General features: G+C 60.1%; 50 protein-coding genes, 2 tRNA genes and 2 riboswitches (1 of these 54 only partly in view). Of the genes, 20 read left to right on the forward strand and 32 right to left on the reverse strand.

Going from position 1 to position 43,021, the window contains the following annotated elements; translation table 11 throughout:
• From AB4M76_RS02785 to AB4M76_RS02795, 3 genes are all read right to left on the reverse strand, one after another.
• On the reverse strand, positions 1-91 hold the 5' portion of the coding sequence (locus AB4M76_RS02785; protein ID WP_368440276.1) for an NAD(P)-dependent oxidoreductase. 1,343 nt of this gene lie to the left of the window's left edge; the window shows 91 of its 1,434 coding nt (coding positions 1-91); its start codon is at positions 89-91; its stop codon lies beyond the left edge, outside the window.
• Positions 92-251: 160 nt separating this feature from the next.
• The gene (locus AB4M76_RS02790; protein ID WP_368440277.1) at positions 252-1,058 is read right to left on the reverse strand and encodes an undecaprenyl-diphosphate phosphatase; all 807 of its coding nucleotides are present in this window, start codon (positions 1,056-1,058) and stop codon (positions 252-254) included.
• Positions 1,058-2,044 carry a complex I NDUFA9 subunit family protein gene (locus AB4M76_RS02795; RefSeq protein ID WP_368440278.1) on the reverse strand — a complete coding sequence of 329 codons (987 nt, stop codon included), beginning with the start codon at positions 2,042-2,044 and terminating at the stop codon, positions 1,058-1,060. Before AB4M76_RS02795 ends, AB4M76_RS02790 begins: the two co-directional genes overlap by 1 nt.
• Positions 2,045-2,210: 166 nt before the next feature.
• On the opposite strand from AB4M76_RS02795, the gene AB4M76_RS02800 reads away from it, so the two are divergent.
• Positions 2,211-2,296, forward strand: a tRNA-Leu gene (locus AB4M76_RS02800).
• A gap of 89 nt (positions 2,297-2,385) precedes the next feature.
• Here AB4M76_RS02800 and dcd read toward each other — a convergent pair.
• The 7 genes from dcd to AB4M76_RS02835 form a co-directional block, all read right to left on the reverse strand.
• Positions 2,386-3,000, reverse strand: coding sequence for a dCTP deaminase (dcd, locus tag AB4M76_RS02805; RefSeq protein ID WP_368440279.1), 615 nt, complete (start codon positions 2,998-3,000; stop codon positions 2,386-2,388).
• A complete protein-coding gene (locus AB4M76_RS02810; RefSeq protein WP_368440280.1) occupies positions 2,984-4,054 on the reverse strand; it encodes a hypothetical protein in 1,071 nt (356 codons plus the stop codon). The genes dcd and AB4M76_RS02810 overlap by 17 nt, the downstream gene beginning before the upstream one ends.
• Positions 3,999-4,364: a hypothetical protein gene (locus tag AB4M76_RS02815; protein WP_368440281.1), complete on the reverse strand. Its 366-nt coding sequence runs from the start codon at positions 4,362-4,364 to the stop codon at positions 3,999-4,001. Before AB4M76_RS02815 ends, AB4M76_RS02810 begins: the two co-directional genes overlap by 56 nt.
• Before the next feature lie 134 nt (positions 4,365-4,498).
• Positions 4,499-5,023 (reverse strand): hypothetical protein, encoded by a 525-nt coding sequence (locus tag AB4M76_RS02820; protein ID WP_368440282.1) that lies wholly within the window; start codon positions 5,021-5,023, stop codon positions 4,499-4,501.
• Positions 5,024-5,092: 69 nt separating this feature from the next.
• Positions 5,093-5,605 carry a hypothetical protein gene (locus AB4M76_RS02825; RefSeq protein WP_368440284.1) on the reverse strand — a complete coding sequence of 171 codons (513 nt, stop codon included), beginning with the start codon at positions 5,603-5,605 and terminating at the stop codon, positions 5,093-5,095.
• Complete coding sequence (locus AB4M76_RS02830) at positions 5,602-6,213, reverse strand: hypothetical protein (RefSeq protein ID WP_368440285.1); 612 nt, start codon at positions 6,211-6,213, stop codon at positions 5,602-5,604. Before AB4M76_RS02830 ends, AB4M76_RS02825 begins: the two co-directional genes overlap by 4 nt.
• 55 nt (positions 6,214-6,268) lie before the next feature.
• Positions 6,269-6,886, reverse strand: coding sequence for a hypothetical protein (locus tag AB4M76_RS02835; protein WP_368440286.1), 618 nt, complete (start codon positions 6,884-6,886; stop codon positions 6,269-6,271).
• An 86-nt stretch (positions 6,887-6,972) separates the two neighbouring features.
• Here AB4M76_RS02835 and AB4M76_RS02840 point away from each other — a divergent pair, with 86 nt between their 5' ends.
• Positions 6,973-7,215 carry a helix-turn-helix domain-containing protein gene (locus tag AB4M76_RS02840; RefSeq protein WP_368440287.1) on the forward strand — a complete coding sequence of 81 codons (243 nt, stop codon included), beginning with the start codon at positions 6,973-6,975 and terminating at the stop codon, positions 7,213-7,215.
• A gap of 749 nt (positions 7,216-7,964) precedes the next feature.
• Here AB4M76_RS02840 and AB4M76_RS02845 read toward each other — a convergent pair.
• Positions 7,965-8,258, reverse strand: a complete 294-nt coding sequence (locus AB4M76_RS02845) for a hypothetical protein (RefSeq protein ID WP_368440288.1) — start codon at positions 8,256-8,258, stop codon at positions 7,965-7,967.
• Between the two features lie 65 nt (positions 8,259-8,323).
• Here AB4M76_RS02845 and AB4M76_RS02850 point away from each other — a divergent pair, with 65 nt between their 5' ends.
• On the forward strand, positions 8,324-8,515 hold the full coding sequence (locus tag AB4M76_RS02850; protein ID WP_368440289.1) for a hypothetical protein: 192 nt from the start codon (positions 8,324-8,326) through the stop codon (positions 8,513-8,515).
• Between the two features lie 278 nt (positions 8,516-8,793).
• Here the strand turns inward: AB4M76_RS02850 and istB are convergent, their stop codons facing one another.
• The 12 genes from istB to AB4M76_RS02910 all read right to left on the reverse strand — a co-directional run bounded on the left by istB (position 8,794) and on the right by AB4M76_RS02910 (position 17,753).
• Positions 8,794-9,525, reverse strand: a complete 732-nt coding sequence (gene istB, locus AB4M76_RS02855; RefSeq protein WP_108485421.1) for an IS21-like element helper ATPase IstB — start codon at positions 9,523-9,525, stop codon at positions 8,794-8,796.
• The gene (gene istA, locus AB4M76_RS02860; protein ID WP_368440290.1) at positions 9,522-11,021 is read right to left on the reverse strand and encodes an IS21 family transposase; all 1,500 of its coding nucleotides are present in this window, start codon (positions 11,019-11,021) and stop codon (positions 9,522-9,524) included. The genes istB and istA overlap by 4 nt, the downstream gene beginning before the upstream one ends.
• A gap of 73 nt (positions 11,022-11,094) precedes the next feature.
• Positions 11,095-12,477: a hypothetical protein gene (locus AB4M76_RS02865; protein ID WP_368440291.1), complete on the reverse strand. Its 1,383-nt coding sequence runs from the start codon at positions 12,475-12,477 to the stop codon at positions 11,095-11,097.
• Positions 12,478-12,523: 46 nt separating this feature from the next.
• Positions 12,524-12,778: a hypothetical protein gene (locus AB4M76_RS02870; RefSeq protein WP_368440292.1), complete on the reverse strand. Its 255-nt coding sequence runs from the start codon at positions 12,776-12,778 to the stop codon at positions 12,524-12,526.
• Positions 12,775-13,221 carry a DUF5681 domain-containing protein gene (locus AB4M76_RS02875; protein WP_368440293.1) on the reverse strand — a complete coding sequence of 149 codons (447 nt, stop codon included), beginning with the start codon at positions 13,219-13,221 and terminating at the stop codon, positions 12,775-12,777. The genes AB4M76_RS02870 and AB4M76_RS02875 overlap by 4 nt, the downstream gene beginning before the upstream one ends.
• Positions 13,222-13,408: 187 nt before the next feature.
• Positions 13,409-14,587, reverse strand: coding sequence for an AAA family ATPase (locus AB4M76_RS02880; RefSeq protein WP_368440294.1), 1,179 nt, complete (start codon positions 14,585-14,587; stop codon positions 13,409-13,411).
• Positions 14,587-15,030: a hypothetical protein gene (locus AB4M76_RS02885; protein WP_368440295.1), complete on the reverse strand. Its 444-nt coding sequence runs from the start codon at positions 15,028-15,030 to the stop codon at positions 14,587-14,589. The genes AB4M76_RS02880 and AB4M76_RS02885 overlap by 1 nt, the downstream gene beginning before the upstream one ends.
• 100 nt (positions 15,031-15,130) lie before the next feature.
• Positions 15,131-15,496 carry a hypothetical protein gene (locus AB4M76_RS02890; RefSeq protein ID WP_368440296.1) on the reverse strand — a complete coding sequence of 122 codons (366 nt, stop codon included), beginning with the start codon at positions 15,494-15,496 and terminating at the stop codon, positions 15,131-15,133.
• A 112-nt stretch (positions 15,497-15,608) separates the two neighbouring features.
• The gene (locus AB4M76_RS02895) at positions 15,609-15,788 is read right to left on the reverse strand and encodes a helix-turn-helix transcriptional regulator (protein WP_368440297.1); all 180 of its coding nucleotides are present in this window, start codon (positions 15,786-15,788) and stop codon (positions 15,609-15,611) included.
• A 52-nt stretch (positions 15,789-15,840) separates the two neighbouring features.
• A complete protein-coding gene (locus tag AB4M76_RS02900) occupies positions 15,841-16,302 on the reverse strand; it encodes a hypothetical protein (protein WP_368440298.1) in 462 nt (153 codons plus the stop codon).
• Complete coding sequence (locus AB4M76_RS02905) at positions 16,289-16,492, reverse strand: helix-turn-helix transcriptional regulator (protein WP_368440299.1); 204 nt, start codon at positions 16,490-16,492, stop codon at positions 16,289-16,291. The genes AB4M76_RS02900 and AB4M76_RS02905 overlap by 14 nt, the downstream gene beginning before the upstream one ends.
• A 73-nt stretch (positions 16,493-16,565) precedes the next feature.
• Complete coding sequence (locus AB4M76_RS02910; protein WP_368440300.1) at positions 16,566-17,753, reverse strand: tyrosine-type recombinase/integrase; 1,188 nt, start codon at positions 17,751-17,753, stop codon at positions 16,566-16,568.
• Between the two features lie 296 nt (positions 17,754-18,049).
• Here AB4M76_RS02910 and AB4M76_RS02915 point away from each other — a divergent pair, with 296 nt between their 5' ends.
• The 4 genes from AB4M76_RS02915 to AB4M76_RS02930 are packed head-to-tail and all read left to right on the forward strand — an operon-like array spanning position 18,050 to position 22,388.
• Positions 18,050-19,141 (forward strand): ABC transporter ATP-binding protein, encoded by a 1,092-nt coding sequence (locus AB4M76_RS02915; RefSeq protein ID WP_368440301.1) that lies wholly within the window; start codon positions 18,050-18,052, stop codon positions 19,139-19,141.
• Between the two features lie 60 nt (positions 19,142-19,201).
• Positions 19,202-20,245, forward strand: coding sequence for an ABC transporter substrate-binding protein (locus AB4M76_RS02920; protein WP_368440302.1), 1,044 nt, complete (start codon positions 19,202-19,204; stop codon positions 20,243-20,245).
• Between the two features lie 60 nt (positions 20,246-20,305).
• The gene (locus AB4M76_RS02925; RefSeq protein ID WP_368440303.1) at positions 20,306-21,535 is read left to right on the forward strand and encodes an ABC transporter permease; all 1,230 of its coding nucleotides are present in this window, start codon (positions 20,306-20,308) and stop codon (positions 21,533-21,535) included.
• A gap of 4 nt (positions 21,536-21,539) precedes the next feature.
• Positions 21,540-22,388 carry an ABC transporter permease gene (locus AB4M76_RS02930; protein ID WP_368440304.1) on the forward strand — a complete coding sequence of 283 codons (849 nt, stop codon included), beginning with the start codon at positions 21,540-21,542 and terminating at the stop codon, positions 22,386-22,388.
• Between the two features lie 59 nt (positions 22,389-22,447).
• Here the strand turns inward: AB4M76_RS02930 and AB4M76_RS02935 are convergent.
• Positions 22,448-22,523, reverse strand: a tRNA-Lys gene (locus AB4M76_RS02935).
• A gap of 104 nt (positions 22,524-22,627) precedes the next feature.
• Between AB4M76_RS02935 and dapF the strand changes: the two genes are divergently transcribed.
• Both dapF and mtaB read left to right on the forward strand, forming a co-directional pair.
• Positions 22,628-23,461 (forward strand): diaminopimelate epimerase, encoded by an 834-nt coding sequence (gene dapF, locus AB4M76_RS02940; protein WP_368440305.1) that lies wholly within the window; start codon positions 22,628-22,630, stop codon positions 23,459-23,461.
• Complete coding sequence (mtaB, locus tag AB4M76_RS02945; protein WP_368440306.1) at positions 23,458-24,711, forward strand: tRNA (N(6)-L-threonylcarbamoyladenosine(37)-C(2))-methylthiotransferase MtaB; 1,254 nt, start codon at positions 23,458-23,460, stop codon at positions 24,709-24,711. Before dapF ends, mtaB begins: the two co-directional genes overlap by 4 nt.
• Positions 24,712-24,994: 283 nt before the next feature.
• Here mtaB and AB4M76_RS02950 read toward each other — a convergent pair whose 3' ends face one another.
• From AB4M76_RS02950 to AB4M76_RS02970, 5 genes are all read right to left on the reverse strand, one after another.
• Entirely contained in the window at positions 24,995-26,308 is a 1,314-nt protein-coding gene (locus AB4M76_RS02950) for a cytochrome c1 (RefSeq protein WP_368440307.1), read from the reverse strand.
• Between the two features lie 11 nt (positions 26,309-26,319).
• A complete protein-coding gene (gene petB / locus AB4M76_RS02955; RefSeq protein ID WP_368440308.1) occupies positions 26,320-27,663 on the reverse strand; it encodes a cytochrome b in 1,344 nt (447 codons plus the stop codon).
• A gap of 14 nt (positions 27,664-27,677) precedes the next feature.
• Positions 27,678-28,238 carry a ubiquinol-cytochrome c reductase iron-sulfur subunit gene (gene petA, locus AB4M76_RS02960; protein WP_368440310.1) on the reverse strand — a complete coding sequence of 187 codons (561 nt, stop codon included), beginning with the start codon at positions 28,236-28,238 and terminating at the stop codon, positions 27,678-27,680.
• A 190-nt stretch (positions 28,239-28,428) separates the two neighbouring features.
• Positions 28,429-29,037, reverse strand: a complete 609-nt coding sequence (locus tag AB4M76_RS02965) for a glutathione S-transferase (protein ID WP_368440311.1) — start codon at positions 29,035-29,037, stop codon at positions 28,429-28,431.
• A 60-nt stretch (positions 29,038-29,097) separates the two neighbouring features.
• The gene (locus AB4M76_RS02970; protein WP_368440312.1) at positions 29,098-29,712 is read right to left on the reverse strand and encodes an FMN-binding negative transcriptional regulator; all 615 of its coding nucleotides are present in this window, start codon (positions 29,710-29,712) and stop codon (positions 29,098-29,100) included.
• A 58-nt stretch (positions 29,713-29,770) separates the two neighbouring features.
• Positions 29,771-29,908: riboswitch (FMN riboswitch) on the forward strand.
• 77 nt (positions 29,909-29,985) lie between these two features.
• On the opposite strand from AB4M76_RS02970, the gene AB4M76_RS02975 reads away from it, so the two are divergent.
• Positions 29,986-30,468: a 6,7-dimethyl-8-ribityllumazine synthase gene (locus AB4M76_RS02975; RefSeq protein WP_368440313.1), complete on the forward strand. Its 483-nt coding sequence runs from the start codon at positions 29,986-29,988 to the stop codon at positions 30,466-30,468.
• Here AB4M76_RS02975 and AB4M76_RS02980 read toward each other — a convergent pair.
• From AB4M76_RS02980 to thiB, 3 genes are read right to left on the reverse strand one after another with little or no spacing between them, the layout of a single operon-like run.
• Entirely contained in the window at positions 30,465-31,157 is a 693-nt protein-coding gene (locus tag AB4M76_RS02980) for an ATP-binding cassette domain-containing protein (RefSeq protein ID WP_368440314.1), read from the reverse strand. The genes AB4M76_RS02975 and AB4M76_RS02980 overlap by 4 nt on opposite strands.
• Positions 31,144-32,700: a thiamine/thiamine pyrophosphate ABC transporter permease ThiP gene (locus AB4M76_RS02985; RefSeq protein WP_368440315.1), complete on the reverse strand. Its 1,557-nt coding sequence runs from the start codon at positions 32,698-32,700 to the stop codon at positions 31,144-31,146. Before AB4M76_RS02985 ends, AB4M76_RS02980 begins: the two co-directional genes overlap by 14 nt.
• Positions 32,676-33,653, reverse strand: coding sequence for a thiamine ABC transporter substrate binding subunit (gene thiB, locus AB4M76_RS02990; protein ID WP_368440316.1), 978 nt, complete (start codon positions 33,651-33,653; stop codon positions 32,676-32,678). Before thiB ends, AB4M76_RS02985 begins: the two co-directional genes overlap by 25 nt.
• Before the next feature lie 34 nt (positions 33,654-33,687).
• Positions 33,688-33,789: riboswitch (TPP riboswitch) on the reverse strand.
• Positions 33,790-33,881: 92 nt separating this feature from the next.
• Here thiB and aroC point away from each other — a divergent pair.
• The 10 genes from aroC to paaZ form a co-directional block, all read left to right on the forward strand.
• The gene (gene aroC, locus AB4M76_RS02995) at positions 33,882-34,991 is read left to right on the forward strand and encodes a chorismate synthase (protein ID WP_368440317.1); all 1,110 of its coding nucleotides are present in this window, start codon (positions 33,882-33,884) and stop codon (positions 34,989-34,991) included.
• Positions 34,992-35,001: 10 nt separating this feature from the next.
• Positions 35,002-35,940 (forward strand): DMT family transporter, encoded by a 939-nt coding sequence (locus AB4M76_RS03000; protein ID WP_368440318.1) that lies wholly within the window; start codon positions 35,002-35,004, stop codon positions 35,938-35,940.
• Positions 35,941-35,964: 24 nt separating this feature from the next.
• A complete protein-coding gene (gene cobO, locus AB4M76_RS03005; RefSeq protein WP_368440319.1) occupies positions 35,965-36,564 on the forward strand; it encodes a cob(I)yrinic acid a,c-diamide adenosyltransferase in 600 nt (199 codons plus the stop codon).
• Between the two features lie 168 nt (positions 36,565-36,732).
• Positions 36,733-37,938, forward strand: a complete 1,206-nt coding sequence (gene pcaF, locus AB4M76_RS03010) for a 3-oxoadipyl-CoA thiolase (RefSeq protein ID WP_368440320.1) — start codon at positions 36,733-36,735, stop codon at positions 37,936-37,938.
• 28 nt (positions 37,939-37,966) lie between these two features.
• Positions 37,967-38,959, forward strand: coding sequence for a 1,2-phenylacetyl-CoA epoxidase subunit PaaA (gene paaA, locus AB4M76_RS03015; RefSeq protein ID WP_368440321.1), 993 nt, complete (start codon positions 37,967-37,969; stop codon positions 38,957-38,959).
• Positions 38,960-38,964: 5 nt separating this feature from the next.
• The gene (paaB, locus tag AB4M76_RS03020) at positions 38,965-39,309 is read left to right on the forward strand and encodes a 1,2-phenylacetyl-CoA epoxidase subunit PaaB (protein WP_368440322.1); all 345 of its coding nucleotides are present in this window, start codon (positions 38,965-38,967) and stop codon (positions 39,307-39,309) included.
• Between the two features lie 35 nt (positions 39,310-39,344).
• Positions 39,345-40,067, forward strand: a complete 723-nt coding sequence (paaC, locus tag AB4M76_RS03025) for a 1,2-phenylacetyl-CoA epoxidase subunit PaaC (RefSeq protein WP_368440332.1) — start codon at positions 39,345-39,347, stop codon at positions 40,065-40,067.
• Complete coding sequence (gene paaD, locus AB4M76_RS03030) at positions 40,061-40,528, forward strand: 1,2-phenylacetyl-CoA epoxidase subunit PaaD (protein ID WP_368440323.1); 468 nt, start codon at positions 40,061-40,063, stop codon at positions 40,526-40,528. Before paaC ends, paaD begins: the two co-directional genes overlap by 7 nt.
• A 7-nt stretch (positions 40,529-40,535) precedes the next feature.
• Entirely contained in the window at positions 40,536-41,600 is a 1,065-nt protein-coding gene (locus tag AB4M76_RS03035) for a 2Fe-2S iron-sulfur cluster-binding protein (RefSeq protein WP_368440324.1), read from the forward strand.
• A 10-nt stretch (positions 41,601-41,610) separates the two neighbouring features.
• Positions 41,611-43,021, forward strand: a 1,411-nt coding sequence (gene paaZ, locus AB4M76_RS03040; protein WP_368440325.1) for a phenylacetic acid degradation bifunctional protein PaaZ, incomplete at its 3' end; no start/stop codon positions are given.

The raw sequence follows: 43,021 nt of genomic DNA on the forward strand, positions 1-43,021 counted from the left end.
CGTCGAAATCCGTGCGCCGCAGGTTAGGCGGACGTTTCTCAGGCATATCCCGCGCCACATCCGTAAATTTCAGCATAACCTGCTTCGCCATATACCCGTTCCTTCGACAGTTTCCGTCAGAAGACCCGCATACGACAGCGCTCCGGCAAATAAAAGACAGCAATACTGACCTATTTACCGCTTTCCGGGCTTTCACCCCACCCGGAGATCATTTTTATGCATCATTTAAGGTCCGATGCGGACCTATCACCTCACAGGCCGGCCCAAAGCCCCAGAATAACCAGTCCACCGACAAGGATTCGCCACCAGCCAAACAGCGCGTAGCCATAGCGCCCCACGTAATCGAGCACCCAACGCACCACGATCACCGCCGAGATAAAGGCCATGACGAAGCCCACCGCGATCTCGCCCATCGCCGAGGCATCGAGCACGTCACGGTTCTTGTAAAAGTCATAGGCAAAGGCGCCCGCCATCGTCGGCATCGACAGGAAAAATGAAAACTCCGCCGCCGCCCGCTTGCTGGCCCCCAGCATCAAGGCCCCCACGATCGTCGCGCCCGAGCGCGACACCCCCGGCACCATGGCAAAACATTGAATAACGCCAATTTTCAGCGCCATCGGCAGCGGGAAGCGCATCGCATCCGGCTCCGTCGTCGGCGGCGCGATCCGGTCCACAACCACCAGAACGATCCCGCCCAGGATCAGCATCACCGCAATCAGCAGCGGGGTCTCAAACAGAACAGTCTTGATAAAGTCATGCGCCAGCACGCCCACAAAAACCGCAGGCAAAAAGGCCACCAGCACCGACAGGATGAACCGCCGCGCCTGCGGATCATGGGGCGCGGCCGAGAACACCGCCCAAAGCCGCGCGGAATAGACCGTCAGAATCGCCAGCACTGCCCCCAGCTGGATCACCACCTCAAAGGTACGCCCGGCGCTCTCAAAGCCCAGAAAATGCCCGGCCACCAAAAGATGCCCGGTGGAAGAGACAGGGATAAACTCCGTCAACCCCTCCAGCAAACCCAGAAAGGTGGCGATCAACGTTGTCGAGTTTTCCATTAGCCCTGCCGTAAATTCCGCGCCGAATCCTTGATGGCGTCATACTGACCCGAGGGGCGGAACCGCCACAGGTAATCCGGCAGCACCGCTTCCATGGTGACCGGGGTGATGCCAAGCTCGGCAAAGCCCTTGGCCCCCTCGCTTACCACATTGTCATGGCGCAGATTCTTGACCTGATCCCGCGTCAGCACGCCATTGGTGAAGAGCCCCAGCGACAGGGTCTGAAGCAGATCAAACCCAAAGGCCATGACCGTGGCCACGACCCAGGGCATGTTCAGCACCAGCCGCCGGCGGTGAACCATCTTGAGCATCCGCTGCATCAAGCCGCGGAAGGTATCCACATCCGGGCCGCCCAGCTCATAGATGCCCGGCGCCACCGTCCCAAGAAGCGCCTTCTCAGCCGCTTTCGCCACATCATCGACATAGACAGGCTGGAACCGCGTATGCGCGCCGGCAACCGGCAGGACCGGCCCCATACGCGTCATCCCGGCAAAGCGGTTAAAGAACGAATCCTCGGGCCCGAACATGATCGAAGGGCGCAGGATCACGGCCTCAGGCATGTGCTTTTGCACCCCGGCCTCGCCTTCGCCCTTGCTGCGGGCATAATCGCTTTCGGCGTTCATATCGGCCCCAATGGCCGAGATCTGCACCATCCGGGCAACACCTTCTTCCGCCGCCAGCCGCGCCACACGCTCGGCGCCTTCGGACTGCACGGCGTCAAACCCGTTCTTGCCGCTTTCCACCAGCACGCCGACACAGTTCACCACCGCATCGGCCCCGCGCAGCGCCGCCCGGACGGAAGCGTCATCACGGATATTGCAAAGGATCGGCTCCACCTGACCGACAACGCCATATGTACGCACGAAAAGCGCTTCATTCGGACGGCGCACCGCCACCCGCACCCGCCAGCCGGCCTTGGCCATACGACGCGCGATATAGCGTCCGACAAACCCCGAACCGCCATAGATCGTGACCAGCTTAGACATTCTGCCGCTCCTGTAGCTTATTCTTTCTCAGGATGTACCTGCGCGCCGCCCCTGTAACAAGGCAAAACCCCCAAGATCGACGCGCCGGGACACGGATTTTCAAAGTTTCCGTCAAATTGCGATTGACAGCCGCCCACCCGGGCCTTAGAGCACCCCCACGATACGTGCCCAGGTGGCGGAATGGTAGACGCGCTAGCTTCAGGTGCTAGTACTGGCAACGGTGTGGAGGTTCGAGTCCTCTCCTGGGCACCATAATTCCGCAATTTACTGTTCATTGACAGTATGTTAGTGAGAATACGGCCTATTCAATCCCCCCTACCATCCACCCCTCAGGCGATGCTTTACAGTTTTTCTTTTGCCATCCTACTTAAGACCGCGAGATCACTGTCATCAGCCGCTCGAGATGTGGTGGGCCTTACGTGACCGATGTATTTTCTTCGTTGCTTTGCAGTAAAATACTGCGAATCCTCTTCCACTCCGAAAAACCTCGCCTGCACTATTCGGCTACCCACTACGAGTTCAATTGGACTATTCGAATGATTGAATAGCTCTAGCGATACACAACCTCGAAAGCCTGGCTGAAAGGTTGAATTTAGCGTCAGGCCAAGCCTGTTATAGCTGCTTCTGGTAGTTACGTCAGAATACACATTATTTGGCAGGCCGATGTACTCAAGCGTTGTGGAGAGCGCTGTCTGAGAAGGATATAAAATAAACGTCTCTCCGACATCCCTTCGAGACTCCTGAAAAAACATCGAAGGCTCTCGGAAAAACTCGTCCTTAAGGAGTGATACGCTCGCCTTTCTGGTTTGAACAGAAACGAGAAAGTCGCACCCTAGTCGAAGATCAATTGAAACCGCTCCAAGCTGCTCATCTGAAAGAAGCGGATCGATAAAGAGCTGGTCGGGTTTGCCCGAGTTGAGCCTAGCTTTGATTTGCTCTCTAGAGAGAAGGGACATTGGACCACCGCTCCCTAACCTCATAATTACGAAGAGATTTTTCTGTCAAATCATTCACCGTTTTCTCGATAATGAACTCTGAGGTTTGCGCTTCAATCCATGGAGCGGTTGGTTTATCGAGTTGCGCCTCTAGGTACCTCCAGGAGGCTTGGAATAACCCGAATAACTCCCGCTTCGAACCAATGGGATAGGTTAGAACATCATCAAAGAAATTAGATATTTCAGGAACCGAGTACTTTGGCTCCAACTCTCCGCCAGTTCTGATTTTAAACGCTTTCTTCAAAAGTGCTGTAATGGGCTTATCCGTCCCCTGCAGAAAATCACTTACTAACTCTATCCTATCAGACGTCGCCGGATGGGTGTCAGACGCGGGGTTATCCTTGGCGATATACCCTAGCGTATGATTCAAAGCATCCCCGCAGTAGCAAGCTGCGAAAATATCTGCAAAGTGCTCCATTCGATGAAATTGATGGGTTTGCATTAATCTGGCATGCTGAGTGGACGTCATCCCATCCGGCAAAGCAGGAGGATCAAGAAGCATTGATAACTCGGAGACTTTAGCTTGAATATCAATAAAGTGACCGAGTTCGTGAAAGAGGGGCGTGCAAAACGTCGGACGATGTTTAAACACATCTGGCGTTCCGATTCTCACGACCAGTGGACTGTAGCCTTCTGTGTCGAACCTATCCAACGATCCATTTATGAACTTCCAGAGGTCCGTCAGGTTGAGGAAGAAGCTCATATCCTCCAGTGCAGCATACGAAAGCAAAACCTGACCGGGAATCCAGTCATTTAGAGCAGCTCGCAGTGCGAACTGAACCTCGTAAGGTGCATCACTTGAACGGGTACCCTTAATGAACTTTCTCGCGTTCCAAAGGTGAAGCTCAAAACCTTTAACAACTGCGACCGGGTAGTGGTCTAACTCTGATAATACGTGACGTATGGCCCCGGTTGATCTAATTACGAACTCTCGGAAATCTTCGTCAAAATAAGCTGACTCAGAAAGCTGCGAGAACTCCTTCTCCAAAATGCGAAGGTTTATTACTGAACGCAAAAGACTGCTCCATGCTTTTCAATGCATCACCCGCTTGCTGCGCCGTAGGACCTTCTAGAGGATCAATACCCTTAAATATCTTGCTAATTTGAGGGTCCTTCAGGCACTGGACAGCAAGCGTCAAGACCTCTGGAGGAGTGGATGATGTGACACTTGACGGGTCAGCAAGCACCTGAGCCGCTTGGGAAAGTGTTTTCAAAAAATGATTTCTCAAAACTTCCGAATACTGGTCGTCCTTCGAACGCAAAAGAAGGTAAATTCGGAGCTTTTCAAGGACTCCATCGCCATTCGGCGAAGCTGCCGCTAACATAACTTCTCTCCCGGAATGATGCTATCATCATGAATCGTATGTGGAATCGCGTCAATCATATAATGTAGAATTTCGTAACGCACTGATAACATAAGGTTTCTAATGCTCCACTGGAGACTGTGAGCCGACGTTAGTCAAAGTAGTGCGTTTCGCCTGACGTCAATGGAGTGTGAAGATGCCACCACTAAGGGCGGATAGTCCGGAAACGACCGCAGATCAAACCATTTAAATCGCGTGCCATCTGCGTTGCGCTGGTCTCCCATGACTATCTGAGGACAGTTCGCCTGGTTGCGGATTAGCGCAGCACGGAACGCCCGAAGGTCGATCAGCCACCATGCCTCCAAGCCTGTCTGGTTGGCGTTAGAATGACCGTAGAACATCCAATCGCCATTGCCGTTCACAATCTTTGAAAGCTCTGTCTGAGCGCCAGATGCCACTGCTGAGCGTATGGTGAACTGGTAAGGGTAGCGCTGAGCGTAGCCAGGACGCCTTACCCGTGCCGCAACCCGCATGTCGCGGGCATCGAGCATCATAAGGTCGGTGGCTTGGATGTGGTCAAATGGGTCGGCAGCAGTTTCCAAAAGGTAGCTGCCGATCAGTTGCTTTATCTCAGGTAAAAACCTGTCGGACCAGTTCCGGTTGTTCGTATAGCAGTTCATTTCTGACAGTCTCCAATGCGGCCCCTACCGCGTTGCCCACGTCCCAGCGGAGAGGCGCAGCCGGGTTCGTCAGGCCTTAGCCCGCAGGTATTCGATCACAGCCTTCTGAGCGCGCGGATACTGCTCGCACAGCAACTCCCCGGCGCAATCCTCCACACACCATTCCAGCATCGCGGCGGCATCTGCGTCTGACTTCGGTTCAAAGCAGGAGATGCGTTCAGCATACCATTCGATGTTTTGATCAAGCTCGGTCAGATTCGTAGGTTCACCAGCCTCCCCGCCAGGTAGCGCCTGCATCAGTGAGTCCCTGCTGCGTTTGGCTGCTTTCCACTTATCCAGCAGCTGCACAGCACGTGTTCTCTGGCTGGCATCTTGTTCGTGACGCCCACCCCTTAATTCAACCAGTTCGAGGGTGCTGATCAAATCGCCGGCCATATTTACAGCCAGCTTAACGGTATGCGCTGTTGCCTCCTCGTCACCGATTTGCTGCGGCGCATCCCCCTCAAGGGAACGGACACAGATGCGCAGAATGCTGCTGATGTCGTATGCACTGGCGATTGCGGTTGCGAGGTTCGTGTTCATTGTACTGCCTCCCCTGCCAGACGACGCGCACCGGTGCGCAGGTTCAGCATTGCAATGTAGGTTGGATTGCGCATAGCCGCCTGCCAATCAGGCGACCCCATGTGCGACACTGGCCCTTCGGTCTGCCAATGCATGTTGGCCAGCGCGGCAAGCCCTTCTGCGGTTGTTGGTACGTGCTTCAACATTTCGCCTTCAAGGCGGTGCAGTTCTTCGATCATGTCATCAAGCAATGGGTCGCTGCTATCTACGCTGTTGATCAGTTTCCGCAGAGGGCGGCACCGGGCGTCGAGGTCCACCAGCGGATCGCGCTCAGCTTCGGTCAGTCGTTCAGCATCTGCACGAAGAGATGCAATCGCTTCATCAACCATGCCGTCACAAATCAGAGCTTTGACCTTCCGCAAAGCATCAACAGGGGTTTGCGGCTCAATAGCCATAAGGGCGCGTTCGGCCTTGCCTACAGCCTCAGCGGCGTCCCCCACTGCATCTTCTTTCGCAGGTGACGTCTTGCCCCCGTTCGCGGCCTGATGAGCGTCACCGGCTGTGATAGCAGCCTCATGGGCTTGGCGGGCATCGTAGACAGCCTGTAGGGCGTTCGTGAAATTTGACATGTAGATTTCCTCCGTTCGTGTGGTGTTCGGCCACGGTTGTTTGATGGCAGGCAGTTCAGGCGCGGTATTCGTGGACAATTCCATCAACCGCGATGCGTGAGATGGTCGCCAAATTGACGGAGCGAGGCGCTTGGGCCTTCGCATCCCAGACCGGCAGCAGATGAGGGTGGTGGGCTTTGCGCGTCTGTACGGCGCGTTTTCCGGCCTCTGTGGCGGCATCACCTTTCACATGGCGCTGCAACGTTGCTGGCTGCACCTGCATAGTGCGCTCAGTTCCATCAGCCTTGGTGAAAGTGACGGCGCAAAAACGGCCACCGGCAGAAGCGATCAGGTCACGCTTGGCAGCATAGTCAGGGGCAGCGGCTTCATGCTCCTTTGCGGCTCTCAGAGCAGCACGTAGGACGCCAATGCGGGCATAGTCGGGCTGTTCCCAATGGGTCTTGCTTTCGAGGACGGCGATTTCGTCCTGGATGCGGACCACCTCGGGCGAAGCCTTCGCCTGCTTTACCTGCCGTGCTTCCATCGCCCGTTCATGCTTGGCATTCGCCCAGGCGGCTTTCAGCGCGCGGCGCATGATCACCCGGAACCCGTAGAGCGCCACATTGGCCTTGCGGACGATATCCCAAGCTGCGGTCATGATAGCTTTGCGGTTGTAGCGGGCTGCGATTGTCATGGCGGTTGCCTTTCTTAGTTGATAGAAATACTATAAGGTTGACTACAAACAAGGTCAATAGATTTTCTATCAGGTTGGGTGAGCGCATGACAGGCGAGCAAGTTAGGGCGGCAAGAGCGTTGTTGAAGTGGTCGGCAAAAAAGCTCGCTGAGATGAGTGGAGTAAGCTACCCGACCATCCAACGTTTAGAGAGCAAGGATGGTCCTCTTGCAGGGTACGCTGATACTCATGACGCGATCCGCAGAGCTTTTGAAAGTAATGGCATTCAATTCATGGCGAGCGGAGAGGTCGCCACGGGTCCCGGCGTCGCAATCGACAGAAAGGAGTAGGCGGCTGTTAGGCATTGTTAGCTGCCTTCCCCCGTTACTCCCTAGTTTGAGTACCGCTACAAGGGAGAAATGTAACACAACTTTGGAAATCGATTTTCTCCGATGTTGGGATACTTTTCGACGATGTTGTTCTAACCAGCTTCCAGAAAATTGTTACCTCAACTAAAAGGCTTGGCTGGATTCAGAAAGTATGTTCCGATTGATAAGGCAGCTAGTAGGAACCGTTTACCAGCTATGACACCTCATCTTCGCCAGACCCGCTGGGATCACGCACCTAGAAAAACAAGAGGTGCACTTCTCGCCATAATATTAGCAGCCTCTGGGGGTCCTCTACTTGCTCAAGAAGCCATGGTTTGCCGCTTCGAGAGCTTGAAAAGCAGTGATGGAAAACAGACAATATCTGGAACGTTAGTTCGCACGCCGCAAGCAGCTCTAATTGAATATGAGAACGGGGCTCCCCCAGCGACGCTGACCTGCGCCCAATCCGCATACCAATGCGAAGACAGGAGCGGTGATCAGGTTACAACAGCCAATTTCTCGTACCCTGGTTTCATGGTACTTATCACAAAATATCCAAACTTAGGGATTACTGCGGTGGGTCTAGCTCAAGTTACCTGCGGAACTTCATAGGACTAGATTGGTCGCGAGCACCTACCGCTATTTCCCGGTAAAAAGCGGGACTTGCGCGGCTGCCCCTCCGGCTTCGCGTGTCCTGTATTTCCCCTGTATTAACAGCAGCCAGTATACCGCTATTCCCCGTTAGAAAACGGTCCTCGGCAGCGCTCGAACTCTGATCGACACACTTGTTCCGCTTCGGCTAGCCCTGCTTGTAACTCAGCTATCATCGTATCCGGCCACTGCTCAGCCAGCGCGCCGTAGACGTTCCATGTGATGCAGCTTTGGTAGTCGGCAAAGCTCTTAGATTCACCGGCAAGGTTTTGACCCACTTCATCAAGCGCCACGGCCTGTACAGTCTGGCGAATCATCTCTACTCGTTCGGGGCGCATTGGGCGCTGGAAGGGTTCCTGTCCTTCATGTCTCATTGCAGCTTGTCCTTGCTTTAGAATTCGGGGCGACCCATGTTAGTCAACTAATGGAGGTCGTACCGATGAAATATTGGAACACCGAATTGACCGTTGGCATCGGCGGCTTGCTGGCCGTCGGTGCCGGTCTTTTGTGGCCTGCTGCTTGGCCTTATTTGGCTGGCTGCATAGGCGTTTCATGGGTCTATGCTATTGTGGCTGTGCGGCGCTCTGAGCGAGCAAAGAAGAAATCATTGCACGTTTCTCGTCCTGACTAATTCGCTTCTTAGGCACCGGCCCCCCATTGCGCACGACACTACCCAAATCCGAGACGGCACGCTTGGTAGCCAGTTCGGCCCCGCCCTTTGCAGCCATCGCAGCGAGTGAAGGTATCGCTAAGAGCGGGTTTGCTGAACTCGCCGCACCCGCTGTCAATGAGCGTTTAAAAGTGACCCGGTTTCAGCGTTTAATTTTGACCCGCCTATTGGGTGACAAAGCCCCCAGGCGGACCGCCCTCATATAGCGAGTCCGTCTGGGGGCTTTGCTTGCGACGTGGCTATTTTTCTCTGCGACTTTTGCTCTGAGCGAAGCGATATGACGTGTTGCCCGTTTCGATGATGGCACAGTGGTGCGTGACGCGATCCAAGAGCGCAGTTGTCATCTTGGCATCACCGAAGACAGCGACCCATTCCCCGAACTCCAAGTTGGTGGTGATGATGACGCTGGTTTTCTCGTAGAGCTTGCTGATCAGGTGGAACAGCAACGCGCCGCCGGATTTCGGGAACGGGATGTAGCCTAACTCGTCGATGATGACGCAATCCAGGGCAGACAGCTGCCGGATGATCTTCCCGGCATTGCCGTCGGCCTGTTCCTTGATCAGGGCATTGATCAGATCGACCGCGTTGAAGAAGCGGACCTTCTTGCCGTTGTTAATCAATGTGGTTCCAAGCGCGATGGCGATGTGAGTTTTGCCTGTCCCGGTTCCGCCGACCAGGATGAGGTTGTGCGCCTCTTCGGTGAACTGACCCGAGCAGAAGGGTTCGATCTGGGCCTTACTCACCGCGGCCGCGCCGTAATCGAAGGTGGCGAAGTCCTTATGATGGGGGAACTTCGCGATGCGCATTTGATACTGGATGGAACGCACTCGCCGCTCTACAGTTTCCGCGTCGATCAGTTGCTTTATCGCTGTGGTCAGACTTGGTGGCTTGCGCGCGGACAGCAAATCATGGGCGCAAGCTGCCATTCCATGCAGCCTCAAGGCGGTGAGTTGGTCGATGAGAGCGTTCATGCGGCAGCCTCCTCGGCCGAGCAGAGCGCCTCATAGCGCTTGCAGTCGGCCTCGGGCCGCACGGTCAGCTGCGGATAGACATTACCCTCATTCAACGGCGTGATGATTGGCTCCACCAACTGGTTGATCAAATTGGTGATGGCAGGAAGGCGCAACGTGTTTTGTTCAACTGCCAGTTCGCAGGCCGTCTCCACCACCTCGATTCCGTGGTCCTGGGCCAGCAGAAGCAGATCGACGAACTCCCGGTCCCCGCCTTTGCCAGCCATGTAATGCTCCCTGATCCGATGCATGGCCTCAGGCAGTTGCCAGTCCACAAAAGGGGCGCCGTCGCGCAGAGCGCCGGGCTTGCGATCCAGTAGAGGAACATAATGCCAAGGCTCAAAGTAGCTGACGTTGCGGGTGAAGCGACGCTTGTGCTCGGCAATAACGTCCTGGCCTGACACCAGCACGATCCGGCTCGCATAGGCGCGCAAGGAGACATGCTGGCCTGCAAACCGGGAAGGCACGCTATAGCGATTGCTGGCATATTGAACCAGGCAGGTGGAACGGACCCGCACCGTCTTTTCCACATAACCATCAAAAGCCCGCCCCAGGGGGCGCAGCTCGGCGCGCTCATCTTCAAAAACCTCCGCAATCGTGCGGGACGATTGATCAGGATGGGCGCGGCTTGCCAATTCCTCGCAGCGCAGACGCAACCAGTTGTTCAGCCCATCCAGATCATCAAAAGCTGGCATGGGAACAAACAATCGGCCTCGTAAAAAATGGACCTGGTTCTCCACCTGACCTTTCTCCCAACCCGACGCGGGGGTGCAGGCAACCGGCTCCATCACATAATGGTTCATCAACGCCAAGAACCGCGGATGGAACACCCGGTCCTTCGAGCGGGAGACATAGGTCACCATCGTTTTGGGATTGTCGATGATCACCCGTCGCGGAACCCCGCCGTAGAAGGACAGCGCCCGTACAAAAGCATCCAACACCATCTCTTGGCTCTCGCCGGGATAGGCTACGATAAGAGGTTTGCGACTATGGCACAGGCGGAAGTGAGCAACCTTTACCTTCTGCTCGACACCACCGAGAATAACGCGCTCTTCGCTCCAGTCAAACTGGAGCGCATCACCGGCAGCAAAATGCAGGGGGATAAACGCCTCTCCCGATCCAGCATCGGCACGTTTGAGGTCTCGGATAAATCGCTGAACCGGAGAATAGGACCCAGTATACCCTTCCGAGACGAGCTGTTCGTAAAGCTTCGTGGCCGTCCGCCGCTCCCGGCGCGGGCGCTTGTGATCCTGCTCGAAAAGCTCTTGCAGCCGCGCGTCAAATCCATCGCACAGCTTATGCCGGGTCGGTGGCGCTTGCCGTTGATAGCTCGGTGGACTGTCGTCCTTCAGATACTTCTTCACCGTGTTCCGCGACAAACCGGTTGCCCGCGCCACAGATCGGATGCTGCGACCCTCAACCAATATCCAACGACGGATCTTCGATACACTTTCCATCAATATCACCTGCTCATTCCTCCGCGCTATTCAGCGCGGATGCTAACGTGGCAGGTGGGTCAATTTTGCACGCTCATAACCCACCCAAGTGGGTCAATTTCGCACGCCGATTCACAGCCTTGTATAGTCGCTGCTCAATGTCCTCGCTTTTTTTGATGCGTCGGGTCATGTCCCGCCCTTCTCTCAGTGATGCGACCGCAGCCGCAGGGTCTCCGCCTGTCACGTCATCCGGCGAGAGATTGTCGAGGTATCGCGTAATCTCATCTTTCATGCCCATGCCGATGCTGCTCTCAGTTGGGTCCAGCGCCCCGGCAACATCGCGCCCAACAAGACGGCGTGACTTCTCAACTTCCGCGATACGCGGCGTCATCATCTGCTTGATCTTATCAGCAGTACGGGATGCTTTCGGTGCAAGATACGGGTCCATTCCATCACGCGCGGCGCGCCCAGAAACGACGTCCTGTAGGCGCTGGGTGGATTCCTGGGACAATCGCGCCGGAGATGCCTCAAGGGCGTCGTATGCGGCGCTCTGGCGCTCTTTGAGTTCATCAATGGTCGGAGCCTTGGCTCCGGGTCGTAGGCTGCGGGCCGCTTCAATCGGGGTAAGCCCCCCGATCATCGACGCAATCATATCGGCTGTCTCATTGCCGGGGGCTACCTCCTGCGCAACCTGACCCGCTGTACCCGCCCCCACCGCGCTTGCTGCCTCAGTGGCTCCGAGCCTAAGCGGTGCTTTCGCTCCGCGCATCGCCAAACCGCCAGGAATGGCCATTGCGCCCGCCTCTTGGCCGATGCGACGCCCAAACCGTTGCCCTGCGGTCTGTGGCTGCGTGTCAGAGATTGTAGGGGCCAAAAGGTTAAGAAATGTGCGGCTACCGCCTACAGGATTTGCAATCTGATTGCCCTGAGTGATTTGTGCATTCTGGTCCGGCATTGGCAAACCATCCGGTCCTGCGACCATTTCAGGCGCGTACTGCGGTTTTGCAAACATACCATTGATGAGGCTCGTCGCTGCATCAACGGGGAAGCCCAGCGCAAAACCGATGCCCTCGTTCACACCGCTCATGGTCTGATTCATTACATTGGCCTGTTGACCTTTTCTCGCTTGGTCTTGCCGCGCTAACAATAGGCGACGGCGTAGTGCATCTCGGCGGGCTTGCTTATGCTGCTTTCCAGATGCGCTTCCTTGCGCCGCCATTGCCTCGGATTCAGCTATCCCGATCAGATCAGCATCGGTCAATCCGCCTCGCTGCCCTGGCGTCATGCTTTGAATTCCATTCGCCGCTGACGGCATATCGGGCGCTTGAACTTCGTAAACGGTGCCGTCTGCCCCCTGAACCTCAAAGGTCTGCATACCTGATGGTCGCTCTTGGCCCTCTGAGGCTAACAACCGCCTGCGTCTCGCCTCGGCAGCTGCTCTTGCCAGCTTCGCCATTTCGTCCCGTTGATCGCCCATCGAATTTCCTTTCATCTTACTGAAGTTTATACACTATTTAGGCTGTTTAGTCACTCAAAACGCCACTTTTCGGAACGGAATCCAGCATCTTTTGGACCCTCAACTGGAACGCGTCGGCGCTTTCGTCCGGGAGGCGCGAAACGTCATCGCGCATCTTGCCCTTGAGGAGGATTGCCACCTGCGGATCGGGCAAAACTTCCGGGTCTCTGGACATGGCGCAGAGGTAGATGCAGTCCGGCTGCACGGCTGAGCTCAAACCACTTTCGTCTTCGATTTTCTTAAGTCGTTTCAGTAGCGTCATTTGCTGGCCTCCAAGGCTGTGATCCGGCGTTCAATCTCGGTTGTTTCCAAGGTGCGGCGAAACTGCTCGACCACGGCCATGACAGTTGCCGCCTCCAGTGGGGTCACATCGCCGTCTGCAATTGCTTTGAGAATGGCCCTTGCGGCCGTGGCGGCGTCTTCTGCCGTTTCAATCTCTGGAAGGGCAAAGGAAACCGGTGCATCCTTGCGGGCTGGCGCAATACGGTCGAGACACAGGCGGAGAGCCGTGACATCGCCTTCCAGCGCCTTGTCTATGGCCGCCTGCGTCAACGCCTCCCGCTGCCCTTCCAGCATCGCTTCAATGGCCTGCGTTGCCCTGTGGCGCGACCCCTTAGGCTTTCCGGGGTTGCCGGGGGCAAATGTACCGTCAGCGTTCCGGCCATCCGTTTTCGCGCCGCTGTTTCGGTCGCTCTTTTTGCTCATGCCGCATGCCTTTCCTGAGAACGTCTTCGCTGCTGAAACAGGTCGGTTTGCGTCACCACCTCGCGTGAACCAACTGAGCGCGTGACCACCCCCTCCCCCCCTTTAGGGGGAGGGGTGGTGACGCAGTGGTTTTGGGGGGTGTTTGCGTCACCTTGCGTCACCTGCTTTTCGGGGGTGGTGACGCACTTCATCCGTTTGCCCATTCGCCGACCTCAATCGTCGGCACTGGCTTTCTGATGGGGCCGGTCTTGGTGCCTTTCACAAGCGCCCCGGAATGGAGCCAAGCCTCAATCATTTTCTTAATCCGGCGCTTGTCCTTCACGGCATGCAGACCCAGCACCTCGGCCACGATGACCCCGGCCCAGTCTCTGCCCGACTGATCCGAGTAGCGCGGTTGCTTGCCTTCAATGGCATGCTGCACTGCCAACAGGTCCTTGCCCGTGAAGCCGTCGAAGGTATCCGGCCATTCCCAGACCTCCGCCACGCCAACGCTTTCGCCGTTCGCCAATTCGACAGAGACCATGCGCCGCCACGTGCGCTTGCCTACGGGCGCAAGATTGGACTTGTCGCGGGTCACGGTGAAATAGGTGGTGAGGTCATCGGGCAGAATGCCCGCCTGCTCCCTCTCGTCCGCTGTCATGCGGTTAAGCACCCGCCCCGACCGCGCAGCCGCCAAAAGTGCAGAGCCGCCTCTGCTGTCCTCTGTTGTGGCCTCTACGCCGTTGGTCTTGCGGGTGTGGTGAACCAGTTCAATCGCGCAGTTGCATCGATCCGCCAGACGCGCCCATTCCTTTGCGATGAGATCAATGGCGACGTTGTCATTTTCGCCCGCCTGATGCGACGACACGAACGGGTCAACAACCATCACATCAATCTGCCGGTCAGCGATTTCCCGAGCCAGCTCCTCAATCTCAGGCTTTACGATCACGACGCCTTCGCGTGATTGAATAGCCGTGCAAAGCTCGCGTTCGCGTCCGGTATCTACAAACAACCGTCCCTCGACCTCATCGGGCTGCACATCATGGTGCTGCATAGCCGCTGTGATACGCAGGTTCATCTCGTCGCGTGGGTCTTCGAGGTTGTAGAGCCAGACGTTCAAGCCTTTGGCTGTCCACTCCCCTAGCAACTCGCGTTCAGAGACCATAGCCAGCCCCTCAACGATGGTCAGAGAAGACTTGCCCACCCCACCGGGGGCGACGGTCACGGCGACCTGTTTGCGCAGAAGGTGTCGCCCATAGACCCACGGGCGGCGGGGCAGGCTGTTGGGGTCCTGCCAGATGAAAGGCGTCGGCAAGCGGTCGGTGCCAGTCGGATGCTCCGCCCGGTGCTGATCCAGCTGCGCTGCCATTGCTGTAAAATCGCGCATCAAGCTGCCTGCCTCCCTTGTACGAAGTCGAGGAAGGCCACTTGGCGCTCGTATGGCATCGCCTTGAAGCTGGCGAGGCAATAGGCCTCCCGCTCGCCAGGTGCAGCCATATCAGCCCAGAATGCAGCTTCGTCCATGTGGTTGAACAAGGGGGCAATAGGTTGACCCGCTGCCGTGGACATAGCACCGCCCAGCGCCGCTTCTGCGACAGCCTCCGCGTTCTCTGGTGGCAATGCCTTCAACGAGACATAGGCCAGCGCTGCGCGCTCTGTCGTGCTGAGGCGAGCGCGTAGAATGGCGGAAAGGCCAAGCCACGCGTCGAGATCATCCAGCAGTAAGCAGTACCCCAAAGACCGGGATACGCTTTTTATATGTCGGGGCATGAAGGCGCTGAGGGCATTCCGACCCCGGTGCTGCACATGCAAGTTAGACACCACGCTCACTACACGCCCTCCCCGTAGTGCAGGCCAGCGACAAGGCGGGCTTGGGTTGTGGTCAGGCCATACAGACGTTGCAAGCGGGCAATCTGAATTTCGAGGGCCATCAGCATGCGCCCCCATTCCCGTTGATCAGCTCAACCTTGCTCTTGAGTGTGTAGACCCCAAATTTTGCGCGGTCGGTGTCGTTGTCATTGGCGTAAAGGTCCATTGCAATGTCTACGCCGTAGTCACGTTTGAGGATGTGAACCAAGTCCGAGATGCGGACTGGGCTGGCACAATACATCGGCGCTTGCATCAGCCCTTCCAGCACCCGTCGCTTGTTCTTCGAAACTGTAACAGTACGGGTCTCGCCGGTTTCATCAGTGACCCGATACTGGGCCGGACTGATGGTGTTCGGGAAGTCGCGCCACCGGTTGTTCCGGCGGGCGTTTGCCGGGGGATTGCCGTTAATCGTTGTGTTGCTGCTCATTTAATCGGTCCTTGAATTTTGGACCAAGCGCGGCTAACATTCGGGTAGTCCGCCAAGACTGTCGAATGATTAGCACCCCTGCTTGATCCGTTGGATTTGGCGGGGGTTTGCATTAAGCGGCTTGCTGTTGGGCTGTGGCGATAGCGTCATCTACGGCGCTCTCGATCCAATAGAGGCGACTGCCCAGTTTAAGCGGCTTGGGAAGCCTTTCGTTTTCGACATCCCGATAGATGGTCGTGCGCCCACGACCGCCAAGCTTTTCTTGCAGTTGCGACATGGTGAGATATTTCATGGCCTGACCTCGCTCGTTACGTTGCGAGATCATTGAAACACAGCGGTGCACCTTAGGTCGTTTGCGAAAAATACTCCTGCAATTTCTCACAAACTTCACTGTCGAGCCAGTTTTGGCTGATTGACAACTTCGACTTACCTCGTGAAACAGACTGCTCTAACGTCAGCCCCTCGTTTCGAGGAAATACATGTCGTTCAACTGCACCTTGATCGGCGAGCTGCTGCATCATGCCGACCCACTCGCGGTTGGAATAGGGGTGTACAGGCTTTAAGGTTTTAGCAACCTTCCAGATCATGAAAGCGCGAAAGCAATCGATATCGCCAAATTTTCCCTTTCTCGGCCTCCCTACCCCCGGACGAACCTCTGCCAACCTACGTTTGGCCAGAATATTTTGCTCTTGGGCATACCCGAGAAGGATTAGGAACTTAGCCCTATCACACGTTCCTGGTCCTATCGTTACCGACCTGAATGCAGCGCGGGCAAGTTCCTCAAAATCATCCTCATTCACCTGCATAATTGGCTCCTAATCTACCACAGCGGGCCTCAATCCAGTGGGCAACAGCACTCTGCCGCCAGCCAATGGCGCGAACGCCTAGCTTGGTAGCCTTCGGGAAGTCGTCCCGATCCATCATCCGGTAAATCGTGGACCTGCTGAGACCTGTCACCTCCTGTACGTCCCGGCAGCGTAGAATTTTATCAGTCATCGTTATCTCTTTGTTAAATGAATGATGCCATTCGTAGCAGGGTTCGGTTAAAGCAAAATTTAAGGAATGGGGATTACGCAATTCGAATCACCTCGCTGGCGTTCTTGCCTGTGACGTGATCCGCCCAGCGCGCCATCAGCGGACGGCGACGCTCTAAAAAGTCCGTCCTTCTGTAGGACCGTTCAACTTCGTTGCCGACCACATGCGCCAATGAGGTTTCCACTACTGCCTCAGGCGTGTCGGTTGTCTCATCACACCATGTTTTGAAGCTGGACCGGAAGCCGTGTGGGCGGGCTGCTAACCCCTGCCTGTTCATCAAGCTAAGCATCGACGCGTCGGAGATAACGCCCTTTCGGACTCCCGGAAACAAGAAGCCATCCCGCGCCAAAGGCTTTGCCAGTTCAATTACCGCCAAGGCTTCCTCAGACAGTGGGACGCGGAAGTCCGTAACTATGCCTTCCTGCCCTTTCATATTGCCTTCCGGCACCGTCCATACATCCCCTTGGATTTGGTCCAAGTGACAAAAGCGAATAGAATAGGACCGCGTGACCGTTAGGATAAGCAATCGGAGCGCAAGCTGTGTCGACGTCTGTTCGGTGAGCCCGGCGTAAAATTCGGGCACCTCAGGCCACGGCATGTAAGGGATATTCTTGGTTTTGTGGCGTGTCTTACCAAGAAGGGCTTTGGCTTTCGTTGTAGCTTGAAGGTCCACGTTGAGACCCATCGCTGCTGCATGACCAAGTACGATGTTCAGCCGATTCATGGCTTTGCGGGCGGTCTCAGCCTTCTCATGCCAGATAGGTTCAAGGGTGTTCTTGATATCTTGCTGATCGACCTCTTCGACGGGGACCTTGCCCAGCTTCGGAAGCACATGCAGTTCGAGGGGTGAAAACCAGCGGCCTGCTTTCCCGTCTCCCTTCAACTGTGCCTTGCGAGCCTCAAATGCCTCTAGCGCAACTGATGACAGTGTGTGATCACCCCTAGCGGCCAATCGCTTTTGCCGGTCGCGCTCTTTAATGGGATCTTTGCCCTCTCGAACCACTGCCCGCCATTTCTCTGCCGCTGCTCTCGCCTCTTTTAGGGAAACGTCCTGAAGGCTTCCTATGCCCATCTCACGCCGTCGCCCATGGACGGTCAGCCGCAATACCCATTGCGCACCGCCGTCGATCCGCTTGACGAGCCACAGCCCGCCACCGTCCGAGTACTTGCCCGGAGGAGCCGTTCTAACCTTGGCTGATGAGAGCTTATGAAGCGCTGGCAATTTTCATCCACCTTTCAATCCACCCCTAGATATAGCATGACATGGGGCTGGATGAAACAGGATGACACAACCAAACACATAAATAACAGGCACTTGGTTATTTAGTGAAACAGGCTGACACTAGATGATACGTTAGTTCAATGCCTCTCCTGGGCACCATAATTCCGCAGCAAGCGAAAGAGCTTGCCGAGAGATACAATCCCCCCATTCGCCAAGTCAGCGTTTCACGGCGCGTATTGTGAAGAATCGGCGCACCTGCTTAACTCCCCCCAGCGACAGGGGAGAGCCGCGCCACAATGAAAGACACCAAAGCAGAGACTTTTCTGCGTTTTGATAACGTTAAGAAGAGCTATGACCAGCAAAACCTTGTGGTCAAAGGGTTCGATATGGATGTGCGGGAGGGGGAGTTCATCACCCTTCTAGGCCCCTCCGGTTCCGGTAAAACAACGGTTCTGATGATGCTCGCCGGGTTTGAGAGCGTCACAGCGGGCGACATCGCCATCAACGGCCGCTCCATCAACAAGACCGCCCCGAACAAGCGCAATATCGGCATGGTGTTTCAAAACTACGCGCTGTTCCCGCATATGACGGTGGCTGAAAACCTCGCCTATCCGCTCAGCGTGCGCAAAATGTCCAAGGCCGATATCAAGGACCGTGTGGCGGAATATCTGGCGCTGGTGGAGCTTTCGGCCTTTGGCGACCGCCGCCCCGGCCAGCTGTCGGGCGGACAGCGCCAACGCGTGGCATTGGCCCGCGCGATGATCTTTCAGCCGACGCTGATCCTGATGGACGAACCTCTGGGCGCGCTCGACAAGAACCTGCGCGAACAGATGCAGTTCGAGATCACCCGCCTGCACAAGCAGATCGGCTTTACCGTGATCTATGTCACCCATGACCAGACCGAGGCGCTGTCGATGTCGGACCGGATCGCGGTCTTCAACGACGGCGTGGTGCAGCAATGCGCCCCACCGGCCGAGCTTTACGAGCGCCCCGTCAATGCCTTCGTGGCCGAGTTCATCGGCGAGAACAATTTCGTGCAGGGCCGGGTCACGCGGATCGAAGGCGAGATCGCCCAGGTCGAGACCGACACCGGCACGATCACCACGCAGACCTCCGACGGGCTGACCGAAGGCGCGGCCTGCCGCGTCTCCATCCGGCCCGAAAAACTCTTCATCCACCCGATAACCCACGCCTATGACAATGCGCTGACGGCGACCTTTGTCACGCGCATCTATGTGGGCGATTTCATCCGTTACTATTTCCGCCTGCCGGACGGCACCGACATTATCGTCAAAGTGCTCAACGACCTGTCCGCACCAGAGTTCGATGAGGGCGCGACGGCGCAGCTGTTGTCCCTGACGAAAGACTGCATCGCCTTTGCCAACTAAGGGCGACCATGGGCGAACCGGGGCCCCGCATAAAACCTGGACACAACAAGGAGAGACCCGATGAAGAAACATCTGACGTATCTGGCCACGACGGCGCTGCTTGCCAGCCCTGTTCTGGCCGAAGACCTGACGGTAACATCCTTCGGCGGGGCCTATGGCGCCGCACAGATGGAGCATATGATCGAACCCTATATGGAGGAATCCGGCACCAACGTGCTGTTCGAGGACTACGGCGGCGGCGTGGCCGAAATGAAGGCGCAGGTCGAGGCGGGCAATATCCTGTGGGATGTGGTCGACATCGAGGTGATCGACCTCGAACGCGCCTGCGCCGAAGGCTATCTGGAAGTGATCGACCATTCCGTGCTGCCCGATGGCGACGATGGCACCCCGGCGGCGGAGGACTTTATCGACGACGCGCTGGCCAATGAATGTGGCGTCGGCAATATCGTCTGGTCCGTTGTCTTTGCGGTGAACACCGAAAACGGCGAAGGCCCGAAAACCATCGAAGACTTCTTCGACACCGAGAAGTTCCCCGGCAAACGCGGTCTGCGCAAACGGCCTCAGGTGAACATGGAATGGGCGCTGCTTGCCGATGGCGTGGCCCCGGAAGAAGTCTATGAGGTGCTGGCCACCGAAGAGGGCCAGCAACGCGCCTTTGACAAGCTCGACACCATCAAGGACGACATCACCTGGTATGACAGCTGGTCGCAGGCCCCCGTGCTGCTGAATGACGGCGGTGCCACCATGGTGCAATCCGCCAATGGCCGCATCTTTGCCGCGATCAAGGATGACGGCGCCCCCTTCGAGATCGTCTGGGACAGCCACATCTATGACCTCGACGTCTGGGCGATCATGAAGGGCACCGAGAAGAAAGAAGAGGCGATGGAGTTCATCAAATTCGCCACCGGCACCGTGCCGCTCTCGGGCATGCAGGACGTGGCCTATGGCCCCACCCGCAACTCCGCTCAGGCGCTGCTGCCCGAAGAGGTCAAGCAAGACCTGCCAACCGCGCATCTTGATGAGGGCGTAAAGGCCGATGGCATCTTCTGGGCCGACTACGGCGAAACGCTGGGCGAAAAGTTCAACGAATGGCTGCTGCAATAAGCGCCCTGCCCCGCGCCTATCCGGGCGCGGGCACCCCATTCCTGATAGATGAGTAACCGCGTGTCCAGCCTCACCTCCGAAGACGCCGCCAATACCCGTCGCCAAATGCGCAGACGCCGCGGGCAGGCGTTTCTATTCGTGGTGCCGCTGCTGATCTTTATCCTTTTCGCCTTCGTGGCCCCGATCACCACGATGCTGTTCCGCAGTGTCTACAACCCCACCGTCGCCGAACTGGTGCCCGAAACGCTTGACCTGCTCGAAGACTGGTCTGGCGAAGGGCTGCCCGATGACGCCACCATCACCCAGCTCGCCATCGACATGAAGCGCATGGCCAATGACCGGACTTCGGGTCGTTTCGCAGATGAAATCAACCGCGCCCTGCCCGGCATGTCGAGCGTGGTGAAATCCACCGCCCGCGGGCTGCGCCGCGCCGATGATACCGAACTGGCCGCGAATGGCGCCGAGATGCTGCTGGCCGAGAATGATCGCTGGGCCAGACCCGCCACTTGGCGCGCGATCCGCAGCGCCGGGCAGGTCTATACATCGAGCTATTACCTCACCGCCGTCGATCTGGAATATGACGCCGAGGGCGAGATCATCATGCGCGACACGCAGATCTACAAACAGCTCTACACCAAGACGCTGAAGATGGCGCTGATCATCACCGGGCTCACCATGCTGCTGGGCTACCCGCTGGCCTTCTACATGTCTCAGGCCAGCCCTTCGACGGCGAACTTCCTGATGGTCTTTGTCCTGCTGCCCTTCTGGACCTCGCTGCTGGTGCGCACCACCGCCTGGATCGCGCTGCTGCAAGCGGGCGGCGTAGTGAACTCAACCCTGCTCTGGGCCGGGCTGATCAACGCGCCGATCGAGCTTCTCTACAACGAGTTCTCCACGATCCTCGCCATGACCCATATCCTGCTGCCCTTCATGGTGCTGCCGCTCTACGCGGTGATGCGCGGGATCGATTCGAGCTTCATGCGCGCGGCGATCTCCATGGGCTCCAACCCCATCGGCGCGTGGTACAAGATCTACCTGCCGATGAGCCTGCCGGGGCTCTCTGCCGGGGCGCTCTTGGTCTTCATCATCTCGGTCGGCTACTACATCACCCCCGCGCTGGTGGGTGGCACCGATGGGCAGATGATTTCAAACATCATCGCCTTCCACATGCAGGTGTCGAACAACTGGGAACTGGCGGCGGCCTTGGGCTCGCTCCTCTTGATCCTGATCCTCGTTCTCTACTGGCTGTTCGACCGTTTCGTCGGCACCGACAACCTCAAGCTGGGATGACACCATGAGCCCACTGCCCGACTATTACACGATCTGGCACAAGGCAGGCTACTACGGCCTGCGCGTCATGGCCGCCTTGGTGCTCATCTTCCTGATGCTGCCGATCCTCGTCATCATGCCGCTGTCCTTCAACGCCGAGCCCTTCTTTACCTTTACACAAGGCATGCTCTCGCTCGACCCCGACGCCTATTCGACACGCTGGTATCACGAGATCGTCGACGATCAGAAATGGCGCATCGCGATCCGCAACTCCTTCCTCGTCGGCATTGCGGCGGCCAGCATCGCCACGGTGTTGGGCACGCTGGCCGCTGTCGGCCTCGCCTCGCCCTGGATGCCGTTCAAACGGGTGATCACCGCGCTGCTGCTCTCGCCGATGATCGTGCCGCTGATCATCATCGCGGCGGGCATGTTTTTCTTCTACACGCAGTTCAACCTTGTGGGCACTTTCACCGGGTTGATCATCGCGCATGCCGCACTGGGGGTGCCCTTCGTCATCATCACCGTCACGGCGACGCTCAGCGGCTTTGACCGCTCGCTCTTCGTGGCGGGGCTGAGCCTCGGCGCCTCGCCGGTCAAAGTGTTCTGGGACGTGGTGATTCCGCTCATTCGCCCGGGCGTGATCTCAGGCGGTCTGTTCGCCTTCGTGACCTCCTTTGACGAGGTGGTGCTGGTGCTTTTCCTTGCCGGCCCGGAGCAGCGCACGATTCCACGGCAGATGTTCTCGGGCCTGCGCGAGCAGATCAACCCGACGATTCTCGCGGTGGCGACGCTCTTGGTGGTGCTCTCGGCGACGATGCTTTTTGTGCTGGAAGCCCTGCGCCGACGCTCCGCGCGGCTGCGCGGGCAGGAATAGGCAGAACCGCTTTCACGGCACCAAACAGCTGATCCACAATCATTTAAGAGGGGGGTGAGTGGTGAGCCGTGATGGGTTCGAACCATCGACCTACTGATTAAAAGTCAGTTGCTCTACCAACTGAGCTAACGGCCCACTAGGCGGGTAACTAGAAATTACGGGCGGCAGGGTCAAGCCCTTAATCGCGAAAATAATGCGAGATGCTGGATTAGTTTTCATGCCGTGGTTATATGCGCCGAATGTATAGCGCTCAGACCCCCGGATTGCCCTTCATGAAGATGCATGGGCTAGGCAATGACTTCGTCGTGTTCGATGCACGTGCGGAGGCGATCGACGTGACCCCGGCGATGGCGCAGGCCATCGGGCATCGGCAATTTGGCGTGGGATTCGATCAGCTTGCAGTGATTACGCAGGGCGCGGGCGATGCGCATCTGACCTTCTATAACTCCGACGGCTCCCTTTCCGCCGCCTGTGGCAACGCCACCCGCTGCATCGCGCGCTATCTGATGGACGACAGAGGCCGCGATTCGCTGCATCTGACCACCGCGCGCGGCGATCTGGCGGCAAAGGACGCCGGTGATGGGCTGACCTCCGTCAATATGGGCCATCCGCAGCTGAAGTGGGACGAAGTGCCGCTGGCGCGCGAGATGGATACGCTGCATCTGCCGATCGAGGGCGATCCGACAGCCACCGGCATGGGCAACCCGCATTGCACCTTTTTCGTCGATGATGCCGAGGCGCTGGACCTCTCAGCCATCGGCCCCCGCGCCGAACATGACCCGCTCTACCCCGAACGCACCAACGTGCAGGTCGCGCAGATCGTCGGGCCGGACCATATCCGCATGCGCGTCTGGGAGCGTGGCGTCGGCGTGACACTGGCCTCGGGCTCGTCCTCCTGCGCCACCGCCGTGGCCGCCGCGCGCCGGGGTCTGACGGGCCGTGCCGTGCGGATCGACCTCGACGGGGGAACGCTCCACATCGACTGGCGTGACGACGGCGTCTGGATGACCGGGCCGACGATGCATGTCTTCTCCGGCACCCTCACCCCCGCATTTCTGGAGAGCCTGACATGAGCGCCCCGATTTTCAGCACGATGGGCTGCCGCCTCAACGCCTATGAGACCGAGGCGATGAAGGAACTCGCCGAACAGGCGGGTCTCGAGAACGCCGTCGTGGTCAACACCTGCGCCGTCACCGCCGAAGCCGTGCGCAAGGCGCGGCAGGACATTCGCAAGCTGCGCAAGGCCCATCCCGAGGCGCGTTTGATCGTCACCGGCTGCGCCGCCCAGACCGAGCCCGGAACCTTCGACGCCATGCCCGAGGTCGATGCCGTGATCGGCAACACCGAGAAGATGCAGGGCGCGACTTGGCAGGGCATGGCGGCGGACTTTATTGGCGAGACCGAGACCGTGCAGGTCGACGACATCATGTCGGTGACCGAAACCGCAGGCCATCTGATCGACGGTTTCGGCACCCGCAGCCGCGCCTATGTTCAGGTCCAGAACGGCTGCGATCACCGCTGCACCTTCTGCATCATCCCCTATGGCCGCGGCAATTCACGCTCGGTGCCAGCGGGCGTGGTGGTGGATCAGATCAAACGGCTGGTGGACAAGGGGTTCAACGAGGTCGTGCTGACCGGGGTCGACCTGACCTCATGGGGCGCGGACCTGCCCGCCACGCCGAAGCTCGGCGATCTGGTGATGCGTATTCTGCGGTTGGTGCCAGACCTGCCGCGGCTGCGGATTTCCTCGATCGATTCGATCGAGGTGGACGAAAACCTGATGCAGGCCATCGCCACCGAACCGCGCCTGATGCCGCATCTGCATCTGTCGTTGCAGCATGGCGACGATATGATACTCAAACGCATGAAGCGCCGGCACCTGCGCGACGATGCGATCCGTTTCGCGCAAGAGGCCCGCGCGCTGCGCCCCGACATGACCTTCGGCGCCGACATCATCGCCGGCTTCCCGACCGAGACCGAGGCGATGTTCGAAAACTCGCTAAAGCTGGTCGAGGAATGCGATCTGACCTGGCTGCATGTCTTCCCCTACTCCGCCCGCCCCGGCACCCCCGCGGCGCGGATGCCTGCGGTGAATAGGGCGGCGATCAAGGAGCGCGCGGCGCGGCTGCGCGCGGCGGGGGCGCGGCAGGTGGAACGTCATCTACAGCAACAGCTGGGACGGACCCATGATGTGCTGATGGAAAACCCGCACATGGGGCGCACGGCGCAGTTCACCGAGGTGACCTTCGCCGCGCCGCAGGTCGAAGGCGAGATCGTGCGAGCCCAGATCACCGGGATTTCCGGGACACAGCTGACCGCCTAGCAGGGGCTACTTTCGAGCGCTAAGGGCATCGCCCTCCCTGGTGGGCGTACCAAGAGTCGCGGTCCGCGGACGGAGTACCTCATCCGCGAATTTCATTATTTGGTGAAACGCTGCAAAATCGCCCTCCGGGGGTAGGGAGGGCGATGCCCGCTGTGCCACCGGGCGGGGCGCATTGCGCAGGTCGGTGAACGAACTCAAGCCGTGCCAATCAAGCCTGATCCCAACGCAAAAGGGGCGCCGGTTTCCCGACGCCCCCTCAATTTCCCAAACCTAAAAGGTCTGGTCAGTCGCCCTTGCGACGGTTCTTGACCGGTGCCCAGAGCTTCTTGTTGGTCAGATAGAGCAGCACCGAGAGCAGACCCAGCAGCACAACACCGGTGAAACCGGCCTGTTTGCGCGCGCCCAGCTTGGGCTCGGCAGTCCACATCAGGAAGGCAGAGACGTCTTCGGACAGATGCTGCAGATCATTGGCATGCCCATCCGCGAATTCGACGAGCCCATCGGACAGCGGTGGCGCCATGGCGATCCAGCCGCCGGGGAAGACGGTGTTTTCATAAAGCACCGTGCCCGCCTGTTCCTTTTCCTCGCCGGTATAACCGGTCAGCAGCGCGGTAATATATTCTGGGCCACCGATGCCTTTGAGGAACTGGTTGATGCCCAGACCGTAAGGACCGTGGAAGGCCGCGCGCTTCTTGGCCATCAGCGACAGGTCAGGCGCGTTGGGCAGGTTGGAGCCGGGGAAGTGATCGACCGGGGTGCCGGGGCGGGTGTCGTCCAGCTCGGCGTCATAGACGTCATAGCCTTTGGCGTATTCGATCACCTGATCTTCGGGCATGTTCGGGCCGGTCTCATCGCCGAGCGTGCGCATGGCGACATATTCCAGACCGTGACAGGCGGCGCAAACCTCGGTGTAGATCTGCAGGCCGCGCTGAAGCTGGTTTACGTCATAGCCGCCGAAAGGACCGTCGAAGGAGAAGTCGATGTTCTCGATATGCGGTGTCGCATGCGCGTCGCCGCCGTGGTCATCCTCGGCTGCGGCATGATCCGCCTCGATGCTGCCATGGTCTTCCTGGTCCATGACGCCCACTTCGGGATCGTCACTATGGGCCTGACCCGCCACATCGTCTTCGACGATGACCTCGGTTTCGGCGTTCTCTTCGGCGGTCGACTGAACGTCTTCCGTTACCACATCCTCGGCAGGCGCGTTTTCAGCCGCTTCGCCCGGAACCACATCCACGGCGTCCGCGTCCTCAGTTGCCTCTGCTTCCGCAGGCGCTTCTTCGGTCGTCACGACCTCGGCAGGGGCTTCCTCGGCAGGGGCGGCTTCCTCAACAGGGACGTCCGCTTCCGCTTCGCTTGGCGCGGGCGGGATTTCCGGTGTGGCTTCCGTCGCCTCGGCCTCGGCCGGGGCTTCTTCTTCCACCACAGGTTCCGCCGGCGCTTCGGCCGTCGGGGCAGTCTCTGCTTCGGCCTCCGGCGTTTCCGCCGGAGTTGTCAGCAGTTCTTCTTCCGTCGCTGTGTCCTGTGCCAGCACGGCCGTTCCCGGCAGCGCGAGGCCCAGAGTGACCACAGCAGAAAGGAGGTTGGTCTTCATCATTGTCATGATCCTTATTCCGCCGGGTTCACAAGCGTCTTGGTGCCGCCTGCCTTGGGCGCATAATGCGCGTCAAAGTCGGCTTCGATGGTTTCAGGCTGCGCCAGCGGCTTCTCGATCACGCCCAGGATGGGCAGGATGACGAGGAAGTAGGCGAACCAATAGGCTGCTGCGATGAGCGAGAAGGTCGCATAGGGCTCCTCCGCGGGCATCGCGCCCAGCCACATCAGGGCGAAGAAGTCGATCACCAAAAGCGCGAACCACCATTTGAACATCGGCCGATACCGGCCCGAACGCACGGAGGAAGTGTCGAGCCATGGCACCAGCGCCATTACCGCAATCGCGCCAAACATCGCCAGCACGCCGAAGAACTTAGCGTCGATGATGCCACCGGTCACGAAGGAGGCAATCTGCACGACCCAGACCTCAGAGGTGAAGGCCCGCAGGATCGCGTAGAAGGGCAGGAAGTACCATTCCGGCACAATATGCGCAGGCGTCGCCAGAGCGTTCGCTTCGATGTAGTTGTCCGGGTGGCCAAGGTAGTTCGGCATAAAGCCCACGACCGCGAAGAACAGCGTCAGGATCACCGCCAGCGCGAAGAGGTCCTTGATCACGAAGTAGGGCCAGAAGGGCAATGTGTCTTTCTGCGCTTCTTCCTTGGAGGTGCGGCGCACTTCGACCCCGGTGGGGTTGTTGTTGCCGGTGGTGTGGAAGGCCCAGATGTGCAGGATCACAAGACCGGCAATCACGAAGGGCAGCAAGTAGTGCAGCGAGAAGAAGCGGTTCAGGGTGGCGTTGTCCACCGCCGGCCCGCCCAGCAGGAAGGTTTGCAGACCCTCGCCGACGAAGGGGATCGCGCCAAAGAGACCGGTGATCACCGTCGCGCCCCAGAAGGACATCTGACCCCAGGGCAGAACGTAGCCCATGAAACCGGTCGCCATCATCAGCAGGTAGATCAACATGCCGATGATCCATGTGATCTCACGCGGGGCCTTGTAGGAACCGTAGTAGAGACCGCGGAAAATATGCGCATAGACCGCGATAAAGAACAGCGACGCGCCGTTCATATGAAGATAGCGGATCATATAGCCGCCGTTCACGTTGCGCATGATATGCTCGACCGAGGCGAAAGCCATGTCGACATGCGGCGTGTAATGCATCACCAGAACGATGCCGGTGATGATTTGAAGCACCAGACAGAAGGCCAGTACGATGCCCCAGATCCACATCCAGTTCAGGTTCTTTGGCGTGGGGATCATCAATGTGTCATACATCAGGCCGACGATGGGAAGGCGGCGGTGCAGCCACTTTTCGCCGTTCGAATTCGGCTCGTAATGGTCGTGAGGAATTCCAGACATTCTCTTCCGCTCCCTTAACCCAGTTTAATCGTGGACTCGTCCACGAATTCGGCGACAGGCACCGGCAAGTTGCGTGGCGCCGGCCCTTTGCGGATGCGGCCTGACGTGTCGTAATGCGACCCGTGGCAGGGGCAGAACCAGCCGCCAAAGTCACCCGCGTCGCCCAGAGGCACACAGCCCAAATGCGTGCAAACACCCATCTGAACCAGCCATTCGCCGCTCTCATCCAAGGCGCGGTTTTCGTCGGTGGCAGGCACATTGCCGGCCAGGTTCTCGTTCTGCGCGATCGGATCGGGCAGGCTGGAGACATCGACGGATTTCGCTTCTTCGATCTCGGCCTCGGTGCGGCGGCGGATGAACACGGGCTTGCCCAGCCACTTCACAGTGAGCTGCGTCCCGACTTCAACGCCCGACACATCCACACGGATGGACGACAGCGCCTTTACGTCGGCAGAGGGGTTCATCTGGTTGACCAAAGGCCAGACGGCGGCACCAACGGCGACGGCACCTGTACCGGCTGTCGCGTAATACAGGAAATCCCTCCGGGTGCCTGCGTGTTCTTCTGCTTGGGACACGGGTTTACTCCAATTCTTGGCCAAATCTGGCCGTCAGATACAGGGGTGGCGTCACCTTGCCACCTGACTTCTGGGCGCTATCTACCGGGATGGACCGCGCCCGTCCAGACGTCAAAGCCGCGCAATCGCCGTCAAGGCCGCTGGAGCGCGGCAAAAATACCGCGAATGTGGCCATATGAATACGACAATATTATCGCGGCGGCGCCGTGTGGGTCATCGCTGGTCGCGAATCAAAATTGTCGAACCAGGCTGCCAAATCCGGGTTCCCGGCACGCCAATCGCGCCCACCATGGCGGAAATCCAGATAACCCAGGGCACCGGCCAGCGCGATTTGCCCCATATTTAACGGCCCCGCGAGATGGGCCGTCCAACGGCCGTTCAAGGTCTTGCAAGCGCGTTCAATCTTGCCCCATTGCCCTTCGACCCATTCCGCCATGCGTTTGTCTTCGGGGCGCAGCTTGCCCTCATAGACCATGGCCAAGGCGGCATCGAGCATCCCATCCGCCGTCGCTTCCAGCGTCAATGTGTCCCACCGCGCCGCGCCAGTTGGATAAAGCCCGGCCCCGGCCCGATCATCCAGATAGGCACAGATCACCCGGCTGTCATAAAGCGTGCAGCCGTCCGCCCGCTCCAGCGCCGGTACTTTGGTCAGCGGATTCTTCTCTGCGAAACCCTCCGCCGGGGCCAGTGGCGTGCCCGAGGTCGGCTCAAGCGTCACATCATCAAGCTGCCCGGTCTCATGCAGCAGAACCATCACCTTGCGGACATAGGGCGAGGTTGCAGAATAAAATAGTTTCACGTGAAGTCCCCCCTTGGTTGGCGGCACTATTCAACGGCGCGGGGCGAGACGCAACGGCGATCACACTCCCCGCATCAGGGCCGCCATCACCGCGGGCTCCGTCCCGAACCCATGCGCCGCCATCTGCTCCGCCGCCGCCCGGCGCACGGCGTCTTCCTTGTTCTGACCCAGTTTCCATGTGCCCTCGATCCCGGTCACACGGATTTGGCAGGGCAGGATCATCCGCAGCATCTTGTCCCGCGCCTCGGGGGTCATCTTATCCATCTTCCACGGGGTCTTGGGGGCCAGCCGTGCCTCATAGATCGCCGATTGCCGCGCCAGCAGGTCGGGCAGTTCCTCCGCCGGGCGCAACTCCAGCGTGCCGGTCAGATGCACGGCCACATAGTTCCATGTCGGCACCTGATCCGCGATCCCGTACCAATCGGGCGAGACATAGCTGTCGGCCCCGCTCACCGCCAAACGCACCGGCTGCGGGGTCTTCAGCGCCCGCGCGATGGGGTTCGAGCGCACCAGATGCAGCTCCGCCAGATCCCCGGCGTCGTTCAGGATGAACGGCACATGCGCCATCAACGGCCCCTCGGCCCCATTGATCGCCAAGACGCCAAAACCGACGTCACGGGCAAAACCGAGGTTCCGGTCGCGGCCCTCTTTGCGGAAGATCGGATTGGGGTGCATGGTGCCTCCTATGCGTTTCTTTTGGTATTGCAGAGCCTTGCGCAACTTGGCAACCTGACATCATTCTCAGGGCGGGGCGAAATTCCCCACCGGCGGTAAGCGGTCCCCGCAAGCCCGCGAGCGGCCCCACGGGGTGTCAGCAGATCTGGTGCGATTCCAGAGCCGACGGTCACAGTCCGGATGAAAGAGAATGCGAACAAGGACGGGGGCGAGGCCTCGGTCTTTGCGCGTGATCGCCTTGGGTGGACGTGTCTGAACCTAAAGGAGATCATGATGACACAAGAACGTTCCGCCCGTTTCGCCTTTGTGCGTGCAAGCTGGCATGCGGATATCGTCGACCGCGCCTATGACGGGTTTACCGAAGTCATCGACGCAGCACAGGTGGACAGCTTTGCCGTTCCCGGGGCCTTTGAACTGCCGCTCATGGCGCAGCGTTTGGCCAAGACCGGCCGCTATGACGCGGTGATCTGCGCGGCCTTCGTGGTGGATGGCGGCATCTACCGCCATGACTTCGTGGCGCAGACGGTGGTCGATGGGCTGATGCGTGTGGGGCTGGACTGTGACCTGCCGGTGCTGTCGGTCTCGCTCACCCCGCATCACTATCAGGAAACCGACCATCACAACGCGATCTACCGCGAGCATTTCGTCACCAAAGGGCGCGAGGCCGCGCAGGCGGCGCTCGGCATGATGCAAGCGCTAGAGGTGTTTTCTTCAAAAGAAAACGCCCCGGAAATTTCGAAAATTTCCGCCGCCTAACCGAGATAGGCGCGCAGGGCCGGGGGCGGGTTGTCCAGCAATTCCGCCGCCGGTCCCGGCGCATGGGCGCGCCCGCCTTCGACAAAGATCACCTCATCCGCGATGCGCCGCACGTCATCCGGCGCATGGGTCACCATGATCAGCCCCGCCCCGGTCTCTTGAGCGAGGTCTTGGACCAGATCCAACATCTCGACCCGAAGCGCGGGGCCAAGCGCGGCAAAGGGTTCATCCAACAGCACCCAAGGCCGGGCCTGCACCAGCACCCGCGCCAGCGCCACGCGACTTTGCTGCCCGCCCGACAGCGCGCCGGGGCGTTTGGCCGCGTGATCGCTCAGCCCCACCCGCGCGAGGGCCGCATCGATCTTCTCTTGATCCGCCGCCTTCAGCCGCAGGTCGGGGCGCAGGCCAAGGCCGACGTTCTGGCGCACGGTGAGATGGGGGAATAGGTTGTTGTCCTGAAACAGCATCGTCATGCCGCGCTGGCCGGGATGCTGGTCGGTGATCTCCTCCCCCTCCCGCAGCAGCCGCCCCGCCGCCACCGGGACAAAGCCACAGATCGCCGCCAGTAGGGTTGACTTGCCCGACCCGGAGGGACCGATCACCGCATAGCTGCGCCCCTCTTCAAGCGTCATGTCGGCGGCGAGGCTGAACTCCCCCCGCTCAATGCGCATTTCCTCAAGCGTCAGCATGCCAGCGCCCCCATTTGTCGCAGATGAAAAACACCGCCAGCGCCAAGATCAGCAAAAGCAGCGCCGCGCCCGCTGCGGCCTCCATCCGGTAGGCGCCCATCAGGCGGTACATCTGCAAGGGCAGTGTCGCACGTTCCTGATCGGCGAACAGCGCGATCACGCCGAGATCCCCCACCGACAGCGCCCCGGTCAGCCCGGCGGCAAAGCCCAGTTGCGGGCGCAGACGCGGCAGGACCAAGAGCCGCCACAGCGCCCAGCCTTTCATGCCGAGGGTCTGTGTCAGCGGGCCGTAATCCTGCAAAGTCTCGCGCAGGCGCGGCACCAGAATGCGCAGCACGAAAGGCAGCGCCATCAGCGCGTTCACCAAAGCCGTGACCGGCAGGCTCAGCCGCGCGGGATCCAGCAACGGATTGATCAGAATAAACCAGCCCGTGCCGATCATCAGCGGAGAGGCCGCGAGCCCCATCAGGCCAATCGCCTCGACCCCGCCGCGCCGCCGGGTGGCGATCCAGCCGGCCATCGGCAGAGCTAACGCAGCCAGCACCAGCACGCTCAGCCCCGCCACCAGAATGCTGTTCCCCGTGGCCTGCCAGACCGAGGCGGGCAGTTGTGCAATCCCCGCCAGCCCGCGCAGCACCACGGCCCCTAGCGGCAGCAGCAAAAACAGCGCGGCGAGCGCGATCACGGTAATGTCGAGCAACCGCTGCCCCCCGCCGCGCGCATCCCAACGGCGCAGGGGGCGGTCCAATCCGCCGCCCAAGCTGATCGGCGGGATCAACCACAGCGCCGCCACCGCCGCCACGCCTGCGACCACAAGCTGCACCACCGATAAAAGCGCGGCCCGCCCCAAATCGAAATCAAACCGAAATGCCTGATAGATCGCCAATTCGATCGTCGTCGCCCGCGGCCCGCCGCCCAGCGTCAGGGCCACGGCGAAACTGGTCAGGCAGATCACGAAAATCAGCGCCGCCACGCCGGGCAGCACCTGCCGCAGCATCGGCCATTCCAGCGCCAGAAACAGCGCCCGCGGGGTCATTTGCAGCTGCCCCGCCAGCCGAAACCGTTCGGACGGAATGCTTTGCCAGCCTTGCAGCAAAAGCCGCGTCGCCAGCGGCAGGTTGAAGAACACATGCGCCAGCACCACGCCATGCAGCCCGTAGATCGACACCGGCGGCAGGCCCAGAACTGCGCCAAATTGATTTAACACGCCCGACCGGCCAAAAACCGTCAGCAGCCCCAGCACCGCCACGATCACCGGCAGGATAAAGGGCGCGCCCAGCAGCGTAATCAACGCCCCCCGCCCCCAGAACCGCCGCCGCGCCAAGGCCCGCGCCACCGGCACCGCAAGCAGCACCGAGAGCACCGCCGACCAGACCGCTTGCGTCACGGTGAACCGCACCGCCGCCCAATCCGCCAGACCAAGCCCTGCCGCCACATCGGCCGCCATGAAGACGGCGACCAAGGCGGCAAGGATCAGCCCCGCGACCAGTGCGGCGGCGAAAAACCCGGTCTTGCCGCTTAACGCGACAGCGCGGTCAGCCATTCGTCCAAGGCCTCCTCACGGAGCGCGGGCACCTCGCCGTTCGGCACCAACAGCGCCTTGTCGGGCTGGATCATGCCCTCGAAGCCTTCGGGCAGACCGCCCTCGGGCGTTACGGCGGGATACATCCAGTTGGTCGTCGGCAGCACCGACTGCGCCGCATCAGAAACGAGGTATTGCAGGAACTGATCCGCCAGTTCCGGCTGGTCCGACCCCGCGAGCTTCCCCGCCACTTCGATCTGCATGTAGTGGCCTTCGTCGAACAGCGCCGCGGTCTTGCTGTCATCCTCCTCCGCGATCAGGTGATAGGCGGGGGATGTCGTGTAGCTCAACACCATGTCGGCTTCGCCTTCGAGGAAGAGACCGTAGGCTTCGGACCAGCCCTTGGTCACGGTCACGACGTTGTCCGCCAGCCCCGACCAAACCTCGGGCGCGTCCTCGCCATAGGCCGCTTTGACCCACATCAGCAGCCCCAGACCGGGCGTCGAAGAGCGCGGGTCTTGGATCACGATTTTCAGATCGCTCTCGGCCAAGGCTTTGAAATCATTGGGCGCGGCAAGGTCTTTGCCGTGGACGAAGGCGAAGTAGCCCCAGTCGTAGGGCACGAAGACTTCGTCTTCCCAAGTGATCGGCAGGTCGTAGTCGGCCTGCAACCCGCTCGGCGCAAACAACTCGGTCTCTTTCGCGGCGGCGACAAGGCTGGTGTCGAGCCCCAACACGATGTCCGCATCGGAGCGTGCGCCCTCAAGCTTGAGCCGCGCCAGCAAAGCCGCACCGTCGCCCATGCCGACGAATTTCAGATCGCAGCCGCACTGCGCCTCGAACCCCTCTTCGATGGCCGGGCCGGGGCCCCATTCGGTGACGAAACTGTCGTAGGTATAGACCGTCAGTTCAGGTGTCTCGGCCCAAGCCGCCGATGCGCCCATGACGCCCGCAGCAAGTGTAAGATACTTCATCGCATCCTCCTTTTGCGGCGAAAGGTAAAAGGTGGATGTCTGTCCTGACCTTCCCTCCGCCGGTGTTAACCGGTTCAGGTTCAACGGGTCCGCACAACACGTACATCTCAGCCCAAAGGCCCCCCGAGGTAGGGCCAGAGGTAGATGCCCCCCGGAGGATTGGCAAGGCAAATCCCCTTGAGGCAGGGCGCCGCCCCGGCTAAGGGTTTGACAACAGGAGGTCCGCCCATGTCGATCAACAGCTTTGGCCATCTTTACCGGGTCACCACATGGGGCGAGAGCCACGGGCCCGCCCTTGGCGCCACGATCGATGGCTGCCCCCCCGGCGTGCCGATCGATGAGGGCATGATCCAGCAATGGCTCGATAAGCGCAAACCGGGCCAGAACAAATATACCACACAGCGGCGTGAGGCGGATGAGGTGCGGATCCTGTCGGGCACCTTCGAAGGGGTCACCACCGGCACGCCCGTGCAGTTGATGATCGAGAACACCGATCAACGCTCGAAAGACTACGGGGATATCAAGGACAAGTTCCGCCCCGGCCATGCCGACATCACCTATTTCCAGAAATACGGCATCCGCGACTATCGCGGGGGGGGGCGCTCCTCGGCCCGCGAAACCGCCGCGCGGGTGGCGGCGGGTGGCTTGGCGCGCGAAGCGATCAAGGCGCTGACGCCCGAGCTACAGATCACCGGCTATATGGTGCAGATGGGGCCGCATAAGATCGACCGCGATGCCTTTGACTGGGACCAGATCGACCAGAACCCCTTTTGGGTGCCGGACGCCAAGGCGGCAGAGGACTGGGCCGACTACCTCGACGGGCTGCGCAAATCGGGCAGCAGCGTCGGTGCGATCATCGAAGTCACCGCGCGCGGCGTGCCTGCGGGCCTCGGCGCGCCGGTTTACGGCAAGCTCGACACCGATCTGGCCGCCGCGATGATGAGCATTAATGCGGTCAAGGGCGTGGAAATTGGCGAGGGCATGTCGGCGGCCATGCTGACGGGCGAACTCAACGCCGATGAGATCACCATGGGGCCCGACGGGCCGGAATATTCCTCGAACCACGCGGGCGGTATTCTGGGCGGGATCAGCACCGGGCAAGACGTGGTGCTGCGCTTCGCGGTGAAACCGACCTCCAGCATCCTGACCACGCGGCGCACCATCACCAAACAGGGCGAAGAGACCGAGATCATCACCAAGGGCCGCCATGACCCCTGCGTCGGTATCCGCGCGGTGCCGGTAGGCGAGGCAATGATGGCCTGCGTGCTCTTGGATCACCTGCTGCTGCATCGCGGTCAGATCGGCACCAACCAAGGGCGGATCGGCCCGGACGCATGAGGCTCAAGCCATGAAAGTCGATGATTTCTCTGCCCGCCCTGCCCTTGGCGTCGGGCTAAAAATCACGGCGATCCTGCTTTTCACCTGTATGTCGGCCATCATCAAATCGCTCGCAGATGACGTTCCCGCAGGCGAGTCGGTGTTTTTCCGCTCTTTCTTTGCGATCCCGGTGATCCTGATCTGGCTCGCGCAGCGCGGCAAACTGAAAAGCGGGCTGAAGACGCAAAACCCGATGGGCCATGTCTGGCGCGGGCTCTTTGGCACCACGGCGATGGGGCTGACCTTTACCGGGTTGGGCCTGCTGCCCCTGCCCGAAGTCACCGCCATCGGCTTTGCCACCCCGATCTTCACCGTGATCCTGGCCGCCGTGCTGCTGGGCGAGCGGATTCGCCTGATCCGGGTCACCGCCGTGGCGGTGGGGTTGATCGGGGTCATGATCATTCTGTGGCCGCGTTTCACCAGCATCGGCACGATGGAGCAGACCGCCACCATCGGCGCGCTTCTGATCCTGATCGCCACCATGCTGCGCAGTCTGGTGCAGATCCACATCCGTCAGCTGGTCCAGACCGAAGACACCGCCGCAATCGTATTTTACTTCTCCGCTACAGCTTCGCTCTTGGCGCTCTTTACCCTGCCCTTTGGCTGGGTGATGCCGGATGCGAAGACCTTTGGCCTTTTGGTGCTGGCCGGGCTGATCGGCGGGGTGGCGCAGATCTTGGTGACTTCGGCCTACCGGTTCGGCTCCGCCTCGATGCTGGCGCCCTATGACTATACCTCGATGATCTTTGCCATTGTGATCGGCTATGTCTTCTTTGCCGAATTGCCGACGGTGATGATGCTGGCCGGGGCCGCCTTGGTCATCGGCGCGGGGGCGCTGGTGATCTGGCGCGAGCGGCAACTGGGCATGGAGCGCGGCAAGGCGCGCTCGGTCACCGACCCCAAGGCTTGAACCACAGCGAAATTGGAGAACCAGATGAGCGAGAGCGACGACCATAAACAAAAGATGCAGAAGCAGCAGGCGGCGCAGCGCGCCAAAGTGGCGGAACTGCGCGACCCGGAGAAAGGTCTGGTGCTGGTGCATACCGGGGATGGCAAGGGCAAGTCTTCCTCGGCCTTCGGGGTGGTGATCCGGGCGCTTGGCTGGAAGCAGAAGGTCGGCGTGGTGCAGTTCATCAAGGGCAAATGGATCACCGGCGAGCGCCAGTTCTTTGACCGGCTGGGCGAGGTCACATGGCACACGATGGGCGAAGGTTTCACCTGGGATACCCAAGACCGTGACCGGGACATCGCCGCCGCCGAAGCCGCCTTTGGCAAGGCCCGCGATATGATGGCGAGCGGGGATTATGCTCTGGTGGTGATGGATGAGATCAACATCGCCCTGCGCTATGACTACCTCAGGGTCGAGGATGTGATCGCCGGGCTTGAAGCACGGGCCGAGGGGACCACCGCCGTATTGACCGGCCGCGATGCGAAGCCGGAACTCTGCGCCTATGCCGATCTGGTGACCGAGATGCGGGAGGTGAAACACCCTTTCCATGCGGGCATCAAAGCGCAGCGCGGCGTCGACTTCTAAAGCATCTCGCCCGGGGGCGCCCCGGGCATCGCCCTCTCAGCGGGGGCGCCACGCTTCGCGCAGACCTAAAGCGTTACTGAAATCCTAACGCACCCGGTAAATCGTAACATTTTAATTGAACCGAATCGCGCAAGAGGTTAGGTTGCGCGACAACAACAGGAGTCCCCCATGCAGGCATTCATCTGCGACGCGCAGCGCACCCCCATTGGCCGTTACGGCGGCGCCCTCTCATCGGTTCGCGCCGATGATTTGGCGGCGATCCCGCTGAAGGCCCTGATGGAGCGGAACCCGACTGTCGATTGGGCGCGTGTCGATGATGTCATCATGGGCTGCGCCAACCAGGCGGGCGAAGACAACCGCAACGTCGCGCGTATGGCCGCCCTGCTGGCCGGTCTGCCCGTCGACGTGCCGGGCGCCACGATCAACCGCCTCTGCGCCAGCGGCATGGACGCGGTGGGCGCGGCGGCACGGGCGATCCGTGCCGGCGACATGGATCTGGCCATCGCTGGCGGGATCGAGAGCATGTCGCGCGCGCCCTTTGTGATGCCAAAAGCCGAAACCGCCTTTTCGCGCAGCAACGCCGTCTATGACACCACCATCGGCTGGCGCTTCGTGAACCCCAAGATGAAGGCGCAATTTGGTGTGGACTCGATGCCTGAAACGGCAGACAATGTCGCCGCCGATCATGACGTCTCGCGCGCAGACCAAGACGCTTTCGCCGCCCGCAGCCAGCAACGCTGGGCCGAGGCGGATGAAAAAGGCATCTTTGCCGAGGAAATCGCCCCTGTGACCATTCCGCAGCGCAAGGGCGAGGATGTGGTTGTCGACCGCGACGAACACCCGCGGCCCGGCACCACGCTGGAGAAACTGGGCAAGCTGCGCGGCATCAACGGGGCCGACCTTACCGTGACCGCCGGTAATGCCTCGGGCGTTAACGACGGGGCGGCGGCGATGTTGCTGGCGTCTGAGGCGGGGGTGAAGGACCACGGCCTTTCCCCCATCGCCCGCGTCGTGGCGATGTCGGCGGCGGGTGTCGAGCCGCGTGTCATGGGCATCGGCCCGATCCCCGCGGTGCGCAAGGTGCTGGACCGGGCGGGCCTGACGATCGAGCAGATGGACGTGATCGAACTCAATGAGGCCTTCGCCAGCCAAGGTCTCGCCACGCTGCGCGCGCTTGGTGTGCCGGATGACGCGCCCCATGTGAACGCCAACGGCGGCGCCATCGCCATCGGCCACCCGCTTGGCATGTCCGGCGCGCGTCTGGTGATGACGGCGGCGCTGCAACTCAAGCGGACGGGCGGCAAATACGCACTATGTACGATGTGTGTGGGCGTGGGTCAGGGCGTCGCGCTGATTCTCGAAAACGCAGGCTGAGACTTCTTTCCTCGAAAGGAACAGACCGATGTATGCACAGATGATCAAATCCACCGGCAAGGGCATCAAGTCCCTCGACGAGATGGAGCCCGACGAGCGCGCCTTTCAGGAGCGCATCGACGCGGGCGGCAAGATCGAGCCCAAGGACTGGATGCCCGACGGCTACCGCAAGAACCTGATCCGCCAGATCGGCCAGCACGCCCATAGCGAGATCGTGGGCCAATTGCCCGAGGGCAACTGGATCACCCGCGCACCGACGCTGGAGCGCAAGGCGATCCTGCTGGCCAAGGTACAGGACGAGGCCGGCCATGGCCTCTACCTCTATTGCGCGGCGGAGACGCTGGGCGTGACCCGCGACCAGATGACCCGTGACCTTCTGTCGGGCAAGATGAAGTATTCCTCGATCTTCAACTACCCGACCCTGACTTGGGCCGATATGGGCGCCGTGGGCTGGCTCGTCGACGGCGCCGCGATCATGAACCAGGTGCCTTTGCAGCGGACCTCTTACGGCCCCTACGCCCGCGCCATGGTCCGGATCTGCAAGGAAGAGAGCTTCCACCAGCGTCAGGGCTTCGACATCATGATGAAGATGGCCAATGGCACCCCCGCGCAGCGCAAGATGGCGCAGGATGCGCTCAACCGCTTCTGGTTCCCGGCGCTGATGATGTTCGGCCCCTCGGACAAGGATTCGGTCCATTCCGCCCAGTCGATGGCCTGGAAGATCAAGATGAACACCAATGACGAGCTGCGCCAGAAGTTCGTCGACGAGACGGTGCCGCAGGCGGAATACCTCGGCCTGACGATCCCCGACGAGACCCTCAAGTTCAACGAGGAAACCGGCCATTACGATTTTGCCGAGCCGGATTGGGAAGAGTTCTTTCAGGTGCTCAAGGGCAATGGCCCTTGCAACACCGAACGGCTGGCGGCGCGCAACAAGGCTTGGGACGAAGGCCGTTGGGTGCGTGAGGGGCTTCTGGCCCACGCCGAGAAGAAGCGCAGCAGACAAATGGCAGCGGAGTAAGCGAGATGAGCAGCCCAGAATCCAGTGAATATGACGGCACCGAGGCCGCGCCCCATGGCAAGGCCCGGCCCACCGAATGGCCCCTGTGGGAGATCTTTATCCGGGGCCAGCACGGGCTCAGCCACCGCCATGTCGGCAGCCTGCACGCCGCAGACGCCGAAATGGCGATCAAGAACGCCCGCGACGTCTATACCCGCCGCAACGAGGGTGTGAGCATCTGGGCGGTCGAGGCCAGCGCCATCGCCGCCTCCTCGCCCGAGGAGAAGGGCGCGCTTTATGAGCCTGCCAATGACAAGGTCTACCGCCACCCGACCTTTTTCGACATTCCCGACGAAGTGGGGGCGATGTGAGCACGACCGACCCTAAATTCGAATTCCTTTGCCGTATGGGCGACAACGCCCTCGTGCTGGGCCACCGCGTCTCGGAATGGTGCGGCGTGGCGCCGGTGCTGGAGGAAGACATTGCGCTGGCGAACGTGGCGCTTGACCTCATCGGCCAGACGCAGTTGTGGCTGGGTCTGGCGGGCGAGGTCGAGGGCGCAGGCCGCGATGCCGACAAGCTCGCCTTTCACCGCGATGTCTGGGACTTCCGCAATGTGCTGCTGGTTGAGCAGCCCAATGGCGACTTCGGCCAGACCATGATGCGGCAGTTCCTCTTCGACGCCTGGCATCTGGCGCAGCTGACCGCGCTGATCGACTCCAGCGACAAGGAGATCGCCGCCATTGCCGAGAAATCCGCGAAAGAGGTGACCTATCACCTCGAACGCTCTTCCGACACGGTGATCGGCCTCGGCGACGGGACCGAGGAAAGCCACCGCCGGATGCAGGCAGCGCTTGATCTGCTCTGGCCCTATGTCGGCGAGATGTTCATCGGCGATGATGTTGATGCGGCGATGGTCGCGGCGGGCATTGCCCCCGACCCTGCCAGCCTGCGCGCGGGCTATGACCAGTTGGTCGGCGACACGCTCAGCGCGGCAACACTCACCAAGCCCGAGGATGATTTTGCCCATAGGGGCGGGAAAAGCGGCGCGCGGCACAGCGAGCATCTGGGCCATATGCTGACCCAGATGCAGTGGCTGCAACGCGCCTACCCGGATGCCACATGGTAATCGAAAAGCCTTCGTTAGAGACGGTTTGGGACTGGCTCAGCGCCGTGCCGGACCCCGAGATCCCCGTGATCTCCCTGACGGATCTGGGGATCATCCGCGATGTCGCCTGGGAGGATGACACGCTGGTCGTCACGGTCACCCCGACCTATTCGGGCTGTCCCGCCACCAGCATCATCAACCTTGATATCGAAACCGCCCTGCGCGCGCGTGGCATCGAAAAGCTGACCCTGAAACGCCAGCTTTCCCCCGCATGGTCGACCGATTGGCTCAGCGACACTGGCCGCGCCAAGCTGGAGGCTTACGGCATCGCCCCGCCTCAGCCCGCTGGCGGCCCGCAGCATTGCCCGCTGTGCAAATCGACCGCCGTGGAAAAGATCAGCCAGTTCGGCTCGACCCCCTGCAAGGCGCAATGGCGCTGCCAAGACTGCCTTGAACCCTTCGACTATTTCAAATGTATCTGAGGCCCCGATGAGCCAGTTCCACCCCCTGTTAGTGACTGATATTCACCACACCATCCGCGACGCGGTGGTGCTGACGTTAAAGCCCGAGAACCCTGACGCCTTTGCCTTTACCCAAGGGCAATATCTGACCTTCAAGCAGGATTTCGACGGGACCGAGTTGCGCCGGAACTATTCGATCTGCGCCGGTCTCGACGATGGCGAGTTAAAGGTCGGCATCAAACGCGTCGATGGCGGGGCGTTCTCGACCTACGCCAATACCGAGCTTAAGGTCGGCGACGTGCTGCACGCGATGCCGCCGCAGGGCAAGTTCCACACCCCGATCGAGCCGGAAGTGGCCAAGAACTACCTCGGTTTCGCGGGCGGGTCGGGCATCACCCCGGTGCTGTCGATCCTGAAAACGGTGCTGAAACGCGAGCCGCAGTCGACCTTCACGCTGGTCTATGCCAACCGCGCGGTGAACACGATCATGTTCCGCGAAGAGCTTGAGGATCTGAAGAACCGCTACATGGGGCGGCTGACGATCATCCATATCCTCGAATCCGGGCAGGATATGGAGCTTTTCGAAGGCCGCGTCGATCAGGCGAAATGCGATGCGCTGTTCAAACATTGGATCCAGATCGACACCGTCGATACCGCCTTTATCTGCGGCCCGGAGCCGATGATGCTGGCGATTGCCGAGGCGCTCAAGACCAATGGGCTGGCCGAGGATCAGATCAAGTTCGAGCTTTTCAGTGAGAGCCAGCAGGGCCGTCTGGCGAAACAGGAAATGGCCAAGCGCAGCGAAGGTCAAAGCGGCACCGAAGTCACCGTCATCATCGACGGGGCGCGGCGCAGTTTCACCATGCAGAAGGGCCAGTCGGTGCTCGAAGCGGCGCTGGAAAACGGGCAGGAAGCGCCGTTCTCCTGCAAGGCGGGCGTCTGTTCCACCTGTATGGGCAAGGTGCTCGACGGTGAGGTCGAGATGCTGTCGAACCACGCGCTTGAGGATTATGAGGTCGAGCGCGGCTATGTGCTGACCTGCCAGAGCTACCCGCTCAGCGACACGCTCACCATTGACTACGACACACATTAAAGGATCCGACATGCGCGATATTCAAAGCTTCGCCGCAGGCGAATGGCTGGCTTCTGGTGCGGGCGCCCGCAACATCGCCAGCGCGATCACCGGCGAGGTGATCGCCCAGGCCGGGAACGACGCGCTGGACGTGCAGGCGATGCTGGGCTTTGCCCGCGAACATGGCGGCCCGGCCCTGCGCGCCATGACATTCCACGACCGCGCGCGCATGCTCAAGGCGCTGGCGCTGCATCTGATGGAGCATAAACAGGCGCTTTATGACCTGAGCTACGACACCGGCGCCACCCTCTCCGACCATAAGATCGACGTCGACGGCGGTATCGGCACCATGCTGGTCTTCGCCTCCAAGGGCCGGCGCGAGATGCCGGATGCCCATGTCTACCTCGACGGGGCGCCCGAGCAGCTGGGCCGTGAAGGGCAGTTCATGGGGCGGCATATCTGCACGCCGCTGCAGGGTGTCGCGGTGCATATCAACGCCTTCAACTTCCCGGTCTGGGGCATGTTGGAGAAGCTTGCCCCGACCCTGCTCGCGGGCGTGCCGGCAATCGTCAAACCCGCCACCGCAACCTGCTATGTGACCGAGCATTGCGTGCGGCTGATGCTCGACAGTGGGCTGCTGCCCAAAGGCGCGTTGCAACTGGTGAGCGGGGGCTTGGGCGATATGCTCGACCACCTCGACTGTCAGGATGCGGTGGCTTTTACCGGCTCGGCGGACACGGCGCTGAAACTGCGCAGCAATCCGAAGCTCTTGCAGAACTCGGTGCGCTTCACCTCGGAACAGGACAGTCTCAACGCCTCCGTCCTTGGCCCTGACGCCACCCCCGGCACGCCGGAGTTTGACCTCTTCGTCAAGGAAGTGCAGCGCGAGATGACCGCGAAAGCGGGGCAGAAATGCACCGCGATCCGCCGCGTGATGGTGCCAGAGGCGCAGATCGACGCGGTGATTTCGGCGCTGTCCGAGCGCCTCGCCAAGACCACCATCGGCGACCCGCGTGCCGAAGAGACCCGCATGGGCGCCTTGGTCTCGGGCAGCCAGAAACGCGACGTGCTGGACAAGGTCGCCTTGCTGGGGGCCGAGGCCGAACATGTCTTTGGCGATCCCGAGAGTTTCACCGTGCAGCAGGGCGCGGATAAGGACAAGGGCGCCTTCCTGCCGCCGATGCTGTTTCACTGCGCCGATCCGGACAAGGCAGAGCGCGTCCATGACACCGAGGCTTTCGGCCCGGTCTCCACCCTCATGCCCTACCGCGATCTGGCCCATGCCACGCAGCTTTTGAACCGCGGCCAAGGCTCGCTCGTCGCCTCCATCATCACCAATGACGGTGAGGTCGCGCGGGAGTTGACCATGGGGTCCGCCGCCTTCCACGGGCGGCTTTATTTCAACAACCGCAAGTCGATGGCAGAGGCCACCGGCACGGCTC

The sequence above is a fragment of the Sulfitobacter sp. PS-8MA genome (genome assembly GCF_040933935.1).
GTDB lineage: Bacteria > Pseudomonadota > Alphaproteobacteria > Rhodobacterales > Rhodobacteraceae > Sulfitobacter.

Bases quoted from the DNA above. Each gene is read 5' to 3' on its own strand.
- AB4M76_RS02815 (WP_368440281.1), bottom strand. From the start codon at position 4,364: ATGTTAGCGGCAGCTTCGCCGAATGGCGATGGAGTCCTTGAAAAGCTC.
- mtaB (WP_368440306.1), top strand. From the start codon at position 23,458: ATGAGCGCCCCGATTTTCAGCACGATGGGCTGCCGCCTCAACGCCTAT.
- istB (WP_108485421.1), bottom strand. From the start codon at position 9,525: ATGAACGCTCTCATCGACCAACTCACCGCCTTGAGGCTGCATGGAATG.
- dcd (WP_368440279.1), bottom strand. From the start codon at position 3,000: ATGTCCCTTCTCTCTAGAGAGCAAATCAAAGCTAGGCTCAACTCGGGC.
- AB4M76_RS02830 (WP_368440285.1), bottom strand. From the start codon at position 6,213: ATGTCAAATTTCACGAACGCCCTACAGGCTGTCTACGATGCCCGCCAA.
- paaB (WP_368440322.1), top strand. From the start codon at position 38,965: ATGAGCAGCCCAGAATCCAGTGAATATGACGGCACCGAGGCCGCGCCC.
- AB4M76_RS02930 (WP_368440304.1), top strand. From the start codon at position 21,540: ATGAGCCCACTGCCCGACTATTACACGATCTGGCACAAGGCAGGCTAC.
- AB4M76_RS02865 (WP_368440291.1), bottom strand. From the start codon at position 12,477: ATGGGCGATCAACGGGACGAAATGGCGAAGCTGGCAAGAGCAGCTGCC.
- AB4M76_RS02920 (WP_368440302.1), top strand. From the start codon at position 19,202: ATGAAGAAACATCTGACGTATCTGGCCACGACGGCGCTGCTTGCCAGC.
- AB4M76_RS02845 (WP_368440288.1), bottom strand. From the start codon at position 8,258: ATGAGACATGAAGGACAGGAACCCTTCCAGCGCCCAATGCGCCCCGAA.
- petB (WP_368440308.1), bottom strand. From the start codon at position 27,663: ATGTCTGGAATTCCTCACGACCATTACGAGCCGAATTCGAACGGCGAA.
- AB4M76_RS02820 (WP_368440282.1), bottom strand. From the start codon at position 5,023: ATGAACTGCTATACGAACAACCGGAACTGGTCCGACAGGTTTTTACCT.
- AB4M76_RS02970 (WP_368440312.1), bottom strand. From the start codon at position 29,712: ATGCACCCCAATCCGATCTTCCGCAAAGAGGGCCGCGACCGGAACCTC.
- AB4M76_RS03000 (WP_368440318.1), top strand. From the start codon at position 35,002: ATGAAAGTCGATGATTTCTCTGCCCGCCCTGCCCTTGGCGTCGGGCTA.
- paaC (WP_368440332.1), top strand. From the start codon at position 39,345: ATGGGCGACAACGCCCTCGTGCTGGGCCACCGCGTCTCGGAATGGTGC.
- AB4M76_RS02880 (WP_368440294.1), bottom strand. From the start codon at position 14,587: ATGCGCGATTTTACAGCAATGGCAGCGCAGCTGGATCAGCACCGGGCG.
- AB4M76_RS02950 (WP_368440307.1), bottom strand. From the start codon at position 26,308: ATGATGAAGACCAACCTCCTTTCTGCTGTGGTCACTCTGGGCCTCGCG.
- thiB (WP_368440316.1), bottom strand. From the start codon at position 33,653: ATGAAGTATCTTACACTTGCTGCGGGCGTCATGGGCGCATCGGCGGCT.
- AB4M76_RS02825 (WP_368440284.1), bottom strand. From the start codon at position 5,605: ATGAACACGAACCTCGCAACCGCAATCGCCAGTGCATACGACATCAGC.
- paaA (WP_368440321.1), top strand. From the start codon at position 37,967: ATGTATGCACAGATGATCAAATCCACCGGCAAGGGCATCAAGTCCCTC.
- AB4M76_RS02890 (WP_368440296.1), bottom strand. From the start codon at position 15,496: ATGAGCAGCAACACAACGATTAACGGCAATCCCCCGGCAAACGCCCGC.
- istA (WP_368440290.1), bottom strand. From the start codon at position 11,021: ATGGAAAGTGTATCGAAGATCCGTCGTTGGATATTGGTTGAGGGTCGC.
- cobO (WP_368440319.1), top strand. From the start codon at position 35,965: ATGAGCGAGAGCGACGACCATAAACAAAAGATGCAGAAGCAGCAGGCG.
- AB4M76_RS02915 (WP_368440301.1), top strand. From the start codon at position 18,050: ATGAAAGACACCAAAGCAGAGACTTTTCTGCGTTTTGATAACGTTAAG.
- AB4M76_RS02985 (WP_368440315.1), bottom strand. From the start codon at position 32,700: ATGGCTGACCGCGCTGTCGCGTTAAGCGGCAAGACCGGGTTTTTCGCC.
- AB4M76_RS02795 (WP_368440278.1), bottom strand. From the start codon at position 2,044: ATGTCTAAGCTGGTCACGATCTATGGCGGTTCGGGGTTTGTCGGACGC.
- AB4M76_RS02900 (WP_368440298.1), bottom strand. From the start codon at position 16,302: ATGCAGGTGAATGAGGATGATTTTGAGGAACTTGCCCGCGCTGCATTC.
- AB4M76_RS02975 (WP_368440313.1), top strand. From the start codon at position 29,986: ATGACACAAGAACGTTCCGCCCGTTTCGCCTTTGTGCGTGCAAGCTGG.
- AB4M76_RS02875 (WP_368440293.1), bottom strand. From the start codon at position 13,221: ATGAGCAAAAAGAGCGACCGAAACAGCGGCGCGAAAACGGATGGCCGG.
- AB4M76_RS02980 (WP_368440314.1), bottom strand. From the start codon at position 31,157: ATGCTGACGCTTGAGGAAATGCGCATTGAGCGGGGGGAGTTCAGCCTC.
- AB4M76_RS02790 (WP_368440277.1), bottom strand. From the start codon at position 1,058: ATGGAAAACTCGACAACGTTGATCGCCACCTTTCTGGGTTTGCTGGAG.
- AB4M76_RS02840 (WP_368440287.1), top strand. From the start codon at position 6,973: ATGACAGGCGAGCAAGTTAGGGCGGCAAGAGCGTTGTTGAAGTGGTCG.
- paaD (WP_368440323.1), top strand. From the start codon at position 40,061: ATGGTAATCGAAAAGCCTTCGTTAGAGACGGTTTGGGACTGGCTCAGC.
- pcaF (WP_368440320.1), top strand. From the start codon at position 36,733: ATGCAGGCATTCATCTGCGACGCGCAGCGCACCCCCATTGGCCGTTAC.
- AB4M76_RS02895 (WP_368440297.1), bottom strand. From the start codon at position 15,788: ATGAAATATCTCACCATGTCGCAACTGCAAGAAAAGCTTGGCGGTCGT.
- AB4M76_RS02870 (WP_368440292.1), bottom strand. From the start codon at position 12,778: ATGACGCTACTGAAACGACTTAAGAAAATCGAAGACGAAAGTGGTTTG.
- AB4M76_RS02850 (WP_368440289.1), top strand. From the start codon at position 8,324: ATGAAATATTGGAACACCGAATTGACCGTTGGCATCGGCGGCTTGCTG.
- dapF (WP_368440305.1), top strand. From the start codon at position 22,628: ATGTATAGCGCTCAGACCCCCGGATTGCCCTTCATGAAGATGCATGGG.
- AB4M76_RS03035 (WP_368440324.1), top strand. From the start codon at position 40,536: ATGAGCCAGTTCCACCCCCTGTTAGTGACTGATATTCACCACACCATC.
- AB4M76_RS02905 (WP_368440299.1), bottom strand. From the start codon at position 16,492: ATGACTGATAAAATTCTACGCTGCCGGGACGTACAGGAGGTGACAGGT.
- AB4M76_RS02835 (WP_368440286.1), bottom strand. From the start codon at position 6,886: ATGACAATCGCAGCCCGCTACAACCGCAAAGCTATCATGACCGCAGCT.
- aroC (WP_368440317.1), top strand. From the start codon at position 33,882: ATGTCGATCAACAGCTTTGGCCATCTTTACCGGGTCACCACATGGGGC.